This window comes from Fimbriimonadaceae bacterium (assembly GCA_019638795.1).
In the GTDB taxonomy this organism is placed as follows: domain Bacteria; phylum Armatimonadota; class Fimbriimonadia; order Fimbriimonadales; family Fimbriimonadaceae; genus JAHBTB01.
In genome coordinates, this window is the sequence record JAHBTB010000001.1 from 626,085 (window position 1) to 682,717 (window position 56,633).

The 56,633-nt window shown below is 64.9% G+C and carries 55 protein-coding genes and 1 tRNA gene (2 of these 56 cut by a window edge); 26 read left to right on the plus strand and 30 right to left on the minus strand.

Annotated elements, in window-relative coordinates; genetic code table 11:
- Positions 1-1,069: the 5' portion of a S1 RNA-binding domain-containing protein gene (locus KF857_03030; GenBank protein MBX3110958.1), read on the minus strand. 497 nt of this gene lie to the left of the window's left edge; only the first 1,069 of its 1,566 coding nucleotides appear in the window; the start codon lies at positions 1,067-1,069; the stop codon falls past the left edge of the window.
- A gap of 125 nt (positions 1,070-1,194) precedes the next feature.
- Here KF857_03030 and KF857_03035 point away from each other — a divergent pair, with 125 nt between their 5' ends.
- Complete coding sequence (locus KF857_03035) at positions 1,195-2,142, plus strand: hypothetical protein (protein ID MBX3110959.1); 948 nt, start codon at positions 1,195-1,197, stop codon at positions 2,140-2,142.
- The gene (locus KF857_03040) at positions 2,139-3,572 is read left to right on the plus strand and encodes a glycosyltransferase family 39 protein (GenBank protein ID MBX3110960.1); all 1,434 of its coding nucleotides are present in this window, start codon (positions 2,139-2,141) and stop codon (positions 3,570-3,572) included. Before KF857_03035 ends, KF857_03040 begins: the two co-directional genes overlap by 4 nt.
- Here the strand turns inward: KF857_03040 and KF857_03045 are convergent.
- The 3 genes from KF857_03045 to purE form a co-directional block, all read right to left on the minus strand.
- Positions 3,562-4,152: a helix-hairpin-helix domain-containing protein gene (locus KF857_03045; GenBank protein MBX3110961.1), complete on the minus strand. Its 591-nt coding sequence runs from the start codon at positions 4,150-4,152 to the stop codon at positions 3,562-3,564. The genes KF857_03040 and KF857_03045 overlap by 11 nt on opposite strands.
- A gap of 66 nt (positions 4,153-4,218) precedes the next feature.
- Positions 4,219-5,070: a bifunctional 5,10-methylenetetrahydrofolate dehydrogenase/5,10-methenyltetrahydrofolate cyclohydrolase gene (locus tag KF857_03050; protein ID MBX3110962.1), complete on the minus strand. Its 852-nt coding sequence runs from the start codon at positions 5,068-5,070 to the stop codon at positions 4,219-4,221.
- Positions 5,067-5,555 (minus strand): 5-(carboxyamino)imidazole ribonucleotide mutase, encoded by a 489-nt coding sequence (gene purE, locus KF857_03055; GenBank protein MBX3110963.1) that lies wholly within the window; start codon positions 5,553-5,555, stop codon positions 5,067-5,069. Before purE ends, KF857_03050 begins: the two co-directional genes overlap by 4 nt.
- 111 nt (positions 5,556-5,666) lie before the next feature.
- On the opposite strand from purE, the gene ftsZ reads away from it, so the two are divergent.
- On the plus strand, positions 5,667-6,821 hold the full coding sequence (ftsZ, locus tag KF857_03060) for a cell division protein FtsZ (protein ID MBX3110964.1): 1,155 nt from the start codon (positions 5,667-5,669) through the stop codon (positions 6,819-6,821).
- A 79-nt stretch (positions 6,822-6,900) separates the two neighbouring features.
- On the opposite strand, the gene acs is transcribed toward ftsZ, so the two are convergent.
- Positions 6,901-8,904, minus strand: a complete 2,004-nt coding sequence (gene acs, locus KF857_03065) for an acetate--CoA ligase (protein ID MBX3110965.1) — start codon at positions 8,902-8,904, stop codon at positions 6,901-6,903.
- A 67-nt stretch (positions 8,905-8,971) separates the two neighbouring features.
- On the opposite strand from acs, the gene KF857_03070 reads away from it, so the two are divergent.
- The 3 genes from KF857_03070 to KF857_03080 are packed head-to-tail and all read left to right on the plus strand — an operon-like array spanning position 8,972 to position 10,550.
- Entirely contained in the window at positions 8,972-9,661 is a 690-nt protein-coding gene (locus KF857_03070) for a hypothetical protein (protein MBX3110966.1), read from the plus strand.
- On the plus strand, positions 9,658-10,185 hold the full coding sequence (locus tag KF857_03075; GenBank protein ID MBX3110967.1) for a hypothetical protein: 528 nt from the start codon (positions 9,658-9,660) through the stop codon (positions 10,183-10,185). The genes KF857_03070 and KF857_03075 overlap by 4 nt, the downstream gene beginning before the upstream one ends.
- A 2-nt stretch (positions 10,186-10,187) precedes the next feature.
- Entirely contained in the window at positions 10,188-10,550 is a 363-nt protein-coding gene (locus tag KF857_03080) for a DUF4870 domain-containing protein (protein MBX3110968.1), read from the plus strand.
- Here the strand turns inward: KF857_03080 and KF857_03085 are convergent.
- The gene (locus tag KF857_03085; protein ID MBX3110969.1) at positions 10,547-11,029 is read right to left on the minus strand and encodes an SRPBCC family protein; all 483 of its coding nucleotides are present in this window, start codon (positions 11,027-11,029) and stop codon (positions 10,547-10,549) included. The genes KF857_03080 and KF857_03085 overlap by 4 nt on opposite strands.
- 49 nt (positions 11,030-11,078) lie before the next feature.
- On the opposite strand from KF857_03085, the gene rhaI reads away from it, so the two are divergent.
- The 3 genes from rhaI to KF857_03100 are packed head-to-tail and all read left to right on the plus strand — an operon-like array spanning position 11,079 to position 15,862.
- Positions 11,079-12,227, plus strand: a complete 1,149-nt coding sequence (gene rhaI, locus KF857_03090) for an L-rhamnose isomerase (protein ID MBX3110970.1) — start codon at positions 11,079-11,081, stop codon at positions 12,225-12,227.
- An 11-nt stretch (positions 12,228-12,238) separates the two neighbouring features.
- Positions 12,239-14,293, plus strand: coding sequence for a bifunctional aldolase/short-chain dehydrogenase (locus KF857_03095; GenBank protein MBX3110971.1), 2,055 nt, complete (start codon positions 12,239-12,241; stop codon positions 14,291-14,293).
- 9 nt (positions 14,294-14,302) lie between these two features.
- Positions 14,303-15,862: a hypothetical protein gene (locus KF857_03100; GenBank protein MBX3110972.1), complete on the plus strand. Its 1,560-nt coding sequence runs from the start codon at positions 14,303-14,305 to the stop codon at positions 15,860-15,862.
- Positions 15,863-15,879: 17 nt separating this feature from the next.
- Here KF857_03100 and KF857_03105 read toward each other — a convergent pair.
- Together KF857_03105 and KF857_03110 are read right to left on the minus strand one after the other, a co-directional pair.
- Positions 15,880-15,967 (minus strand) — tRNA-Ser (locus KF857_03105).
- A 37-nt stretch (positions 15,968-16,004) separates the two neighbouring features.
- Positions 16,005-18,074 carry a DUF255 domain-containing protein gene (locus KF857_03110; protein MBX3110973.1) on the minus strand — a complete coding sequence of 690 codons (2,070 nt, stop codon included), beginning with the start codon at positions 18,072-18,074 and terminating at the stop codon, positions 16,005-16,007.
- Between the two features lie 36 nt (positions 18,075-18,110).
- Here KF857_03110 and gatC point away from each other — a divergent pair, with 36 nt between their 5' ends.
- Genes gatC through KF857_03140 form a run of 6 tightly spaced genes read left to right on the plus strand, consistent with a single transcriptional unit; the run spans position 18,111 to position 22,476 of the window.
- A complete protein-coding gene (gene gatC, locus KF857_03115; GenBank protein MBX3110974.1) occupies positions 18,111-18,401 on the plus strand; it encodes an Asp-tRNA(Asn)/Glu-tRNA(Gln) amidotransferase subunit GatC in 291 nt (96 codons plus the stop codon).
- A 4-nt stretch (positions 18,402-18,405) separates the two neighbouring features.
- Positions 18,406-19,860 carry an Asp-tRNA(Asn)/Glu-tRNA(Gln) amidotransferase subunit GatA gene (gene gatA, locus KF857_03120; protein ID MBX3110975.1) on the plus strand — a complete coding sequence of 485 codons (1,455 nt, stop codon included), beginning with the start codon at positions 18,406-18,408 and terminating at the stop codon, positions 19,858-19,860.
- A 17-nt stretch (positions 19,861-19,877) separates the two neighbouring features.
- Positions 19,878-20,684, plus strand: a complete 807-nt coding sequence (locus tag KF857_03125) for a hypothetical protein (protein MBX3110976.1) — start codon at positions 19,878-19,880, stop codon at positions 20,682-20,684.
- The gene (locus KF857_03130; protein ID MBX3110977.1) at positions 20,681-21,496 is read left to right on the plus strand and encodes a hypothetical protein; all 816 of its coding nucleotides are present in this window, start codon (positions 20,681-20,683) and stop codon (positions 21,494-21,496) included. Before KF857_03125 ends, KF857_03130 begins: the two co-directional genes overlap by 4 nt.
- Positions 21,484-22,221, plus strand: coding sequence for a nucleotidyltransferase family protein (locus KF857_03135; GenBank protein ID MBX3110978.1), 738 nt, complete (start codon positions 21,484-21,486; stop codon positions 22,219-22,221). Before KF857_03130 ends, KF857_03135 begins: the two co-directional genes overlap by 13 nt.
- A 6-nt stretch (positions 22,222-22,227) precedes the next feature.
- Entirely contained in the window at positions 22,228-22,476 is a 249-nt protein-coding gene (locus KF857_03140) for a hypothetical protein (GenBank protein MBX3110979.1), read from the plus strand.
- A gap of 3 nt (positions 22,477-22,479) precedes the next feature.
- Here KF857_03140 and KF857_03145 read toward each other — a convergent pair whose 3' ends face one another.
- From KF857_03145 to KF857_03155, 3 genes are read right to left on the minus strand one after another with little or no spacing between them, the layout of a single operon-like run.
- The gene (locus KF857_03145) at positions 22,480-22,683 is read right to left on the minus strand and encodes a hypothetical protein (GenBank protein MBX3110980.1); all 204 of its coding nucleotides are present in this window, start codon (positions 22,681-22,683) and stop codon (positions 22,480-22,482) included.
- A gap of 12 nt (positions 22,684-22,695) precedes the next feature.
- Entirely contained in the window at positions 22,696-22,959 is a 264-nt protein-coding gene (locus tag KF857_03150) for a hypothetical protein (protein ID MBX3110981.1), read from the minus strand.
- 22 nt (positions 22,960-22,981) lie between these two features.
- Complete coding sequence (locus KF857_03155) at positions 22,982-23,173, minus strand: hypothetical protein (GenBank protein MBX3110982.1); 192 nt, start codon at positions 23,171-23,173, stop codon at positions 22,982-22,984.
- An 84-nt stretch (positions 23,174-23,257) separates the two neighbouring features.
- On the opposite strand from KF857_03155, the gene KF857_03160 reads away from it, so the two are divergent.
- Positions 23,258-23,623 carry a hypothetical protein gene (locus tag KF857_03160; protein ID MBX3110983.1) on the plus strand — a complete coding sequence of 122 codons (366 nt, stop codon included), beginning with the start codon at positions 23,258-23,260 and terminating at the stop codon, positions 23,621-23,623.
- On the opposite strand, the gene KF857_03165 is transcribed toward KF857_03160, so the two are convergent.
- The 3 genes from KF857_03165 to KF857_03175 are packed head-to-tail and all read right to left on the minus strand — an operon-like array spanning position 23,587 to position 25,965.
- Positions 23,587-24,498, minus strand: coding sequence for a tyrosine recombinase XerC (locus KF857_03165; GenBank protein MBX3110984.1), 912 nt, complete (start codon positions 24,496-24,498; stop codon positions 23,587-23,589). The two genes, KF857_03160 and KF857_03165, sit on opposite strands and share 37 nt — an antisense overlap.
- Positions 24,464-25,726 carry a beta-ketoacyl-ACP synthase II gene (gene fabF, locus KF857_03170; GenBank protein ID MBX3110985.1) on the minus strand — a complete coding sequence of 421 codons (1,263 nt, stop codon included), beginning with the start codon at positions 25,724-25,726 and terminating at the stop codon, positions 24,464-24,466. The genes KF857_03165 and fabF overlap by 35 nt, the downstream gene beginning before the upstream one ends.
- Positions 25,726-25,965, minus strand: coding sequence for an acyl carrier protein (locus KF857_03175; GenBank protein ID MBX3110986.1), 240 nt, complete (start codon positions 25,963-25,965; stop codon positions 25,726-25,728). Before KF857_03175 ends, fabF begins: the two co-directional genes overlap by 1 nt.
- Before the next feature lie 152 nt (positions 25,966-26,117).
- Between KF857_03175 and KF857_03180 the strand changes: the two genes are divergently transcribed.
- Positions 26,118-28,052, plus strand: a complete 1,935-nt coding sequence (locus KF857_03180) for a hypothetical protein (protein ID MBX3110987.1) — start codon at positions 26,118-26,120, stop codon at positions 28,050-28,052.
- Positions 28,053-28,055: 3 nt separating this feature from the next.
- Here KF857_03180 and fabG read toward each other — a convergent pair whose 3' ends face one another.
- Complete coding sequence (gene fabG, locus KF857_03185; protein ID MBX3110988.1) at positions 28,056-28,784, minus strand: 3-oxoacyl-[acyl-carrier-protein] reductase; 729 nt, start codon at positions 28,782-28,784, stop codon at positions 28,056-28,058.
- Positions 28,781-29,713 (minus strand): ACP S-malonyltransferase, encoded by a 933-nt coding sequence (fabD, locus tag KF857_03190; protein ID MBX3110989.1) that lies wholly within the window; start codon positions 29,711-29,713, stop codon positions 28,781-28,783. Before fabD ends, fabG begins: the two co-directional genes overlap by 4 nt.
- Before the next feature lie 65 nt (positions 29,714-29,778).
- Here fabD and queF point away from each other — a divergent pair, with 65 nt between their 5' ends.
- From queF to KF857_03215, 5 genes are read left to right on the plus strand one after another with little or no spacing between them, the layout of a single operon-like run.
- Entirely contained in the window at positions 29,779-30,129 is a 351-nt protein-coding gene (queF, locus tag KF857_03195; protein ID MBX3110990.1) for a preQ(1) synthase, read from the plus strand.
- A gap of 54 nt (positions 30,130-30,183) precedes the next feature.
- Complete coding sequence (locus KF857_03200; GenBank protein ID MBX3110991.1) at positions 30,184-31,071, plus strand: decaprenyl-phosphate phosphoribosyltransferase; 888 nt, start codon at positions 30,184-30,186, stop codon at positions 31,069-31,071.
- On the plus strand, positions 31,068-31,796 hold the full coding sequence (locus KF857_03205; GenBank protein MBX3110992.1) for an SDR family NAD(P)-dependent oxidoreductase: 729 nt from the start codon (positions 31,068-31,070) through the stop codon (positions 31,794-31,796). The genes KF857_03200 and KF857_03205 overlap by 4 nt, the downstream gene beginning before the upstream one ends.
- On the plus strand, positions 31,793-33,208 hold the full coding sequence (locus tag KF857_03210; GenBank protein MBX3110993.1) for an FAD-binding oxidoreductase: 1,416 nt from the start codon (positions 31,793-31,795) through the stop codon (positions 33,206-33,208). The genes KF857_03205 and KF857_03210 overlap by 4 nt, the downstream gene beginning before the upstream one ends.
- Positions 33,196-33,744 carry a hypothetical protein gene (locus KF857_03215; protein ID MBX3110994.1) on the plus strand — a complete coding sequence of 183 codons (549 nt, stop codon included), beginning with the start codon at positions 33,196-33,198 and terminating at the stop codon, positions 33,742-33,744. The genes KF857_03210 and KF857_03215 overlap by 13 nt, the downstream gene beginning before the upstream one ends.
- Here the strand turns inward: KF857_03215 and KF857_03220 are convergent.
- The 9 genes from KF857_03220 to nuoG form a co-directional block, all read right to left on the minus strand.
- A complete protein-coding gene (locus tag KF857_03220) occupies positions 33,717-34,580 on the minus strand; it encodes a sugar phosphate isomerase/epimerase (GenBank protein MBX3110995.1) in 864 nt (287 codons plus the stop codon). The genes KF857_03215 and KF857_03220 overlap by 28 nt on opposite strands.
- The gene (locus KF857_03225; GenBank protein MBX3110996.1) at positions 34,577-36,100 is read right to left on the minus strand and encodes an NADH-quinone oxidoreductase subunit N; all 1,524 of its coding nucleotides are present in this window, start codon (positions 36,098-36,100) and stop codon (positions 34,577-34,579) included. Before KF857_03225 ends, KF857_03220 begins: the two co-directional genes overlap by 4 nt.
- On the minus strand, positions 36,097-36,657 hold the full coding sequence (locus tag KF857_03230; GenBank protein ID MBX3110997.1) for a hypothetical protein: 561 nt from the start codon (positions 36,655-36,657) through the stop codon (positions 36,097-36,099). The genes KF857_03225 and KF857_03230 overlap by 4 nt, the downstream gene beginning before the upstream one ends.
- Positions 36,657-38,372 carry an NADH-quinone oxidoreductase subunit M gene (locus KF857_03235; protein MBX3110998.1) on the minus strand — a complete coding sequence of 572 codons (1,716 nt, stop codon included), beginning with the start codon at positions 38,370-38,372 and terminating at the stop codon, positions 36,657-36,659. Before KF857_03235 ends, KF857_03230 begins: the two co-directional genes overlap by 1 nt.
- Before the next feature lie 3 nt (positions 38,373-38,375).
- Positions 38,376-40,553: an NADH-quinone oxidoreductase subunit L gene (nuoL, locus tag KF857_03240; protein ID MBX3110999.1), complete on the minus strand. Its 2,178-nt coding sequence runs from the start codon at positions 40,551-40,553 to the stop codon at positions 38,376-38,378.
- A complete protein-coding gene (nuoK, locus tag KF857_03245; GenBank protein ID MBX3111000.1) occupies positions 40,554-40,922 on the minus strand; it encodes an NADH-quinone oxidoreductase subunit NuoK in 369 nt (122 codons plus the stop codon).
- A gap of 1 nt (position 40,923) precedes the next feature.
- A complete protein-coding gene (locus tag KF857_03250) occupies positions 40,924-41,448 on the minus strand; it encodes an NADH-quinone oxidoreductase subunit J (protein MBX3111001.1) in 525 nt (174 codons plus the stop codon).
- An 84-nt stretch (positions 41,449-41,532) separates the two neighbouring features.
- Complete coding sequence (locus KF857_03255) at positions 41,533-42,921, minus strand: NADH-quinone oxidoreductase subunit H (protein ID MBX3111002.1); 1,389 nt, start codon at positions 42,919-42,921, stop codon at positions 41,533-41,535.
- A gap of 41 nt (positions 42,922-42,962) precedes the next feature.
- Positions 42,963-45,104, minus strand: a complete 2,142-nt coding sequence (gene nuoG / locus KF857_03260) for an NADH-quinone oxidoreductase subunit NuoG (GenBank protein MBX3111003.1) — start codon at positions 45,102-45,104, stop codon at positions 42,963-42,965.
- A gap of 136 nt (positions 45,105-45,240) precedes the next feature.
- Here nuoG and KF857_03265 point away from each other — a divergent pair, with 136 nt between their 5' ends.
- The 4 genes from KF857_03265 to KF857_03280 all read left to right on the plus strand — a co-directional run bounded on the left by KF857_03265 (position 45,241) and on the right by KF857_03280 (position 51,527).
- Complete coding sequence (locus KF857_03265; protein ID MBX3111004.1) at positions 45,241-48,615, plus strand: exo-alpha-sialidase; 3,375 nt, start codon at positions 45,241-45,243, stop codon at positions 48,613-48,615.
- A gap of 124 nt (positions 48,616-48,739) precedes the next feature.
- Positions 48,740-50,260, plus strand: a complete 1,521-nt coding sequence (gene sufB, locus KF857_03270; protein ID MBX3111005.1) for a Fe-S cluster assembly protein SufB — start codon at positions 48,740-48,742, stop codon at positions 50,258-50,260.
- 96 nt (positions 50,261-50,356) lie between these two features.
- On the plus strand, positions 50,357-50,977 hold the full coding sequence (locus tag KF857_03275) for a DUF1326 domain-containing protein (GenBank protein MBX3111006.1): 621 nt from the start codon (positions 50,357-50,359) through the stop codon (positions 50,975-50,977).
- A gap of 61 nt (positions 50,978-51,038) precedes the next feature.
- Positions 51,039-51,527, plus strand: coding sequence for a MarR family transcriptional regulator (locus KF857_03280; protein MBX3111007.1), 489 nt, complete (start codon positions 51,039-51,041; stop codon positions 51,525-51,527).
- Between the two features lie 7 nt (positions 51,528-51,534).
- Here KF857_03280 and KF857_03285 read toward each other — a convergent pair whose 3' ends face one another.
- From KF857_03285 to KF857_03305, 5 genes are all read right to left on the minus strand, one after another.
- Complete coding sequence (locus tag KF857_03285) at positions 51,535-51,741, minus strand: hypothetical protein (GenBank protein MBX3111008.1); 207 nt, start codon at positions 51,739-51,741, stop codon at positions 51,535-51,537.
- Complete coding sequence (locus tag KF857_03290; protein MBX3111009.1) at positions 51,738-52,508, minus strand: prepilin-type N-terminal cleavage/methylation domain-containing protein; 771 nt, start codon at positions 52,506-52,508, stop codon at positions 51,738-51,740. The genes KF857_03285 and KF857_03290 overlap by 4 nt, the downstream gene beginning before the upstream one ends.
- A 150-nt stretch (positions 52,509-52,658) precedes the next feature.
- Positions 52,659-53,993 (minus strand): MFS transporter, encoded by a 1,335-nt coding sequence (locus KF857_03295; GenBank protein ID MBX3111010.1) that lies wholly within the window; start codon positions 53,991-53,993, stop codon positions 52,659-52,661.
- Between the two features lie 43 nt (positions 53,994-54,036).
- Positions 54,037-55,422, minus strand: a complete 1,386-nt coding sequence (locus KF857_03300; protein ID MBX3111011.1) for a Gfo/Idh/MocA family oxidoreductase — start codon at positions 55,420-55,422, stop codon at positions 54,037-54,039.
- Positions 55,423-55,426: 4 nt separating this feature from the next.
- Positions 55,427-56,633, minus strand: the 3' portion of a protein-coding gene (locus KF857_03305; protein ID MBX3111012.1) for a CocE/NonD family hydrolase. Its footprint extends 620 nt past the window's final position; 1,207 of the gene's 1,827 nt are visible here — the last part of the coding sequence; the start codon falls outside the window, past its right edge; it ends in the stop codon at positions 55,427-55,429.

Sequence of the window (56,633 nt, forward strand, 5' to 3'; positions counted from 1 at the left end):
TGTAGTTCTCTTTGATGAGGTTCCAGGGGTCGGGCAGGACCTGGCGCAAGCCGAGGCTGACCCGTCCGTTGCCCGGATCGAGCCGGAGCACCATCACCTTGATCTTCTGGCCCTCGGCGAGGACCTCGCGCGGGTGCTCGATGCGGGCCCAGCTCATCTCGCTGATGTGCAACAGGCCGTCGATGCCACCAAGGTCGACGAAGGCGCCGTAATCCGTCAGCCGTCGGACCGTGCCCTCGAGCACGTCCTGCGGCTGGACGTTCTTGAAGATCGCCTCTTTGACCTCTTCCTTGCGCTCGGACTCGGCGTCCTTGTTGGACAGCACGACCTTGCGTCGCTCGCGGTCGACCTCGATGATCTTGACCATCATCGTCTCGCCGACAAACTTGTCGATGTTGCGGAGCTTGCCGTTGCCCACATGGGTCGCCGGTACAAAGCCGCGCACACCGATGTCGACGACGAGGCCGCCCTTGACCCGCTCGATGACCTGGGCCTCAAAGACTTCCTTCGATTCGAAGGCGTCGAGGACCCGCTGCCACGTCGCGTCGAAGTCGGCACGCCGCTTGGACACGATCGGGTTGCCCTCGGCGCTGTTCGTGCGGAGCACGATGACGTCGAAGGTGTCACCAGGCTTGACGATGCCGATGGCCGAGTCGACGTTGTCTTCGGTCAACTCGTTGAGGGGCACGACACCTTCGGCCTTCGTGCCGAGGTCGACGAACACCCGGTCCTTTTCGACCTGGATGACCTTGGCCTCGATCCGCTCGCCCTTGGAGATGCCTCCCGGGCTGCGGGATTCTCGTCCCGAGTCGTCCGATTCAAGCCCGGCAAGGGCGGCTTCGAAAAGCAGCTCGTTTTCGGTCTTGCCGCTTGCGTCCACCGGAGCGGGCGCCGCCTCCGGCTTGGTGTCGGATCCGGTCGCGCCCGCGGGAGCGTCAAAAGTCGGCGCGTCGGCAGCGGGCTCAGGAGCGGTGGTCACCGCTTCGGGACTCGTCGCGACGCCCGTCGTAGCCGGGGCGTCTTGAGTGTCGCCGGTGGCTGCGTTCAGCGTCTGGTTGTCGTCGGTCATGGTCATGGAACCCAGTCACAAACTGGTTCGCGGAGGATACCACGTCGGGGACGCCCCTGGGCCCGGGCCGGGTCCGGCGGTAGGGACACTGGGCCCGCACGGTTCCAGCCAGTAGAATCGCCCGCGTGGTCAGAGCCGTCGTCGACGTGGGCTCCAACTCCGTGCTCCTGACGGTCGGTCGTCTTGGGCCCGGTGGGTGGGAGTGGCTCCACGAGTCGTCACGGGTCACCGCATTGGGCGACGGCACCCGAGCCTCCGGGCGGCTCGCCCCCGCTGGGATCGAGGCGACCCTTGAGACCCTCCGGGAGTATTGGGCACAAGCCCGGTGCTGGGGCGCCGACACCCTATGGGCCGGCGCGACAATGGCCGTCCGCATCGCCGACGACCAAGCCGACTTCTTGGCGGCGGCCCGCCGACAAGGGACGCCGGTCTTCGTCTTGTCCGGCGACGACGAAGCACACCTGGGCTTCCTCTCCGTGGCAGACGACCCCGCCCTCGTCACCGGCGAAAAGGTCGCCATCATCGACCCGGGCGGGCACTCGACCGAGGTTGTCGTGGCCGAACGCTCGGTCGGCGCGTGGACGACGACCTTTCGCCGGAGCTTTCCCTTCGGTGCCCTGGGGCTACGCGAGAAGTTTCTGGGTGACGGCTCGCCCTCTCCGGCCCAGCGGTTGGCCGCGATGGGCTGCCTTGACGCCGAGTTGGAAGCGGCGGGCCTGCCGCCCGCCGACAGCGACCCCATCGTCCTCGGGGCCACGGGGACCAACCTGGTCTCCATCCGCGACCACCTGGCAGACTGGCGACCCGACCTTGTGCACGGGGCCACCCTCTTGTACGAAGAGGTCGGCCGGGCCGTCGGCTGGCTTTGCAATATGGACGATGCCGGGCGCGCGGCCCTGGTCGGCATCGAAAGGGGGCGTGAACGGACCATCCACGCGGGGTCGCTGATCCTGGAGCGGGCCATGTACGCCCTCAGGGCCTCGGGATGCCGGGTCAGCGTGCGGGGCTGGCGGCATGCCCTCGCCGCGCATCCAGAGTTTGTGCCCGCCGACCACCGGGACGTCGCGCCATGAAGAACCGGTGGCCGACCGTGGTCTCGTGGCTGGCCGCGCTCATACCGTTCGTCGGTTTTTGGACATACGGTCTGACCGACCTAGACGAAGGGTTCTACGGCGCGGTCGTGGCCGACATGCTCCGGCGGCACGACTGGATCACGCCGACCCTCAACGGAGCGCCGTGGTTTGAGAAGCCGGTGCTCAGTTACTGGCTCGCAATGCCGTCGGTGGCGGCCTTCGGTGGAGAGTTCGGCGCCCGCCTCCCGTCGGTGGTCTGCACCTTGGCGGCGGCGTGGGTGATGGCGCGGTTCGCCCGGCGTCACTTTGGCGAGGGTGTCGCGCTCGTCGTCCCCGTCGCCTACACGGGTTCCTTGCTCGCTGGCGCCGTGGGCCGGATGATGATGACCGACCCGGCCCTGGTGCTCTGCCTGACCGCCGCGTTCACGACGTTCTACGACTCCCTCGTGGACAACCCTCGGCGGCGGCTGTGGACGGCGTTCTGGTTGGGTCTGGCCGTCTTGGCCAAGGGCCCCGTCGGCCTTGTCTTGTTCGCCCTTCTGGCCGCCTGCATCTACTGGAAGTGTCCGAGCCTAAGGGCGAGGTTCAAGGGCTATTGGGCGGTGGGGACTCTGATCGTCGTCCTGGTCGCCGCGACGTGGTACGTGCCCTGCTACTTGGTCAACGGCCAAGACTTTGTCCAGAAGTTCTTGGTGGAGCAAAACATCGGCCGCTTCGCCGGGGGTGACAAGGCCCATGCGGTGCCGCTTTGGGCGCATCCGGTCTACTACCCGGCGACGATCTTTCTGGCCCTGTTGCCCTGGTGGGCGTGGGGAGGACGACGTTTCTGGGCGACGGTGCGGGACACGGGCCGTGACCAAGCGATGACGTTCCTTTGGCTGTGGGGGCTGGTCATTGTCGGTTTCTTCACGGTCAGTGGCAGCAAACTTCCCCACTACGCCTTGCCCGCCGTGCTCCCCTTGACGACCCTCATGGTCGCCGTCTTGGTGAGGGACGAAGACGCTCTCGGCCGGTGGCTCCCCATGGCGGCCGGTTGGGCCTGCACGACCCTGGCGCTGGCCCAGGGGGCCACCCAGGACTACCAGCACGACGTCTTCGCCGAGGTGCAGGCCGTGACCAAGGAGATCGCGGCGAGCCCAGAACCGATCATCCTGTTCCGGATCACTGGCGACGGCAAGAACAAGGCAGGGGTCAACGAGTCCAGCCACCCGTCCCAATTGTTCTATCTCCGAAGGCTGGTGACGATGACGGACGACCCCGTCGAACTCACCCTTGGTGACAGGCCGTCGCTGGTCATGACCCGGAGCGCCGCCTTTGACGAGGAAGTCGTGACCACCCTGGTCATGCAGGGTTGGCAGGCCCGTCCGGTCACCCTGCGCACCCCGACCACCAAGTACATGGTCTACCGGATCCAACCGGTCAAAGACTAAGGTAGGGCCGCATCTGGGCGAACTTCTTTGGCCCGATGCCCTTCACCTGCTCGATCTCGGCCACCGACCTGAACCCGTGGACTTGGTTCCGGTAGTCAATGATCCGCTGGGCAGTCGCCGGCCCGACGCCCGGGAGTTGTTGCAGTTCTTGGAGCGTCGCGGTGTTGATCGGGATCTTGCCGGTGGGCAGTTGCTTTTTGCCCGAAGACCCCTTCGCCCCCGGCTTCGCCGGGCCGGCGTGCTTCACCGGCGGGGCGGTCACCTGCTCACCGATCCGGGGCACCCGTACCTCCATGCCGTCCTCCAGGGCGGCGGCCAGGTTCAGGCTGTCCGTGGCGGCGTCTTCGGTCGGCCCGCCGGCCGCCTTCAAGGCGTCGTTGATCCGGCTCCCCGTGCTGAACTTGTAGAGCCCCGGATGCACGACCGCCCCTTTAACGTCCACCTGCATCGACTGCCCGCCGACAGCCCAGCCCTGGATCGTCCGGGGTTGGCTCGCGACTTGGGAGCCGATGGCGAGGGCGGCGACTGCCCCTACCCCACCGGCCACCAGCTTATGGTTATTGGACCAACGGTCAAACATAGTGAAATCACCGTCGACCATTGTACGGCGGTGCTCCGCCAGGAAGTCACCGGCCAGCCACGAAAATCAGACGCGGCCTTCCGCCGCGTCGACCGTGTTGGCGAGAAGGCTGGCGACCGTCATCGGCCCGACGCCTCCGGGCACTGGGGTGATGAGGGAGGCCACCTCGGCACATTCGGCGAACATACAGTCGCCGACATCGGCGTCTCGGCCCTCGACCTTGTTGTAGCCCGCGTCGACCACCACCGCGCCGGGCTTGATCCAGTCCCCCCGGACCAACTCCGCACGCCCCACCGCGGCCACGAGGATGTCGGCCTCACGGCACAGGCCGGCCAGGTCGCGTGTCTTGCTGTGGGCGACGGTGACGGTGGCGTTACGCTCCAGGAGCATCAGGGCCATGGGCTTGCCCAAGATCACGCTGCGGCCGATGACGACCGCCCGCTTGCCGGCACAGTCGACCCCGTAGGCGTCCAAGAGCTTCGTGATGCCGAGCGGGGTGGCGCAGCGGAAGCCCGGCAGTCCGGCGACGAGCCGACCCAGGCTGGCCGAGGTGATCCCGTCGGCGTCCTTGTCCGGGCCTAATGACTCCAAGACCCTGGCCTCGTCGACGTGAGGGGGCAAGGGATGCTGGATGAGCACACCATGGACACGCTTGTCGGCGTTCAAGCGGTAGACGTGGTTGATGATCTGGTCGGTCGAAACCCCTTCTTCGACCATGAAGACCCCGCTCTCGACACCGACCCACTTGGCCCACTGCTGTTTCATGGCCACGTAAGCCAAGCTGGCGGGGTCTTGGGCGGCGACGACCGCCTCAAGGCGCGGTTTGACGCCACTCTCCCTCAGCTTTTCCACCCGGGCCTTGAGGTCGGCCCGGACCTTGCGGGCCAGCTCGCGGCCGTCCATCAGCGTCGCGCTCAACCTTGCACTTCCTTGTCAGTGGCCAAAACCATCTCCCTTTGTGCCTCGCGAAAGGCCTCCAACTTCGCAGCCAAGGCGTCGTCCGCGACCGCGAGGATCTGGACGGCGAGCAGGCCGGCGTTGCGCCCGCCCCCGATCGCCACCGTCGCCACCGGCACGCCGGGCGGCATCTGGACGATGCTATGGAGAGAGTCCACTCCGGACAACGCCTTGGACATCACGGGGACGCCTACGACCGGCAGGGTGGTCATGGCGGCGACCATGCCGGGCAGATGGGCGGCGCCTCCGGCCCCTGCGATGATGACCCGTAGACCTCGCTGTCGTGCGGACGTGGCGTATTCGACCATCCGGGCTGGTGTCCGGTGGGCACTGACGACGTGCACCTCGTGGGGGACACCGAACTCCTTCATCGTCTCGACGGCCGGCGACATCGTCTCGAAATCCGACTTGGACCCCATGATGATGCCGACGAGGGCGGGCTGCATGGCCACAGGTTACTCAGTGTGGAAAAAAGACGCCGATTCCATGCTAGGCCGCGCTCCACGACGGTGGACCGCCCCGTCTTTCAGCACAAGGCGGGAATTGCCCGCATTGTTATGGACGCTCAGGACCAAGCAGAGATGAACCCCGTCAATTTGTTTGAGACAGTCGCGGTGATCAAAGTCATCGGAGTCGGTGGCGCCGGGTGCAACGCGGTGAACCGCATGGTGGACGCCGGCGTGGAAGGCGTCGAGTTCATCGCGATGAACACCGACAAGCAGGCGCTGGACGCCAGTAAGGCGCAACGACGCCTGTCGCTGGGGACCGGCCTGACCCGCGGTCTAGGCACCGGCGGAGACCCTGACCGGGGGGCCGCCGCGGCCAAAGAATCGGAGAAAGCGATCATGGAGGCGGTCGACGGTGCCGACATGGTCTTTGTCACGGCAGGCTTGGGCGGCGGTACCGGTACCGGTGCGGCCCCCGTGGTCTGCGAATGCGCGCGCCGCGCGGGCGCCCTGACCGTGGCCGTCGTCACAAAACCGTTCCTCTTTGAGGGCCCACGGCGGAAGCGGCAGGCCGACGCCGGCTTGGAGCGCTTGCGCCAGCATGTCGACACGGTCATCACGATCCCCAATGACAAGCTCACCGACGTCGTCGAGCGAAAAGCGTCGCTCCAAGACGCCTTTCTCACCGCCGACGACGTCCTCCGCCAGGGCGTCCAGGGGATCAGCGACATCATCCTGCGACCTGGGCTCATCAACGTCGATTTTGCCGATGTCAGCGCGGTCATGAAGGACGCCGGCATCGCCCTCATGGGTATGGGGCGAGGAAGCGGAGAACGCCGGGCGCGGGCCGCCGCCGAGGCGGCGGTGAACTCCCCGATGTTGGAGACCACCATCGTCGGCGCGAAGAAGATCCTCGTCAACATCACCGCCGGACTGGACTTCAGCTTGAGCGAGGTTCAGGAGGCGATGGAGTACGTCATGCAGCTTGCCGACCCCGAGGAGGCCAACGTCTTCTTGGGCCACGTCGTCGACGAGAGCCTAGGCGACGACGTCGTCGTCACCCTCCTCGCCGCCGACCTCCCCAGCAACCCCCTTCCTGTCGACCGTCAGGTGTTCACTTACACCGGCGAGGTGAGGAGGCGCTCGGAGGAGCCGGCCCCCGAGGATGTCCCCGCCACGACGCGCGTCACGCAAAAGCCGATCGAGATCGAGGACATCGACCTCGACATCCCCGCGTTCCTGCGCCGCCAGCGTCAGGGCGGCTGACCCGGTTTATACCGACAACAAGTACTGGTCCAACGATCGCCCCGGCACCGCCGGGGCATTTTTTTTGCTGAGGAAGGGCTTAGCCCTCCTTCTCCTCGTACTGCTCCTTCAGCTTTGCCACGACGGCAGGGTCGGCCAGAGTCGAGGTGTCGCCCAACGCGCGGGCCTCGGCGACGTCGCGTAGCAACCGCCGCATGATCTTGCCGCTCCGCGTCTTGGGGAGTTCCGCCGTGAAGAAGATGTCCTCGGGCCGTGCCAGCGCCCCGATCTTGCCCGCGACGTGCCGCTTGATCTCCTCGGCGAGCTCGTCAGTGGCAGGGGTCGCGCCTCGCAAGATGACAAACGCCGCGATGGCCTGTCCCTTGACGTCGTGGGACCGACCGATGACGGCGGCCTCCGCGACGGCAGGATGGTCGACCAGGGCGGACTCCACCTCCATCGTGGAGATGTTGTGCCCGCTGACGAGCATGATGTCGTCCACGCGCCCGAGGAGCCAGAAGTAGCCGTCCTCGTCGACTTTCACGCCGTCTCCGGCAAAGTAGGCGTCGTCAAACTTGCTCCAGTAGGTTTGCTTGTACCGGTCCGGATCGCCCCAGATGCCGCGAAGCATCGACGGCCATGGGCGGGTCAAGACCAAGAGGCCACCGACCTCCTTGCCCTTCGACCCGGCTAGTCGGTCTTCGCCCGCCTCGTTGTAGATCGTGACGCCGACACCCGGGAAGGGCTGGGTGGCCGAACCCGGCTTTGTCGTCGTGATGCCGGGAAGCGGCGTGATCATGATCGCGCCGGTCTCGGTCTGCCACCAGGTGTCGACGACCGGGCAACGACCGCCACCGATGACGTCGCTGTACCAAACCCAAGCCTCGGGGTTGATCGGCTCGCCCACCGACCCCAGCAGTCTCAGCGACGACAGGTCGCGGCCCTGCGGGAGTTGGTCGCCCCACTTCATGAACGTGCGAATAGCGGTCGGAGCGGTGTAGAGGATCGAGACTTTGTGCTTCTCGATGATCGCCCAAAACCTGTCCTTGGCCGGCGTGTCCGGCGACCCTTCGTACAAGACCTGGGTCGCCGCGTTCGCCATCGGCCCGTAGCAGACATAGCTGTGACCGGTGACCCAGCCGCAGTCGGCCGTGCACCAAAAGACGTCGGTGTCCTTGAGGTCAAAGGTCAGCTTGGTCGTCGCCGAAGTGCCCGTCAGGTAGCCACCCGTCGTGTGCATGATGCCCTTCGGCTTGCCGGTCGAACCGCTGGTGTAGAGGATATAAAGCAAGTCCTCGCTGTCCATCGGCTCGCAGGGACAGGTCTCTGGGGCGGCGGGCACGGCGTCGTGCCACCACACGTCGCGGCCTTCTGTCCACGTTCCTTGGTTGTAGCTCGGCGTGACGACCCCGTTGGTGGTCGTCCCTGGTTCGCCGACCCGACGGTAGACAAGGACATGGCCGACCGACGGACAACCCTTTGCCAAAGCGTCGTCGACGACCTTCTTGAGCGCGATGATCCCACCTCGCCGCCAACTGCCGTCGGCAGTGACGACGACCTTCGCCTCGGCGTCGTTGATCCGTTCCTCCAACGACTCCGCGCTGAATCCGCCGAAAACGACCGAGTGGACGGCCCCGATGCGGGCGCAGGCCAGCATGGTCAGGACCAGCTCGGGGCCCTGTCCCATGTAAACGCAGACCCGGTCTCCCTTACCGACGCCAAGCCCCTTGAGCGCGTTGGCGACTTTCTGGACCTCGCGCAGGACGTCGGCGTAGGTGAAGACACGGACATCGCCCGGCTCGCCTTCGGCGATCCAGGCGACCCGGTCGCCCCGTCCCGCCGTCACATGGCGGTCGACGCAGTTATGGCAGGCGTTGAGCTTGCCGCCCAAGAACCATTTTGCGAAGGGGCGTTCCCACTCCAGCACGGTGTGCCACGGCTGATACCAGTCCAGTTTCGCCGCCCACGACGCCCACCAGCCTTCGGGGTCGGACGCGGCGGTCTCGTAAACCGCGGGGTCGGACAGGTTGGCCGCGGAGCGAAAGGCCTCCGACGGCGGGAACGAACGCTCCTCCTGGAGCAGGGTATCGATGGTCTCAGACACGGCGGCGTGGTCTCCTGTTGGCGAAGCAATGTTTTACCCAAGCGGCCCGAAGGGTACAGTTTCGGCCATGGCGTTCCGCCTGAGCCGGTGCGTGGGGGTCACCGCACCGGACGTCAACCAAGCCCGCGACTTTTACACCCGGCACATGCAGTTGCGCGTGGTCAGCTACGAGAACGGCTTGGAGCTCGGTGGCCGTGACCTCCGCCTTTACGTCGATCCCGGCCCGGTCGGGCCGGCTGTGCTGGAGATGGTCACTGACGACGGCCCCGCCGCGAGGGAGAAGGTGCGCCGGTTGGGGTTCGAAGAGAAGCAATGGCGCGGGCCGGGCCAACCCTGCCTGGTCGTCGATCCATGGGGCGTCGTCTGGAACGTGTTCTTTGACAAGGGCAGCCCGGTGGTCGCCGCGCTGGAGAACCCGGGGCCGTGCATGGTCGTCGACCGGGTCGGGGTCGCCTGCGACGAACCCGCCGAGGCGGCCGATTTCTACGGGACATTGTTCGACGTGGTGCCGTCCAAGACGGTGGCGGGAGACTGGACGGTCGACTCAGGGGCCTGTCGGCTACGGGTCGAGAAGGGGGACACTGGGTCGATGCTCTATCTGGCGAGTGAGGCCTGCTTCGACGCCCTCGTCGCCCTCGGGTGTGACGAGGTGTCGGCCGCCCCCCCGCGCCTCCGCGACCCGTTCGGAGTCGTGTGGGGTGCCGACGCTCCGGCCCCGAGCGGCTTTGCGGCGGTGAGCCCGGGTGGTGCCCAGTGACCTTGCGGACGACCCTACGGCGGCTTGTCGAGATTGTCCGCGAGACGTGCCCCGGCGAACCGGCCTACGTGAGTGTCCAACAAGGACGCACTGTCGTCTCAGTGGCCAGGCGCGACACCGACACGGTCGTGCTCGCTTACGCGGACGGAGGGGTGACGGCGACCAAGGCCTATTTGAAGCAAGAAGGGGTCGAGGCCCACGACGGCGCCTGGTTTGCCGACGGCATGCCCCAAGACATGGGGACGCGCGTGTGGATCGGGGCGGTGTCCTATCGAAGTGACGAGCCCAAACCAGGCCTGTGGGTCGACGCCTTTCCGGTGCGCCCTTCCGCCGGAGACGTCCTTGAGGCGATGTATGCTGAGTTCCAGGACGAGGGACTGGTGCCCGAGGGCAAGCTTGACGCGTTTCTGGCCCAGGTCGAGCCCAATGTCGTCATCCTGGAGCCGGACGAGATCGAGGGCATGTTGGTCCGCCACACCGTGACCGCGCAACCCCGCGAGGCTTCGCCTCGTGAATTGGATTGACCATGGCAAACAGCAATGAACGGGCGGTCGCAGCGGCGGCGCATGTGGTGCCGCTCGTCCTCGGGTTCGGCGTCCTCGGCTGGGCGGTGGCGTTCGTGATCATGCTCACCCAGCGCGAGCGCTCCGGCTTCGCGACCCGTCACGCGATCCAGTCCATGACGTTCCAGTTCGTCTTGTCGCTCTGGTTCATCGCTTGCGCGGTGCTGATGTGGATCCCCATCATCAGCTTCATCGGATATATCGGCGCGGCGGTCGGCGGTCTGGCTGGCCTGGTCCTCACCGTGATGGGAGCGGTCCACGCAGTCCGCGGCGACGAGTATGAATACCCCGTCGTGGGGCGCATCTACCGACGCACCATCGGCTAGGCCGGGCCCCTCGCTCGTCGCTCCAGCTCACGCCGGAGCGACTCCTCGCCCTTGGCCATCGCCCAGCGGTGGTTCCAGCTGAACAGGGGCCGCAGAAGGAAGGACAGCGACCGGAGCAACGGCTTGTCGGCGACGATGTCCCAGACGTAGGTGATGTCGACCTCGGGCCCCGACTGGACGAACGTCCATCGTCCGGTGCCGATGAAATCGCCCCATGCCTCCAAGGCAAATCCGTGGGGGCGGTCAGACTCGGTCACTCGGAACGACCACCGCAACCGGTAGGGCAGATATCCCTTGGTGAGGAGTCCGATCTCGCGCCCGACACCACCGGGCCCGCCTGGCTTCGTCTCGTGCACTGACAGATAGACGTCCGGCCACCAACGGGGCAGGTCAAGCGGGTCGCCCAACAGGTCGTAGACTTCCTCGCAATTGGCCGTCACGCGCCAGTGGGTGACAAAGTGGTACCGCGGTGCCGCCACGTCGCTATCTTGACCCACCGGGCCGTGGAGTAACCTCCCCTCTATCGCGATGACACCAGACGAAGCCTTGGCCGCCCTCCCCCGACTGCGTGTCGAGACGCCCAGTTGGGGTTACGGCGACAGTGGGACGCGCTTCAAAACCTTTGCGTGGCCCGGGGCCGCCCGGAACGTCTGGGAAAAGGTCGCTGACGCCGGCGAAGTGCACCGTCTGACCGGCTGTGCACCGTCGGTGGCCCTCCACATCCCCTGGGACAGGTGCGACGACTGGCAGGGCCTGGCCCAACACGCCGCAGAGCAGGGCGTCGAGATCGGCGCGATCAACCCCAACGTCTTCCAAGACCCCGACTACAAGCTGGGGAGCGTCACCAACCCAGACCCGAGGACACGCGACAAGGCTCTTGCCCACCTCCTTGAGTGCGTCGGGTTGCTGACCCAGACCGGGTCACGCGACTTGTCCCTGTGGTTTGCCGACGGCACCAACTACGCGGGCCAGGACGACTTCCGTGCCCGCAAGCGACTGATGTCCGAGGCATTGCGCCAGGTCCACGCCGCCCTCCCCGACGGCAAGCGGATGCTGGTCGAGTACAAGTTCTTCGAACCGGCTTTCTATTTCACCGACCTCTTCGACTGGGGTGCGGCGCTGGTCCAGTGCCAGGCCTGCGGCCCCAAGGCCAAGGTGCTCGTCGACCTGGGACACCACGCCCAGGGCACCAATATCGAGGCCATCGTCGCGTTTCTTCTTGATGAGGGCCGACTCGGCGGCTTCCATTTCAACGCCCGGCGCTACGCCGACGACGACCTGATCGTCGGCACGACCAACCCCTTTGAACTCTTCTGCATTTTCGTCGAGACGGCCGGGGAGGACGACGTGGCCTACATGATCGACCAGAGCCACAACATCGAGCCCAAGCTTGAAGCTATGGTGCAAAGCGTCCTCAACTGTCAGGAAGCCTATGCGAAGGCCCTCCTCGTCGACCGGTCTGCTCTCCGACAACACCAGTCGGCCGGCGACGTGCTCGGCGCCCACCGGGTCCTCGCCGACGCGTTCCGCACCGACGTCCGCCCCCTCCTTGAAGAGCACCGGCGACGCCATGGCCTGCCGACCGACCCGGTCAAGGCGTTGCGGAACAGCGGCTACGAAGAGCAGAAGGCCCAGGAAAGGGGCGTTTCGGCCACCGGCGGCGGGTATCCCACCTGACGAGCCCTGACATGACCCCAAAGAACCTGTGGAACGACGCGGACGCCCCCGCCGGAGACGGCCTTGCCTCATTGACCTACCGGTCGCGACTCTTGGGGTCCGACCGGACCTTGGTCAACATCTATGGCGGTAACACCAGCGTCAAGGCCGTAGAGACCGACCACCTGGGCCGTCCGTGCGAGGTGCTGTGGGTCAAGGGCTCCGGTTCTGACATCGCCTCGATCACGGACAAGGGGTTCGCCGGCCTCAAACTCGCCGAAGTCCTGCCTCTTTTCGAGCGGCCCGAGATGAGCGACGAGGAAATGATCGCTTACCTGGACCGCACCGCCTTTGAGACCGGGAGGCCCCGGCAGTCTATCGAGACCCTTCTCCACGCTTTCGTGCCCGCCAAACACGTCGACCACACCCATCCCGACGCGGTCATTGCCGTCGCCTGCTCACCAAATGGTCAGGACGCTATGCGTGAGATCTATGGTACGCGCGCGGCATGGGTGGAATACATCCGACCCGGGTTCACCCTTTCCCAGCAAATCGGTGCGGCCGTCCGTGACAACCCGCAAATCGAATGTGTGGTGATGGGCAAGCACGGCCTTGTCACCTGGGGGCCCGACTCGAAGACCTGCTACGAGACGACGCTCCGCATCATCGGTGAGGCACAGGCCTACTTGGACGCCCATCGCCTGAGTCAACCTTTTGGTGGGCCGGTCGTCGAGACAATGGACGAGGCGGAACGCGACGCCCTGTTGGGGCAGGTGCTCCCGGTGCTCCGTGGCGCGTCGTCAAAGGAACGGAAGTCGATCCTCCTCGTCGACACTTCGGACGAAGCCCTGGAGTTCGTCAACTCCCGTGAAGCAAAAGACCTCTCGCAGGTCGGGGCCGCATGCCCTGACCATTTGGTCCATACCAAGCGCGTCCCCCTCTTCGTTGACTGGTGCCCCCGCGACGGCGTCGAAGCCCTGGAGGCGAAGGTCAGGGAGGGCGTCGCGCGCTACGTCCGCGAGTACGGCGAGTACTTCGAGGCCAACCGGACGGAGGGTGACGTGATGTTCACGCCGTCGCCCCGGGTCGTCCTCATCCCCGGAGTCGGAATGGTCACCCTTGGGCCCGACGCCACCGGCGCCGACGTCTCGCGTCAGCTTTACCACCGCGCGATGACCGTCATCAAGGGGTCGACGTCCATCGGCGGCTTCGTCTCCTTGTCTGCCGCCGAAAGCTACGGCATCGAGTATTGGCCCCTCGAACTGTACAAGCTCAGCCTCAAACCTGCGCCCAAGGACCTGGAGGGACATGTCGCCCTGGTGACCGGCGCGGCCAGCGGCATCGGTCGTGCCACGGCAAAGCGACTTGCCGCCGAAGGGGCCCATGTCGCCGTCGCGGACATCAACATTGACGGCGCCCACGAGGTCGCGGCGTCGATCCCGGGCCACTGTCGGGCGGTCGCCGTGAAGATGGACGTGACGAGCGAAGAATCCGTCCGGTCGGCTTTCCACCAAACGGTCAAGGCATATGGTGGAGTCGATATTGTCGTGAACAACGCGGGCATCGCGAGCAGCGCGCCCATCGAAGAGACGAGCCTTCAGGACTGGGAACGTAACCAGAGCATTCTCAGCACCGGCTACTTTCTCGTCGCCCGTGAGGCGTTCCGCGTGATGCGCCGACAGGACGTCGGCGGCAACCTCGTCTTCGTCGGAAGCAAAAACAGCGTCGCCGCAGGCAAGAACGCCGCCGCATACAGCGCCGCAAAGGCAGCCGAGCTCCACTTGGCGCGTTGCCTGGCCGAAGAGGGCGGGGCCGCAGGCATCCGGGTGAACAGCGTGCTGCCGGACGGTGTTCTCAGCGGGTCAAGCATCTGGGACGGCAAATGGCGCGCCGAACGCGCTGCCACCTACGGCCTGCAGCCTGACCAACTCGAGGACTTTTACAAGAACCGGACGACGCTCAAGGTCAACGTCACGCCCGAGGACATTGCCGAGGCGGTCACGTTCTTTGCCGGGCCCAAGAGCAAGAAGACCACGGGCGGTGTCCTCACGGTGGACGGCGGCGTCCCGGCCGCCTACGTCCGATAGCCGCCGACCATGATAAAACAGGGTGTGCTCACCGCCGCGGTCCTCGCTGTCGCCGCTTGCGCCCGCCAGGCGCCAACTTCGCAATTGGCCAACCCTGGGCCGGGCCGCCCGTCTCTCGCCACGAACCTCAGTGGTCCGGCCGACTGGAACACCGAGATCCCCTTTGTGGACATGTTCCGGTTCAGCCGGGAATGGATCAGCCAGCAGGACGGCAAGGACTGGGGGCAAGGCCCCAGGCTCGACATTGACGCCAAGGGCTGGGTGAAGCGTCTGGAACCGGGGTGCTGGGCCGAGACGTTTGTCGCCAGCTACGACAAGCATTATCCGTCGGGCGACTACACCGTCCTCTACGACGGCAAAGGAGAACTCGACTTCGGGGCCGGCGGCCCCCAGGGAGCGGTCGGCGGCAACGGCCGGTACATCGTCCACGTCGATTCGACCAAGGGCCACTTTGCCGTCCGCCTGATGAAGACCGACCCGAGCGACCCCGTCCGGAACATTCGCGTCTTGATCCCCGGCTCGGAGAAGACCTACCGGGAGAACCCATTCAACCCGACATTCCTGGCCCGCTGGAAGGGGGTGAGCGCCCTGCGTTTCATGGACTGGATGCAGACCAATGGGAGCAAGGTGAAGACGTGGTCAGAACGTCCCCGCCTGGACGACGCCAATTGGTGCGCCAAGGGTGTCCCGGTGGAGTTGATGGTCGACTTGGCCAATCGTCTCCAGGCCGACGCCTGGTTCTGCATTCCGGTGCAAGCGGACGACGATTACGTGAGACAGTTCGCCGGGCTGGTCCAGAAATCCCTTGACCAGAGGCTACGGGTCTACGTGGAGTTAAGCAACGAGGTCTGGAACCCGGGCTTTGACCAAAGCACCTACGCCGAGCAGCAGGGTGCGGCGGCCCACTTGGGCGACGGGTTCGAAAACCGTTGGCGCTGGTACGCCCTCCGGTCGTCCCAAGTCTTTGCGGCCTGGAACCAGACCTTCCCCCGCCCACGCACCGTCCGGGTCCTCGCCGCCCAGGCAGGCTGGATCGAACCGGCGAAGCAAATCCTCGCGTTTCGCGACGCGGCCAAGAGCGCCGACGTGCTTGCCATCGCCCCCTACGTCGGCTATACCCCTTCGCCCAGTGACAACCCGAGCGCTGACGAGGTGGCCGGGTGGACGGCCGACCAGGTGTTCGGGCACCTTCGCGACAAGGTCTTCCCCGCCGTCGCCGACATGGTCAAAGGGCACAAGGCGCTGGCCGATAAGTACGGCCTGGCCCTGGTCGCCTACGAAGGCGGGCAACACTTGGTCGGTATCCAGGGTGCGGAGAACAACGACCGGCTCACCGAGCTCTTCACCAGCGTCAACCGCGACCCTCGGATGGGCAAAGTCTACGACGACTACCTGAAGCTCTGGCAAAAAAGCGGCGGCGGCCTCTTTGCCAATTTCTCGTCCGTATCGTCTTCGTCCAAATGGGGCTCGTGGGGGGCGATGGAGTATGCCGACGGGAGCAAGGCCGACTCTCCCAAATACGCGGCGTTGATGCGCTGGGCGGCCGGGCTTGGTCAGAAGGTGCCGTAAGCGGCCGGGAAAAATGGTGGCGGACAGGGTGGGATTCGAACCCACGGAGGCTTGCACCTCACCGCATTTCGAGTGCGGCGCACTAGACCACTATGCGACCTGTCCGGGCCCCAAGATTATGACCCAAGGGCCGGACCGGTACCTAGGGTGCGTCGACCGACGATTGACGCTGGGCCAACCGGGACTGGACTTGGTCCACCGTCAGCGGGCCGACGACGCTGCCGTTTGTCTCCACGTAGATGCCCGGCCCGCGGGCCTGGATGTCCGGTCGGACTGAGGCGACGGCGGGATATGTCCACGCCAGGGTCGCCAACGGGTCCCACAGCCGCGCCGTCCGGACACTGTCTGGCCCGACGGTGAAGACGGCGGTGTCGGCCTGTGCCCAGAGGGCGGCCAAGTAAAACGTTCCCAGTTGCCGCGAGATTTTCGCCGCCGCCGGGGCCATCGCGCGGACGATCTGGTCGGCCCGCTCGCGCATCGTGGAGCGTACCGCTGTGTTTGGCTCTAGGCTTGCGTAGGCACGCAAGAGGTACGCCATCTGCGCGCATGTCGAAGGCAGGTCGTCGTCGACCAGCTTCGGAAGGGTCCAGTTCTCCGCGACATCGCCGTAGGCCGAGAACTTGGCGTTGAAGACGACGCCCGGCACGTTCGAGGTGTAGCGGTTCCATGCCGAGTCCAGCACCTTTCTCCCCGACTCAAGCGAGGCGACGTCGCCAAAGAGGCGGAACCGGGTCAGTTCGAGTTCGGCAAAGTTGGTGAAGTCGCCCAGATAAGTGGTGCCCGGCACAGAATTGAAGCTGTGGACCACGTCGCTGTCGTTGACCAAGGCGGCCTGCAATCTGTCCGAAGCGGCCAGGGCCCGGTCAAGTTGGTCCTGCTGGCCGGTGGACGCCGCGTAGCGGAGCAAGGCCGACGCCACCCGCGAACCGACGTCCAGGCTGGACTCCCCCGCCATCGTCGCCGGGGTCGACTGTTCAGCGGCACGCATGCGGTCGACCAACGCCAGGAAGGGGCCCGACTTTGACGACGGTATCGGCCAAGTACCCGCGAAGGGGAGCATGAGCGGGTTCCGCCCTGGGTCGAGCCCAAACAAGTCGGCAGCGTGTCCGGCGTCTTGGCCGAAGACGCGCCGCGCCCGCGAATACGACAGGCTGTAGCGGGCCGACCTCTGGTCAGGCCCGATGTCGGTGCAGCTTGCCGCGTAGAACTTGCCGTCGCTTACAAAGCGGTCAAGAAGGGACTCAAAGATCTGGTCGGCGATCCGCCGGTCCGGCGACCCAGGCTTCCCCTTGGTCAAGGCACCAAGGACTTCCAACATGTCGGCGTTTCGCGCCGCCGAGACACTCAAGCTGACCCGTCGCCACCGGTCGTCGCGGGCCGAGCGGAAGAAGACCCCGTCCAACCAAGAAAACGCCGGGGTCCGCATCAGACTGTCAACTTGGGCCTGGACCGCTTGCTGCTGGCCCGCTCCGATGAGGAAGGCGAAGTCTCGGCTGGGGAGGAGTTGGTTCGGGCCAGATCCCAGGCCCGGCCTGTCCGGCACGAGAGCGGCGAGCAGACCGTCGCGATAGCTGTCAGGATCCGCCACCGCCTGTTCGAAGCCCTCGTCAAGGGACTGGTTCTCACGCCTCTGTTGGACTTCAGCCGAGTCTGACTCGGTACTAGGCTTCGGGTAGCGGACTTCGTCGAGGATCGCGATGAACCGGATGTCGTCGAGCCGTCCTACCGCGGACGAGACGTCGACGACCTTGAGGATGCGGCCGCCGCCGGACAAAAAGAGCAGTTGGCTGTGGGTCTCCCAACCCTGCTCGGCCCGGGTCAGCTGGAGGAAGCACGACGACCACGCCCGATACATCTGGGCGTCCACGCGCACCGGAATGAAATCACGGTTCAACCGCTCGGAGACGTCGCCCGAAGAGAAGACCCTCTTGTCCAGGTCGGACGAGATGTCGCTCCATTCCGTCCCGATGGCGACAAACACCGGCTTGCCCGTCTCGCGCGACCTTTCGAAGACGGCCGGTGACATTTCCTGCCATTCGATCAGTTGTCCCGAGGCCTGGCGCACATACCCGGCCTTGGACGAGGCGAGCCGCTGGTTCACCAACGGGGGGATAAACGGTTTGACAAAGAATGCGACCGTCCCGACCAACACCCAGTAGACGACGGTGTTGGCGGTGACCCGATAAGACTGCCGGGGCGACAAACCGGGCATACGGCCCCATTATGGGCGGGCGGTAACATGGGTGTGATGTCGATTTCTTTGGACGAGGCCAAGCACGTCGCGAGACTGGCGAGGATCGAGCTTGACGGAGCGGAGTTGATGAGCTTCCAAGCCAAGCTCAACGCGCTGCTCGGTCACTTCGAGGACATCCAGCATCTCGACGTCACCGGCCGTTTGCCGAAGCCGCATGCGGTCGCCCTCAGCAACGTCATGGCTGACGACGTGCCGGGCGAGTGCCTGCCTAGGGACGTCGCCCTCGCCCTCTCCGCCGAGACCAAGGCCGGGCTCCACATCGTCCCCACGATCATCGAGGACTGACCACGTGGCGCTCACCCAAATGACGGCGACTGAACTCGCCAAGGCCCTTCGCGCCAAGGAAGTCTCGGCCCGCGAGGTCACGGACGCTTTCTTGGCCCGCATCGAGGCTGAAGACCAGCACTACCGGGCGTACTTGACCGTCGACGCGGAAGGCGCGCGGGCCCAGGCCGACGTGGCCCAGGCTCTGATCGACGCCGGCGCGGGCGGCCCGCTCACGGGTGTCCCGGTGGCGGTCAAGGACAACATCTCTACCAACGGCGTCCGCACGACCTGCGCGAGCAAGATCCTCGACAACTATGTCCCGCCGTTTGACGCGACCGTCGTCAGCCGGCTTCACGACATGGGCTGTCCCATTTTGGGCAAGACCAACCTGGACGAGTTCGCGATGGGGGCGAGTTGCGAGAACAGTGCCTACTTCCCCAGCCATAACCCGTGGGACACCGACTTGGTCCCTGGTGGGAGCTCAGGAGGATCGGCGGCGGCAGTGTCGGCCGAACTCGCACCGGTCGGCCTCGGTTCCGACACCGGCGGCTCGGTGCGCCAACCCGCTTCCCTGTGCGGCATCGTCGGATTCAAGCCGACCTACGGCCGGGTGTCACGGTACGGCCTGGTCGCGTTCAGTTCCAGCTTGGACCAGATCGGCCCCATGGCCAAGAACGTCGAAGACACCGCCCTGCTGGCCGAGGCGGTCAGCGGGCCCGACCCGCTCGACAGCACCTCCCTGCCTCAGGCACCGATCTCGGCGGCCCGCCTGAAGGAAGGGACCGTGAAGGGCAAGAAGTTTGCCCTTCCCAAGGAAGTCTTCTCCGCCGCCGTGGACCCCGGTGTCCGCGAGTGCTTGGAGCTGACGGTCGAAGTCCTTGCCCGCGAAGGCGCCGAGTTCACCGAGGTCAGCCTCCCCGCGATCAGCTACGGGGTGACGACGTACTACATCATCGCTCCTGCCGAAGCAAGCAGCAACTTGGCCCGTTTCGACGGCATCCGGTTTGGGCCGCGCCTCGAGGGCGAGGGTCACATCGGCAATGTCGCAGAGACGCGGGGCAAGCTCTTCGGCCACGAGGTCAAGCTTCGCATCATGGTCGGCACCTACGCCCTGTCGGCGGGTTACTACGACGCCTTCTACTTGCGGGCCCAGCAGGTGCGCGGACTGATGGCCGAGGAGTTCGAGAACGCGTTCAAGGATTTTGACGCCGTCCTTTCGCCGACCAGCCCGGTCGTCGCCTTTCCCATCGGTGGGCTCACCGAGGACCCTCTGAAACTCAAGCTGATCGATTTCTGTACCATCCCTGCGAACATGGGCGGATTTCCCAGCATCAGCCTGCCCTGCGGACTCTCCAACGACCTGCCGGTCGGCATGTTGCTTACCGGCCCGGTCATGGGTGACGAAGCCCTCCTGCAGACCGCCTACGGCGTCGAACGTGCCCTGGGCCGGGACTACCGACGACCCCCGATCCTCTGACAAGAGGATAGAACGCCATGGACGAAATCCGCCGACGCGACCAAGAAGTGTTCCGGCAGCAGTTTCTGTCGCCAGGTCGGATCGTCGTGATGGGCCTGATGGTGGTCCTGACCGCCCTCACCCTCGCTTCAAACAACATCGGGGTCGCCCTCTTCTCCCTGTGCACGAGCGCGGTTGTGGTCGGGGCGATCATCAACACGGCCTCCAAGGAGGCCAAACAAAAGCGTTTTTACAGCCAGAGGTTCCGGCAACACTGGTCACTCGCTGAGGAACGGGTAGCCAAGTTCCACGAGGCGGTCGAAGCTCTCCGCAAGCGTGGCCTCGGCGACTTTATGGAACTGCCCGGGACGGTGGACAAACTGGCCGCCGACCTCTACAACGCCTTGCGACGGGCAGACATCATCCAAAACGAGGTCGTCCAGAGCGAAGGCAGCCTCCGTGTCCCCAACGCCCACATGCCGACGGGGCTTCCCGACGCCCAGTCGCAAGAGCTCTACCGCCTTGCCGACAAGAACATCGCGGAGTACCAACAGCATTGGAAGGCCGTCGTGAGCGGCATCCAGCGGACCGAGGCCCAGTCGACCGTCTTCGTCACGACCCTTGACGCGCTCAGGATCCGGATGCTCAACTACCGGCTCACCGGTCGGTCGCCCGAGTTGGAGAGCCGCGAGTTCCTCGGCGTCATCACCGAGGCAAAAATGCAGTTTGAGGCCATCGACAAAGCCCTTGACGAGCTTGAGATGACCCCCTACCCCCAAAACGTCACTGTGCTCCCGCCCATCCCTCAAGCCGTCGTCGAAGAGCATCTTGAGGAAAGGCCGTGAAGGGCGGGCAAATCAATTGCCCGGCCAAGATCAACACCTTTCTTTCCGTCGGTCCACCCGACTCCGCGGGCTACCACCCGCTTCGCACCGTGTTCCAGGCCGTGTCGATCGTCGACTCTCTCTCCATCAGGCCCTCCGACAATGACACTGTCGATTGCGTCGGGATGGAACTGCCCACCTCGAACACGATCACGAAGACCTTGGCGTTCGTCCGCGAGCTCGTCCCCGTGCCCCCGCTCGCGGTCCGGCTGGTCAAGGGCGTTCCCGCCCAGAGCGGCCTGGGGGGCGGTAGCAGCGACGCGAGCGGCCTCTTGAGGCTCCTCTCCAGGCTTGTGCCCGGCGGGCTTCCCGACCATTTCTGCCATGAGGTCGCCGCCGCGGTCGGGGCGGACGCCCCGTTCTTCCTGGTGGGTGGTCGGGCGATTGGCGAAGGCTACGGGGAAAAGCTCACTCCCCTGCCCGACCTCCCCAGGCGGGAGCTGGTCGTGGTCATGCCGGGGGAGGGACGTTCGACGGTCGAGGCGTACAAGGCACTTGACGTAATCCCGCGCGAATGGCGGGAGCTAGACCCGGGCGCGTTCCACAACGACTTTGAGTCGGTGGCAGGGCCAGCGTCACTCCACGCCGTCGAGCGGCTCAAGGCCCAGGGGGCCCGAGCGGCCCAATTGACCGGGTCCGGCTCAGCAGTTTTCGGTGTGTTCGGGTCGGCCGAAGCAGCGTCTCGGGCTGCCGACGCCTTGGCGTCCGAGTCGATCGGCAAGGTGTACCGGTGCCACACGCTTACCCGCGAGGAGAGCCTTTGGACATCGTGATCCTGGCCGGCGGCAAGGCCAGCGAAGAGACCCGGGCAGAGACCGGTGTCGAGTACCGGTGCCAACTTCCCTGGCGTGACGGGACGATGCTCGACCACGTCCGTCGTGCCGCCGAAGCCGTCGGCTCCGTGGTCGTGGTCGGCGGACCGCCGGAAAGCCGGGACGTCGAGGCCGGTACCGACTTCGTCGGTAGCGTGACCGCAGGCCTGAAGGCGACGAACGGTGCCGAAGTGTTGATCGTCACCGCCGACCTCCCGTTCCTCCGCGAAGAGTCTCTCTTGGCCTTCGCCGCCCAGTGCGACGCGGACGCCGCCCTCAATTTTGCCGTGGTCCCCCTCGACGTCTGCCGCCAGGAGTTCCCCATGCTCAAACGGACGGCGATCGTGACGAAGCAGGGTCGGTTGACCGGAGGCAACGTCTGCCTGTGCCGCCGCGAGATGCTCCTGGCCAATATGGAGATCGTCGCCCAGGCCTACGCCAAGCGCAAGAGCCCGTTGTCTTTGGCCGGCATGGTCGGCCCGCTCTTCATCCTGAGGTTTGTGTTGGGGCAGGCCCTCCCCTCGCTGGTGTCGCTACAGTTCCTTGAAAACCGGGTCTCGCGTATCTTGAAGTTCAAAGCCAGGGCGGTAGTCTGCCCCTTCGCTGATATTGGCACCGACGTTGACAACCTGGAGCAGTACAAAGCAGTGCTACCCCTTCAGGAAAGGGCTTCGCCAGCCGAGTAACCAAATGTGTCCGCCTGCGCCTTCTCCGACCACGCCGAAACAGAACGCTTCTTTACCGCGGTCGAGGGTGTCTATGAGGCCTGTGTCTGGGCGCGAGGCGAGACGCTCCTCGCCCGCTTGCTCGTGGACGAAAACGCCACGATGTCTTGCCAAGACTTGAAACAGGCCTGCGCCCTTGCCCTTGGTGAGAGCCGCACACCGTCTCTCATGCTTATCGAGCGCGTGGGACGGCTGTGCCGCGAACAGTCGGCTTAACGCTCAGTCTTCGTCTTCGTCGGCTTCGTCGATCTCGGGCTCGATCGCGCCGGTCTCTCCTGCCGCCGACATCGCGGGGCCGAGACTGACCTCGGTGATGCTCTTGACGGTGTGGTTCGGGCAGTTGGAGCAGACGAAGTTGATCTGGACCGCAGAGAGCCACTCAGGCACTTTCTCGATCGGCTTGCCACAGACACAATTGACCATAGGGAGTCTCGTTTAGAGCGGCTGTTCGGCCGTTTCGCCCTCGCTCTCCTGGAAATGCAACAACGCCTGGCGGTGAGACATCCAGCCGTTGACCAGCATGATCGCGGCGCCGATCAGATAGAAGAGGGAGAGGTTGTTCTCGACGACTTGCCCTGGGTCGCGGATGACTTTGTCACCAGCGACGAGGCCCCAGACGCCAAGGACGGCCAACGCGCCACCAAACCAGAAGAAGGTGTTTTTCCACCAGGTCGGCTTGGAGGCACTCTTTTTCGCCACAGCAATCCAAGATACCTGTTGCTCAGGCCCGGATATCGACGACCTGACCCTTTGGCTCTAGCATTTTCAGGAGTTCCTGGGCAGCCTGGGTCTGCCCTTCCAGGGCCTTTTTGAGCATGCCGACCTGATAGGAACCTGACGCCTGCCCACCCTCGGGTGAACGCTGGGTCTGGTACGCCGCCTGAGCCGCGTAAGCCGACGCACCGATCCTCATAAGCCGATTGTCGGCGGCGCGGCCCGCCCCCGTTAGGTCAGGTCACGTTGAATCGCAACCCGGCAAGGGTCTATAGTGCAACCCATGAAATTCGTGCTGGTCACAAAAGACGCCGAGGTCGTCAGCGCGACCGTGGGTGCCTTCCAGCCCGACGACCGACTTGTCGTGACCGAGGACTGGCGGCACGCCCTGGACGAATGTCACGACGCAGACCTCCTCTTTGTCGACCTCGTGGCGACCCTGGAAAAACCGCACAAGATCGCCGGATACGAAGCGTTCGCCGAAGCGAAGATGGCGCACGGCACCGCCAACGGCACACCCCTCGTCCTCATCTCCCCGCCGGACGACTATGAACTCGACTTCATGGCCGGATTCCCCGACTTCGTCTTCGCCCATCTCCGCCGACCGCTCAACTACAAGATCTTCCGGCGCGCGTCGACGTGGGTCTGACCGCCCTTCGGGTGCGCCTTGGCCACCGCGTCGCGGAGTCGTTCGACACTGACATGCGTGTAAACCTGGGTGGTCGCCAACCGTTCGTGCCCGAGGAGTTGTTGCACTGACTTCAGGCCCGCCCCGCCGTCGAGGAGGTGGGTCGCAAAGCTGTGGCGCAAGGTGTGCGGTGTCACCGTGTCCGGGAGACCGGCCGCCCGAGCCCATCGGTGCACAAGCTTCTGGACCGTCCTTGTCGTCAACCTTCCCCCCTTCGCGTTGGTGAACAGGGGGTCCCCCTGCCCGGGCGTGACCCGTTCCTCCTCCATATAGGCGGTGACGGCGCGCCGGCACGCGTCGCCAAAGACGACGACCCGCTCCTTGTCACCTTTGCCGCGGACGGTGGCCACACCTCGCTCGAGGTCCAGGTCGCCGACGTCAAGTCCTACCAATTCGCTGGCCCGTAACCCGGCGCCGTAGGCCGTCTCCAAGACTGCTTGGTCGCGCAACGGTGTCCGGCCGGGCGGTGGTTGGTCCAGCAACGCTTCGGTCTGAGTCCGGCTGAGCGCCTTGGGCAGCCTACGACGTTTGTACGGCGTGGCCAGTGCCTCGGTGGGGTCCGTGTCGAGAACCCCGACCGCCTGGAGGTAGCGGACGAACGTCCGCAGGGCGGAGAGCTTGCGCGCCCGGGTCCCCGGCGTGACTCCGTATCGACGGAGGTAGTCCCGCAACGTCCCAGGCGAAAGATCGAACGTGCCCTCGGTGACGAGGCACAACTGGGTCAGGTCGACGGCGTAGCTCCGGACGGTGTGGGCCGAGCGCATGGCCCGGAGTTGGTCCAGGAAGGATTGGACCAGCTCGTCAAGGGTTGTGCCGGCGGAAGACGAGAGTGGCATTGTGCCCTCCGAACCCGAACGAGTTGCTGAGAACGGCGTCGACCTGGGTCGGGCGCGCGACGTTCGGGATGTAGTCTAGGTCGCACTCGGGGTCCGGCGTCTCGTAGTTCGCCGTCGGCGGCAGGACGCCTTCGGTGATCGCCTTGATCGAGACGATCGCCTCGACGGCCCCGGCCGCGCCGAGCAAGTGCCCGATCATCGACTTGGTGCTGCTCACCGGTATCTTGGCGGCCAAGTCGCCGAAGGCCCGCTTGATCGCCAAGGTCTCAAACTTGTCGTTGTAGGGGGTCGAGGTGCCGTGGGCGTTGATATAGCCGATCCCCTCTTTGCCCAACCCGGCCCGCTTGACTGCCATTTCCATGGCCCGGCGGGCTCCGTCGCCTTCGTTGTCCGGCATCGTGATGTGGAACGCGTCGCCGCTCATTCCGTAGCCCACGATCTCGGCATAGATCCTTGCCCCGCGGGCGATGGCGTGGTCGCGGTCTTCCAGGACGAGGACACCCGACCCTTCGCCCATGACAAACCCGTCTCGACCGGCGTCAAAGGGACGCGACGCCTTGCTGCCCGCCTCGTTGTTGGTGGTCATCGCCCGGGCCGCGCAAAAGCCGGCGAGCCCGATAGGGTTGATCGGTGCTTCTGCACCACCTGCCAACATCGCCACCGCGTCACCTCGCTTGATGATGTGGTAGGCGTCTCCGATCGAGTTCGCCCCGGTGGCACAAGCCGTGACCACACAGGTGTTCGGCCCCTTGAACCCTTGCAGGATCGAAACGTAGCCGCTGGCCATGTCGGGGATCATGTAGGGGACGAGGAACGGCGACACCCGGCCCGGGCCGTCTTTGTGGAGGCGCTCCGTCTGCTCGGTCATCATCGTCAGCCCGCCGATGCCGCTCCCGATGAGGACGCCGGTCTGCTCTTTGAGTTCGGCGTCGTCGGTGGGGAACTTGGCGTCGTCGACCGCCATCTGCGCCGCCGCGGCGGCAAAGGCGATGAAGCGGTCGATCCGACGCGCCTCCTTCTTGTCGAGCCAGACCGACGCGTCGAAGTCTTTGACTTCGGCGGCGATCTGGGTCGGATAGTCGGCCGGGTCCATCAGTGTGATGGGCCCGACACCGCTTTCACCCGCGACGACACGGGGCCAAAAGTCAGCGACGCTGTTACCGAGCGGGGTGACCGCACCGAGCCCCGTCACCACCACCCGACCCGAAGGCTGGGCGGGCAAAGCCATTAGCTGGTCAACTTTTCGATGTATGCGACCACGTCACCGACGGTTTTAATGTTTGCGGCGTCGTCGTCCGGGACGTCGATGCTGAACTGCGCTTCGACGGCCATGACCAACTCGACGATGTCAAGGGAGTCAGCACCCAGGTCCTCCGTGAACGAGGACTCGGCCTTGACCTCACTCTCTTGGACACCAAGCTCTTCGCAAACGATCTTCTTCACCTTTTCAAAAACGTTGTCCGCCATGGATCAAATCCTGCTCCGACCAGCGTCTGTCCGAAGCCGCACTATATTACTACGCGGGCCGCGCTGACGCCACGGGACGTGGCCGCAAATGGACAGTGTCAGAATGGGACTGCGCTGATGGAACGGCCTGTCACGCGCCACGGATGATCAAGATGAGTCGCCCTCTTGTCCGCGTCCCGGTTCTAGCCGCGTTGGCCACCGCCGCGTTACTCGGGTGGGTCGGCTATCGCTGTTGGGACTACTACGGCCGCCCCTTGACCGAGGCCGACCTGCAATCAGCCTCGCCCGACCGACTGGCCGTCGGCCTGGGATCCGGCTCGATGCGCGACAAGGTCGCCGCCAAGCTGTTTGAGTCAGGCCCGTCGGGTTGGAAGGCCCTCGTGAGGGCGTTACGGTCGCCGGACGTCTATGCTCGGCGCCAGGCGGCCCAGACGCTCGCGGGCCTGCGCTACTTGGCCCTCGAGTCGGGTGTGGCGGCGGCGGCAGACGACACGGACAAGCTGGCCCGGGCCTACAAGATCGCCGCCCTCGCCGCCAACGGCGGTCGCAAGTCCATGCCCTACTTCGTGGCCTTTGCCAAGGAGGTCGGGCGGGAGAGGCATCTTTCTCCGAGCCAGCAGTTCGCCGTCGGCCGCGTCGCCAGCCTCATGGCCAGCATCAACACTCCGGAGGCCCTGTCCGTCCTCTTGGACCTGGTTCCGACCGGCGACACGCAGGTGGTCTTCGCGTTGACGGACTTCGATGCCGCAGAGGCCAGGTCCGCGCTCGACTCGCACCGTGCGGCTATGGACTTGAGGCAGCGGCTCCAGGCCGAACTGCGGGTTCCTGGCGACGCTGACCCGGCGGTCAAGGCCCTGGCCTTGTCGATCACGACCAGCCCCTCTGCGCTGGATGCGCTTACCCCGGACCAACTCAAGGCCCTGGCCCAGGGTGTGCCGACGACGTCGTTAGAACCAGGAACGCCGGCCTACGCCGCCCTGTTGGCTGGCCAATTCCTCGGTAACCCCCGATCGGCCCTGGACACGTCGGCCGACGCGCCCGACCTCGGCCTGCAACGGTGGGCCCCGGTCCTCGAAAAGGCGACCCCGAAGACGGCGGCACAAGACCTTGACGAGTTGCTTAGGGTCAACGGGCTGGTCCACGCCGCCTATACCGGCCAAGTGACCGACAAACCAAGCCTCGTCGCCATGGTCAGGTCGGACCCCGGCGGGGCGGTGCCCCGACTGAGGGCGCTTGTCCGAGACCCGCGGCGGCTCGCCTCGCTGGTCCCCCAGGCAAGGCTTGAACTGCTCAAACTTTCGACCGACCCTGCGGACATCGAACTGGTGAACGGCAGTGTCTTCCCCGTCAAGGGCCCGCACGACGCGACCTTTGTCGAGACTGTACTCCGCCTGCCCGGCGGCGCTTCGACCCTTGTCAGCCTCCTGGCGTCACAGGGAACGACAGACCTTGATTTGACGGACATGCTTTCGGCGTTGAGGAAGGTGCCGTCGTCCTTGGTGACCACCGAGGTGAGGAGGGCGGCGGTCGCCGCCGCCAAGCGGGTGGCTTGGCAAGACATCCGCCACCTTGACCCCGCCTGGTGCCGTGAGTTCGGCGACGACGACACGAAGGAAAAGTACGCCCTCCTCCTCGGCAACAACCGCTACGCCGACCGAATTGCGGCGCTGCGATACTTCGCCGCGAGCGGCCACAAGTTGATCGGTGACGAACTGAAGTTGACGTCCGGAAGGGGCATGGTCGACGAGACCGTCGCCTGTGTCGAGGTCGTCGGGGAAAACCGACTGACCGACCAGCTTCCCTTTGTCCTGGCCAAACTCGACGACCCGCGTTGGCGAGTCCGCGAGGCCGTCGCCTACACACTGAGGCTGCTCGACACGCCAGAGTCGGCGACCGGGCTCCTCAAGCTCAGGAGCGACCCAAACAAGGCGGTTTCCTTCACCGCCAGTGACCCCCGGTTCGCCGAGTTCCACCTTCAGCTCAACGGGAGGCGGGCAGCCGGCCCGGACGACCCTGTCGCCGAGGTCAAAGAGAAGCCCCGGATCTCCGCGATGCCGGGCCCGCTCCGGATGACCGACCGGCCCTGAGCCCTACAGGGTCAGGCCACCGTCGACGGTCAGGACTTGCCCGGTCAGGTAACCCGCGTCGTCACTCGCCAGAAAGGCGACGACCCCGGCGATGTCTGACCCCTCGCCAAGCCGCCCGAGGGGGGCGTTCTTGACCACGCCCTCCCGCATCTCGTCCGAGAGTTCGGCCGTCATGTCGGTGTCGATGAACCCTGGGGCGACCGCGTTCACGGTCACGCCACGGCTCCCGAGTTCCTTGGCCAAGCTCATCGTCAGACCGACGATGCCCGCCTTGCTGGCCGAATAGTTGACCTGGCCTGCCGCCCCGTGAAGGCCGACAACGCTGGAGATGTTCACGATACGGCCCCGACGTGCCTTCATCATGCCTTTGAGCACGGCCTTGCAACAGTTGAAGGTGCCCTTCAAGTTCACGTCGATGACGCGGTCCCAGTCGTCCTCCTTCATGCGCAGGGCCAGGGTGTCCCGGGTCAGGCCGGCGTTGTTGACGAGCACGTCGATCTTGCCGAAATCGGCCTCGATCTGGGCGAACACGGCCTCGACCGCCGCGGTGTCGCTGACGTCCAACCCGTACGCCTTGCCTCCCGTCGCCTGTGCCGTCGGTTCGGCGTTCGCCGCCGAGGTCGCGACGCAGGCCACTTTGGCCCCCTCGCTGGCAAACCGTTCGGCAATCGACCGGCCGATGCCTCGGCTGGCCCCGGTGACGACGACGACAGTGCCTTCAAATCTTCTCATGCGCTTTCCTTAAGGGTGGCGACGGTGGCCTCCAGCGTCGCGGTGTCCACGACGGTCAGGCCGGTCGTGTCCTTGTCGATACGGCGAAGCAATCCTTTCAGCACGTCGCCGCTCCCGCATTCCACCTGGGTGGAGAATCCGTCGGCCACCATCGCCTGGACCGACTCCGTCCACCGGACAAGGCTCTTGAGCTGTTGCTCCAGCAGAGTCGGCCAATCGGAACCGGGTCGGGCCGTGACATTGCTGTACACGGGGGCGTGCCCAGGGTTGAACGTCGCCGATCCCAGGGCCTCGGCCATTTGGGCGGCGGGCTGCTCCATGAGCGGGCTATGGAACGCTCCGCTGACGTTCAGCGGGATCACCCGCTTCGCCCCTTTCTCGGACAGCTTGGCGCTGGCCGCCTGGACGGCGTCCATGTCGCCGCTGATCACCATCTGCCCTGGACAGTTGTCGTTGGCGAGGACGCAGACTCCGGAAGGCGCCACGCAGGCGCAGACGGCTTCGATCGTGTCTCGCTCGAGTCCGAGGACCGCCGCCATCGTCCCGGGCCGGCTCTTGCCGGCCGACGCCATGATCTCGCCACGGCGTCGGACTAGGCGTGCCCCTTCGGCGACACTGAGGACACCGGCCGCGGCCAGGGCCGCGTATTCGCCCACGCTGTGCCCGGCGAACGCCTCGGCCTCGACGCCAGGTTCCGCCCCTCGGAACGCGTAGTAGGCGGCCAGCGAGCAAGTGTAGAGCGCGATCTGGGCGTTCTGGGTCTCCCGCAAAGTCTCTTCGTCGCTTTCGAAGCACAAAGTGGCGACGTTGAGCCCCGTCGCACTTTCCACCTCGTCAAAGACTTGCCTCGCGTAAGGGTCCTTGGCGTAGAGGTCTGCCCCCATACCAGGCCTCTGGGACCCCTGACCAGGAAAAACGACCGCGACCATGTCCCGAAAATCTACCATGGCGGGCCGCAGGGCCAGACTCCCGTGCTAGGTACCCTGCACGTCGCATGGGTGCCGACATCCTTGAGACCTTTCCTAACCCGAACCCGGGCCGCGACTACCTGATCACCCACGTCTGCCCCGAGTTCACGAGCGTGTGTCCGAAAACGGGCCAGCCCGACTTCGCCACGATCGAACTTGACTACGTCCCCGACCAGACCTGTGTCGAGCTGAAGTCCTTGAAGCTCTACTACTACAGCTTTCGGAACGAGGGCATCTACTACGAGGCGGTCACCAACCGCCTCTTGGACGAACTTGCCGGCGCGACCAAGCCTCGATGGATGCGGGTCACCGGCCGGTTCAACGTCCGGGGCGGCATCAGCAGTGTCGTCGTGTGCGAAACTGGGCCAAGGCCATAGGCGCGGGAAACCCCTGAGCCCGTCGGTCCGTTGCAGTAGTCGAAAGCAGACGCCATGGCCCCCTACGTCCGACTGGCCCGCCTCAAGCAGTGGTCGAAGAACATCCTCGTCTTCGCCGCCTTTCTGTTCAGCGGACGGATCCTCGACCCCGTGGCCTGGAAGCAGGCGCTCATCGCCTTCTTTGCCTTCGGCCTCGTCAGTTCGGCCTGCTACATCTTCAACGACCTGGCCGACATCGAACGGGACCGCCAACACCCGGACAAGAAGCACCGTCCCCTCGCCTCGGGAGCGGTCCTGCCCACCGTCGGTGTCGCGATGGCCGTGGTCCTCTTGGCCGGGGGGCTTGCCCTCGGGTTCTTCGACGACATCTGGGTGGGCACTGTCCTCGTCGCCTATGCGTTGATGCAAGGCGCCTACAACCTGTGGGTCAAGGCCGTCCCCGTCCTCGACGTTTTCTGGATCGCCACGGGGTTTGTGCTCCGGGCCGGTGTCGGCGCCCAAGCGATCCATGTGCCGATCTCCGGCTGGCTGCTTTTCTGCACCGGGGCGTTCGCCCTCATGCTCGGCTTTGCCAAGCGACGCCATGAGTTCGTCCTTCAAGGCGAGGAGTGCGACCAGTCGAGGGCCAGCCTCGTCCACTACACCCTCGGCACGCTCAACATGTACGTCGGCATCTTCTCCGGCATGGCCGCAATGAGCTACAGCATCTATTGCGTCAGCAGCCGCACCGCCCACGACTATCCGGGCATCCTCCTCACCGCCCCCTTCGTCATCTATGCCATCAGCCGGTACGTCCTCCTCGTCTTTAGTCAAAACGAGGGCGGAGAGCCCGCGGAGATCCTGTTGCACGACCGCCACATCCTCTTCAGCGTCATCGGCTTCCTCGTCGCAGCCGCCGTCGCCCTCAAGGGGTTCGCGGTGCCGATCGTGGGGGTGGGATGAAGGACTTTCAACACGCGATCGTCGTGGGTGCCTCCAGCGGCATCGGCGCCGAACTGGCCAAGCAACTCTTGGAGTCGGGTTGCCGGGTGGCCTTGGTCGCGCGCCGGCGCGACCGACTTGAAGCCGTCGCCGCCAACCACCCGGACTCGGCCGTCGTCGCCGAGCATGACGTCCACGACACCGCCGCCGTGCCTGCCCTGTTCCAAGACCTGTGCCGTCAGCTTGGCGGGCTCGACCTCGTCGTCTATGCCAGCGGGGTCATGCCACCCGTAGGAGCCCACGAGTACGACACCGCCAAGGACCTGGAGATGGTCGCGGTCAACCTAGCCGGGGCGGTCGCCTGGCTTAATGAAGCGGCCGTCCGCTTTGAAGGGGTCAAGGCCGGCACGATCATCGGACTGGGCAGTGTCGCGGGGGACCGGGGCCGCTCAGGGCAGCCGGTCTACAACACGACCAAGGCCGCCCTGGCCACCTACCTCGAGGCGCTGCGCAACCGCCTGGCCAAGCAGGGCGTGACCGTCGTGACCGTCAAGCCCGGTCCGACGCAGAGCGAGATGACCGCCCACCTGCCCCAGGGCAAGATGATGCCCGCCGCCGAGGCTGCCCGCCGCATCCTCGGCAAAGCCCACCGGACGGGCGAACACTATCTTTCGCCCGCCCACGCCGTGGCGTTCCTCATTATCCGTCACATCCCGTCGTGGTTGTTCCGACGCACCAAGATATGATCGAACGCGACCGGATCGTCCGGCTATCAGGATTCGGCGGCAGCCAGTCGGCGGACGGATTCCTGTATCGTCCCGGTTCGCTTGACGCCGTGTCCGAAGTCCTCGCCCTGGCCCGTCGGGAGGGCCGGCAAGTCGTCCTCCGGGGGGCGGGACGGAGCTACGGCGACGCCGCGGTCGCCGGCGAGGCGGTGGCCCTTGACCTTTCGCGGATGGACAACGTCCGATCTTTCGACCCGGCGACCGGCGTCATCGACGTGGGGCCCGGGGCGACGATCGAGGCCCTGTGGCGGCACACGCTGGAAGACGGCTGGTGGCCCAGCGTCGTCAGCGGCACGATGTACCCGACCGTGGCCGGGGCCCTCGCGATGAACATCCACGGTAAGAACGCGTTCCGCGTCGGCACTCTGGGCGAGAACACCCTGTCCGTCGACGTCTTGCGAGCGGACGGGTCGCTGGTGACTCTGGGTCGGGACGATCCCGGGTTCACCGACGTCGTGAGCGGGGCGGGCCTGCTTGGCGTCGTGGTGGGTGCACGGCTCCAAATGAAGCGCGTCACAAGCGGGGCGCTCGACGTCGAGGCAGTTTCATGCGCGGACTGGGACGCCCAGTTCGAGGCCTTCACCCGCCATGAGGCGACCGCCGACTACATGGTGTCGTGGCTGGACGCCTTCGCCTCCGGCCCTTCGGCCGGCCGCGGCGTCTTCCACGCCGCCCGGCACCGGACGACAACGGACATAGACATCCCCTCTCTCCGACCGGACGCCCAAGACCTTCCCGACACGATCATGGGCCTCGTGCCCAAGTCGGTGGTCTGGCGGTTCCTGAAGCCCCTCAACAACCGGGTCGGGATGAGGTTTGTCAACTGGGCCAAGCACACCTCCGGCGTGCTTATGGAAGACGGCAAGTCGTTCGGCCAAAGCCTCGTGGCGTTTTCGTTTCTCTTGGACTACGTCCCCGGATGGCAGCGGGCTTACGACCCCGGCGGCCTCGTCCAGTACCAGTCGTTCGTCCCTCGCGAGGCCGCCCCGCGGGTCTTTGCCCGACAGTTCGAGATCCAGCGAGAACGCGGGTTAGAGAACTTCCTCAGCGTCCTGAAACTCCATCGCCCCGACCCGTTCATGTTCAGCCACGGGGTGGACGGGTTCTCTTTGGCCCAAGACTTCAAGGTCACCACCGCCAACCGGGAAGGGCTGCGCCGCTTGGCCGAGACGATGAGCGACCTGGTGTTGGAGGCCGGCGGGCGCTTCTACCTGGCCAAAGACAGCCTCCTCCGTCCCACTGATTTCGCCCAAAGCTTGGGTGAGGCCGGAATGGCAAGGTACTGGGCGGCCAAGGCCGCCTGGGATCCCGACGCCCTGTTCAGCAGTTCGCTGGCCCGACGTCTCCAACTGGACCCCCGATGCGCGTCCTGACCACTGGCTTCGGCCCGTTTCTCCGCGTCACCGAAAACCCTTCGGCATGGCTCGTCGAGCGATGTGGGGCGCCATTTGTGGTCCTGCCGGTGGGGTACGACGCCGTCGACGCCTTCTTGGAGGGACTTGACCCGTCGTCATTCGACGCCTTGGTAATGGTCGGCGTCCATGGCCGGGCGCGGAAAATCCGCCTGGAATGCGTGGCGCGGAACGTCGTGGGCGGCACACCAGGATCGGACGGCCAAGCCCGGCGCCCTGGCCGCATTGATCCGAAGGGGCCAGACCGGATCCGGACGTCCCTCTGGCGCGAAGTGGTCTGGCCCGGAGCTGCCGACCATTTCACTCTGGCCGACAACGCCGGGGACTACCTGTGCAACTACAGCTTTTACCGGGCGGCGTCTCGGTTCCCTGAAAAGCGCGTCGGCTTCGTCCATGTGCCGCCGTTCGACCGCATGGAGCGGGAGACACAGCGCGAAGCCCTGCAGAAGCTGGTCTCAGAGATTTCGGCTCAGGCGATGCCGACCGAGTCGAGATAACGCCGGGCGTTGTTCAGCGACGCTTCGACTGCCTTCTTGCAGTCAGGGAGGTCACCCTCGTACTCCAGGTTGACCCAGCCGTCGAACCCGGCAGACCGCAGGGCTTGGACGCACGCGTCAAGGTCGACGTCGCCCTCGCCAATGACGGTGCCGACAAACGGAGTCCCGTCCAAGGAATGGTAGACCCGTCCCTCACCCTCACCTTGGGCAAAGTCCTTGAAGTGGACCATGTAGGCGAGGCTGGCCACCGCACGGATCGCTTCGTGGCTTTGTTGTCCGACGAGTTGGAAGTTGCCCGTGTCCGGGTTCGCGCCGAGGGCGTCATGACCACAACGGGCCCGCACGTCGGAAATGATCCCGGCGACTTGGTCGCCTCGCCCCGCCAGCTTGCCGTGGTTCTCCAGGGCCAAGCGGACGCCTTTCTCTTGGGCGTAGTCGGCACCGGCGGCGAGGCCGTCGATGATCCAGCCGCGCGCCTCTTCGAACCCAAACGAAGCGTCGGCGGGCACGTCCCCGGCAAACACTCGGACTACTTTCGCCCCGTATTTGACCGCCTCGTCGACACCAAACGTGATCTTCTTGAGGTGGACCTCTCGTTCCTCCGCCGTCGGCTTGGCGAAGTTCTGCGCCACGCTGAAGACCCCGACGGGAAGTCCGGACTTGGCGAGGGCGCCCATGGCGGCGGCCCGGTCGACCTCGACGTCCTTGTAGAAGAAGTCGAGAAGCTCGACCCCGTCGGCCCCGATCCGCTCCGCCTCGTGGATGAACGACACAATGTCCATCCGGCCGGCCTGGACCTCGGTCACATAGCTGTACATGCTGACGCCTAGCTTCATCGCCTCACCAATTCTTGTTGAGGCTGGACCTTCCCCTCAGCCGGCGGGGTTTGTTTGAGGGATTCCGCTCGCGTCGACGACAGGATGTAGCCGCCGAACATCGAGGCGAAGAGGACGCCGGCCCCGCACACACACGCGGCGACGGTCAGGCCGGTGCCCGGCTTGCGCGAGACCGGTCGGGCCGCCCCTTCGTCGCTGACGAACGCGGCGACCATGATCTGCAGGTAGTAGTAGGCGCTCACCGCCGAATTGACGGCCAAGACGATCGCCAAGGGTGCCAGACCGACGCGTAAGGCGTCGATGAAGATGAGCTGCTTGCCAAAGAACCCGACGGTCGGCGGGATGCCGATCAGCGACGCCAAGAACAAGACGAGCATGACCGTAGCGAAGGGAGCCCGCTTGTAGAGGCCGTAGATATCCTGGTACCGGGAGCCGTCGCGCTGGCCCTTGGCGGCAAGGCTGACGACGGCAAAGGCACCCACCGTCATCGCCGCGTAGCCGATCAAGTAGAACACCGTCGTGCCCAGGCTGACCTTGGTGGGGTCCTTGATGTAGGCGAGGAGCGCGACCAAGAGATAGCCCGCGTGGGCGATGGCCGAGTAGCCAAGGGCGCGCTTGACGTCCTTCTGCACCAGGGCGACCAAGTTACCGACGCACATCGTCGCGATGGCGGCCCAATACAAGGCCTCGAACCAGAAGTGCGCCAACGGAACCGTCGCGACAAGAACCCGGGCCAACGCACCGAACGCGGCGGTCTTTGTCACCGCCGCCATAAAGGCAGACACGTTGGTCGGAGCCCCTTGGTACACGTCGGGAGTCCACTGGTGGAAGGGAACGAGCGACGCCTTGAACCCCAGGCCGACGAGGACCAGGGCGATGCCAAAGGCGGGGAGCGGCGCGGTGGTGGAGTCAAGCGCGGTGATCGCCTTGGTGATGTCGGGGAGCGCCAGCGAACCCGAAGCACCGAAGAGGAAAGCCATGCCGTACAGCAAGAACGCCGAGGCGAACGCGCCGAGCAAGAAGTACTTCAGGGCCGACTCTTCGGACCGCGCCTCTTGGCGGCTCATTCCGGCCAGGCAGTAGAGCCCGATGCTGAGAATCTCCAACCCCACAAAGAGCATGAGCAGGTTGTCGGTGGAGACCATCACCATGGCGCCGGACAGCGACCACAGGGTGAGCGGGTAGTACTCACCGAAGGCGATGCGCTTTTCCCGAAGGTAATCCTCACTGAACATGAGGCAGACCGCCGTCGCACCGACGAGGACCAACTGGAGAAGCACGGCAAACTGGTCTCGGACCACCATTCCCCCGAGGGTCTTGGTGGCGGGCAGGGCCAACTGGGACAAAAGTATCCCGAAGCTGGCGATGACGCCCGCGAGCGAGACACCCAGGATCAGGCCGTTGTCCCGCTTTGGCTGGATGGTCTCCAAGAGGAGGGCGACGATGCCAGTGACGGCGACGACGACGAACGGCAGGATGACGCCGAAATCAATGCTGGGGATGGCGACGTGCAGGTTCATCGTGGCCTCCGGTCAGGGACGGGGCCAACCAGCCTCACGTCGGCAGTCGGATGGTCGGCGAGCAGGCGGCCCGGCCGCAGGGCACGGATCTCCGCCGGTTCGGGGGTCGTCCCCGCCCAGCCGAAGAGGTCGGCAGGCAGGTCGCTGACAAAGTCGGTGTAGGCGTCGTCTCGGTCGGCGACAAAAACCACCACCTCCACCTTGGCGCGAGTGTCGGCGAGGATTTCGCGGTCGTGTTCCAAGAAAAGCCCGCCATACTGCATCGGCGTGAAGGCGGCGGGGCAGGCCCCTTCGATCCAATAAAGGACGCCGGTCGATCCGGCGCGCAGGGCCTCCGTGATCGCCGCCCGGGTCTCAGCGACCAGCCCGGCCACGGTGCCGTCAGCCCCGACCGGGTCGCGGCGGACCTGGTCAAGAAACGCGGCGACGTCGCACCGGGCCGAAACCGACGAGACCAGGGTCAGGCCAGGCGTCCCCGGTGTCGCAGAGACCACGACGTCGGCCGGTTGGCCGAACGACAATGTCTCCGCCGTCGCGACTCGACTGGCCTCCAGCATCATCGCCGCCCTCCCATCGCCACCACCGGGCCCTTGAAGTCGTCGGACAGGTAGTAATCGTTGGTCATCACCCGCTTGACTTCGGTGTACGACCCGACGTCGCTTCGTTCCTGCACCCGCAAGAGGTCGCCTTCCGCGTTGACCTCGTAGGTCAGGTCACCCCACAGCGGTCGGGCGTTCTCACGGTTCACGACCATCTGGCGCGTGGCGTCAAGGGCGGCCTCCGTCGACTTCATGAATGTGTTCGGCATGACGCCGCCCCAGAAAATGAAGACGATGAAGACGCTGACCAGGCCGATCTCCCACGGCTTAAGGTCTTTGAGGCCCTTCAGCGTCGGGTTGGTGATCTGCCCGTAGAAGAGCTTTTGGAACATCCACAGCAGGTAGACCGCGGCGAGGATGACGCCGATACCAGCGAAGATATAGAGCAGGTGGTGGCCGTCGGCAAAGGTGCGCTGGAACCCGCCGGCCATGGCGAGGAACTCGCCGACGAAGCCGTTGAGGCCCGGAAGCCCGACGCTGGACAACATGACGATCAGGAACAGGGCGGCGTAGACCGGCATCTGCGCCTTGAGCCCGCCCATCGCCTTGAACTCGCGGGTGTGGATGCGCTCATAAAGCAGGCCGATCAAGAGGAACAACGCGCCCGTGCTGATGCCGTGGTTCAGCTGCTGGTAGGCGCCTCCCACCATGCCGGTGTGCGTCAAGCTGAAAATGCCGTACATGACGAAGCCCATGTGGGCCACCGACGAGTACGCGACCAGCTTTTTGACGTCGGGTTGGACCGCCGCGACGATCGCCCCGTAGATGATGCCGATCACCGCGAGGGTGAGCATGATGTACATGTTCGCCATCGTCGCGTTCGGAAAGATCGGCATCACGATCCGCAGGAACCCGTAAGTGCCCATCTTGAGCAGCACGCCGGCCAAGATGATGGACCCTGCCGTCGGCGCTTCGGTGTGGGCGTCCGGCAACCACGTGTGGAACGGGAACATCGGACACTTGACCATCAGGGCAAGCGAGAACGCCCAGAACAAGACACTTTGGAGCCATCCGCCGTCGGCCCCCTGCCACAGTTGCCCGGTCGCCACCGCGTTCTGAATCTTGATCAGGTCGAACGTGAACTCATGCGAGGGCATCACGGTGGCGTAGCGGTTGGCCACGGCGATGATCCCCAGGAGCATGAAGATCGAGGCGAGGAACGTGTAGAGGAAGAACTTGACCGCGGCGTAGTTGCGTTGCGCCCCTCCCCAGATCCAGATCAACATCGCCATCGGGATCAAGGTGAACTCGAAGAAGGTGTAGAAGAGGATCAGGTCGAGGGAGACGAACACCCCGAGCATCGCCGCTTCGAGCAACAGCATCAGGACAAAGTACGCCTTGACCCGTTTGTCGACGTAGACGCTGAACACCGCCGACAGGAAGGTCAGCAAGGTCGTGAGTAGGAACAGCCACACGCTGATCCCGTCCACACCGACCTTATAGGTGATGCCCAGTTGGGGCAACCAGGGGACCGACTCCACGAGTTGGAGGTGGTACGACTGCCCCTTGAAAACGCTGAGGACCGACAGCGAGACGATAAACGCCGCCGCCGAGACGAGGATGGCCAAGCCCTTGATCGCCTTTTTGTAGGTTTCGGGGACCAGGGCGAGCAGTAGGGCACCGACCGCCGGGACGGCGATGGTCAGGGTGAGGATGCCAGAACCGTTGTTCACCGGTTAGTTCCCCGCTCCCATTCGAGAAAGTAGATAGATGACATAGAAGATGAAGGCGACCACGCCCGCCTGCATAAGCAACGCGTAGCCCCGGACATAGCCCCGCTGGGTGCGGCTGAGGAGACCCCCGAACATCTCGGCGATCCGCCCGGCGGCGTTGACCAGGCCGTCGACCACCCACTTGTCGATGCCGGCGAGAAACGCCCCGAGCTTGGCCCCGCCCTGGAGCGAGAAGTCCATCATCGCCGCGTCAATGCCGAACTGCCTCCCGGCGCTGACCCGCCAACGCTTCCACTTGGACATGTCCCACGATTCATCGTCTGGGAGCGACTTGTAGTACTTGAGGTAGCCCAGCCCCACGCCGCCGATGAAGACGGCGATCGAGACGCCCAGGATGACAGACTCGGGGACCGCCCCGTGATGGGCCTCGGCCAAACCGGGATACAACCAGTGCTCGAAGTTGACGATGTTCTTGAGCCATATCCCACCGACCACGGAGAGGGCCGCCAAGACCACGAGGGGAAGCCACATGCTGGGCGGCACCTCGTGGGGGACATGGGTCTTGTCCAAAGAATGGTGGTGTTCGTGCGGTTCCGCCAGTTCCCGCGCCTTCATCTCGGCGTCGCTATAGAAGAACCCGTGCGGGTCCTCGTGGTGATGGGCATGGGCATGACCATGGTCTTCGTGGTGCGCGTGAGCGTGGTCGTGACCGTGTTCGGGCTCAATGGACTTCCACCGTCCCTCGCCACTGAAGAACGTGAGCAAGGTCATCCGTGTCATGTACGCGGCGGTGAGGAACGCGACGGCGAACCCGACCCAACCGGCGATCTTGCCTGCGAAAATGCCCCAGCCCGGGACGTGGAGCAGGACCGGCGAATTGACCGCGGCCCCGAGGATCTCTTCTTTGCTCATCGCGCCCGAGAGGAACGGCACACCCGAGATCGCCGCCCAGCCGATGATCATCGTCGCCCCAGTGATCTTGAGGAGTTTCACCAAGCCGCCGTAGTTCCGCATGTCTTGGTTGTGGGCCATGGCGTGGATCACCGCGCCGGCGCCCAGGAACAGCAGGGCCTTGAAGAAGGCGTGGGTCGTGACATGGAACATGCCCGTCCAGTAAGCGCCGACTCCACACCCGATGAACATGTAGCCCAGTTGCGACACGGTCGAAAAGGCGAGGACCTTCTTGATGTCGGTCTGGCCGAAGGCGATGAGCGCGCCGAGCAAGGCGGTGAACGCGCCGACCAAGGCGATGATCGCCCCGACGGTGGGCGACGCCTCGTAGAGAGGCGACATGCGGTTAAGCAAGAAGACGCCCGAGGTGACCATCGTCGCAGCGTGGATGAGGGCCGAGACCGGGGTCGGGCCGGCCATGGCGTCCGGCAGCCACAGGTAGAGCGGGAACTGCGCCGACTTGCCCATCGCACCGATGAACAGGCACATCGCCGCCATCATCGCCATCTGCGGGTTCGCATCGAAGAGGAGCTTCGCGTTGGGAAGGAGCACGTCGAAGCTCAACCAGCGCGGGTCGGCGACACCGATGATGTTGCGGTCTTGGCTGGCTTGGAAGATCAGCAAGAACATGCCGATCGTGAAGCCGAAGTCACCGATGCGGTTGACGATGAACGCCTTGTTCGCCGCCTTGGAGTTCTCGACGTCCTTGTACCAAAAGCCGATCAGGAGGTAGGAGCAGAGGCCGACACCCTCCCATCCGATAAAGGTCAGGACCAGGTTGTTGCCCAGCACCAGGCACAGCATCGCGGCGATGAAGAGGTTGAGGTAGGTGAAGAACCGTGGGTAGTCCTTTTCCTCCGCCATGTAGCCGGTGGCATAGAGATGGATGAGCGAGCCGATGCCGGTGATGATCAGCACCATCGTCATGCTCAGGGTGTCCACCCGGAACTCGAACGGGATGTGGAGCGAACGGATGTCGATCCAGTCAAACAGGGTAAGGACGACCGTGCGCTGGTCAGGCGGCAGGTTGTGGAGCTTGCCGACCAAACCCACCGCGATGGCAAACGCGATGGCCACCGGGATGACGGCCGCGAAGCCCATGACCCGCTTCCCGACTTTGTCGCCCAGGTTGTCGACGACGATCTTGCCGGCCAGGCTCTGCCAGAGGAACCCGAACACGGGCAGGATGAAGATCCACCAGACGGAACTGAATGCTGCGGCGTTGTCCATCTAGTTCCTCAGGGTGCTCATGTCGTCGACGTCCACGTCGTTGCGGAGGCGGAAGATCGCCATGATGATGCCGAGCCCGACCGCTACTTCTGCGGCGGCCACCGCCATCACGAAGATGACCATCATCTGGCCGGTGATCGCCGCCTGGTAGGCCGTCTGGGCGTTCAGACCGGGGTAGACGCCGTAAGCGGCGAATGTCAGAAACGTGAGGTTGACCGCGTTCAGCATCAACTCGATGCACATGAAGACGACGACCGGGTTCCGGCGGACGACGACGCCGACCCCGCCCAGGCAAAACATCACCAGCCCGAGGGCGAGGTACCAAGTCACGGGGACCGTGCTGACCAAGGAAGCGAGGGGGAACGTCATGTCAGATCCTCCTCTTCGCCAGCATGATCGAGCCGACGATACCGACCAGCAGCAGGACAGAGACGATTTCGAACGGCCACACGTAGGCGGTGAAAAGGTTGAGACCGATGGCCTGCGGCGAACCGAAAGCTGGGCCGAGGGCCGAGTCTTTGGGACTGGGTGCGGCGACCACCATCGCGCCCTGCGGCGCGATCACGGTCACGTAGATGCTGAAGGCGAGGACGGCGCTGAAGAGAAGCCCCAGCATCACTTTAGAGTCCTGCTTGGCCGGCTTGCCAAGGGCTCCCTGCCGCTTCAACATCATGATGACGAAGAGGAACAGCACCATGATCGCGCCGGCGTAGACGATGATCTGGGTGATCCCGATCAGTGGGGCTCCCAAGGTGAAATAGAGGAACCCGAGGACGAAGAAGTTCAGGACGAGGCACAGGGCCGACCTGACCGGGTTGTCCAACAGGACGACTCCCGCCGCTCCAACGACGGCGACCAGTGCCAGGGCCATGAACGCCAACTGACCGGCGCTCACCACCTTCCTCCCAGTTCCACTTTGTTCACTCTTTGTCCTTCCTCAAGGCTAGGCGGGCCGCCTCCCACAGCGGCCCGGCCCAGATCACGAAACTTTGTTCGGATCGACCATTTTCACGCTCCGGGGAGCGGGGTCGACCAGCCTGACCTCACGTTTTTGAATGCCGGGCGTCGTCGCCTTCGCCATCCCCACGACGTTGGTGTAGAGCACGAACAGCACGACAAACGCGGCGACGAGCGAAGCCCATCCGCCGACCGGGCCGAAAAGTTGGGTGCAGACGACCCAAAGCCCGACGACGATGAAGTTGGCGACGCCGAGCGGCAGGAGCGACCGCCATCCCAGGCTCATCAGTTGGTCATAGCGGAGCCGTGGCAGGGTGGCGCGGAGCCAGATGAAGAACGTGATCCCCGCCGCCTGCTTGGCAAGGAACGCCACGGGGCCGAGCCAATAGTTGGCGTAGGCAAGCCCACGGAAGAGTCCTTCCATCTGGGGGTACATCAACGACAGTTCTTCCCAGCGGAACGGCATCAGGTTCGACCCGCCCAGGAAGACCGCGGCAAAGACGCCACTGAAGACGAACATCGCGGCGTACTCACCCATGAAGAACACCGCGAACTTCATGCTCGAGTACTCGGTGTGGTAACCGGCGATGAGTTCGTTCTCCGCCTCGGGCAAGTCGAACGGGGCGCGGTTGGTCTCGGCGATCATGCAGATCACAAAGATGACCGCGGCGACAAACCCGTACGGGGTGAAGATCGCCCAGTTCTGGACGCCGTTCAAGAACCCCCACAACGGCCCTTCTTGGAAGTGGACGATGTCGGAGAGCCGCATCGAACCGCTGGCCATGACGACGCAGGCCAGCGAGACCGCCATGGCGAGTTCGTAGCTGATCAACTGCGCCGAGGCGCGCAGGCCGCCCATCAGCGAGTACTTGTTGTTGCTCGCGTAGCCCGCGAGCACCACGCCGTACACCCCGAGCGACGAGATCGCCAGGATGTAGAGGATGCCGATGTCGACGTTGGCGACCGGGGTCAAATAGGAGAACAACCCCGACACCGGGTGCGGGTCGAACGGGAAGTGGAGCGACGCGAGGGGCAATGTGCCGCCCAACGCGAACGCGGGAAACAGCGCCACCGCAGGCGCCGTGAAGTAGACCAGTCGGTCCACCGCCGAGGGGGTGGCGTCTTCCTTAAAAAACAGCTTCACGCCGTCGGCAATGGGTTGCAAGAGGCCGAAGGTGCGGACCTTCTTGCCCTGGAGAAACGGGATAGGAAAGTTCGTGGGGAAAGTGACCGTGCCCGTCCGGTTCGGCCCGATCCGGTCTTGCATCCAACTCAGCAGACGCCGTTCCCACCAGATCAGCCCAGGGACGAGCATGAGGATCGGGACGACGAACAGCAGCACCCGGATGAGCCCCAGGACGACTGGCCCGGCAGGGCCCAACGGGCCGGTTCCGTCTTGCAGAGCTTTCAACCAGTCGATGATCAAGGCGACCTCACTTTACCTAGCGACCCTCACAACCCGCCGAGGGTCTGGGCCAGCTTTTCCAAGTCGTGCGGCGATTGGCCCCGGCGAGGGAGCAACGCCCCGCCGTCCTGGACCTTCTCCGCGTCCAGCGACGCAAATTCCGTCGAGGCAGCCGCGATCAGCTGACGGGCGTCTGCCGGGCTGAAGACCGGGTCGGCCCCAGACCTCGCGCCAAATTCTTGGGCGACCTGCCATTGCGCCTTGGCCTCCCCGGGGGCGGCGAGGATCGCCCCCATCCGCTGGACCCGCCGCTCCGAACTCGTGTAGGTGCCGTCCTGTTCCGCGGGAAGGGCCAGTGGCAAGAGCCACGAAGCGAACTCGGCGCTTTTGGTCGGGCGGAAGTCGCTGACCACCAGGGTCTCGACGGCCTCTAGGGCGCGTGTCACCAGGTCCGCGTCACCCAGGTCGAAGGCGTCGACCCCGACCAGCCAGAGGGCCTTGACCTGCCCGTTGGCTGCGGCTTCAAAGACGCCCCGGGTGTCAAGTCCGGTCACTGGCGCCTTCGCCCCGCCGGGCAAGGTGTCCGGGAGGCACCCGAGGGCGGCTGCCCCCTCCGAGTTCGCCTTGGGGCTCATGCAGAGGAAGGTGCGCCCGGTCTGGTGCGCGGTGACAGCGAGGATCTCGCTGGCGGCCGTGGCCAGGCGGCGGGTGGTGACCACGGCGCCGGCGTCGCCCAACGACTCCGCGGCGGCCCGCAACTTGTCCGCAGGCACCCCGGTCGCCTGCTCGACAAACTCAGGGGTGAACTTGCCGTCGGCCCGGACGAGCAATTGTCGCAGGCCAGCGGCCACAGTCGCGGCGGTCCCTTCCCGATAGCGAAGGACGACGTCGGCGAAAGAATCGACCTCGGTCGGACTGTCGTGGGCGATGACGACCCGGGCCCCATGTGTGAACCAGGCCTTGCGCACACGAAGGAAGGTCATCGGCTGCTCGTCGGCCAGGCTCGCGCCAAAGACGAGGACGGAGCCGCAGTGCTCCAGTCCGGCGATCGTCCCGCCTACCGGGTCGAGTCCGTACTTGTTCTCCAAGCGGTCTTCCCAAATGGCCCCACGGCCTGGACGGAAGTCAATGTTGGCGGTGCCGAACGTCTCTCGGGCCAGCTTTTGGGTCAGGAACAGCGACTCGTTGGAGAGCGCCGCACTGACAAGGACGGCGACTTCGGCCCCCTTGCCTTTGAACGCGTTGAGCACGGCCCCACTGGCGTCGGCCCAACTCGCCGCCACGAAGGCGTCACCGTCGCGCTGGTAGGGGGTTGTCAGGCGGTCGGAGACATTGTAGAAGTCGTGGCCGAACTTGGTGCGGTCACACGTCCACTCTTCGTTCACGTCCTCGTTGGTGCGCCCGTTGATGCGGACGAGTTTGCCTGCCCGGTGGTCAAACCAGATGTTCGTGCCGCACGGGGTGACGGTGCAAATTCCTGGGGAGGTCTCGAGGTCCCATGGTCGGGCACGGAACCGGTACTTCGCCGATGTCAAAGCGCCGACCGGGCAGATCTCGATGACATTGCCGCTGAACTTCGACTCGAAGTCGGTGAGTTGGAACGTCGACGGCTGCATGGACGCGCCACGGAACCGGAACGCCAACTGGCTGTCACCAGAAATCTCCTCGGTGAACCGGACGCACCGGCCGCACTGGATGCAGCGCTCCAGGTCGAGCGTCACGTACTGAGACAGGGGGTAGGCCTTGGGCAAGTGGCGCTTCATCTCCACGAACCGGCTTGTGGAGGGGCCGTAGGCCAAGGTGTTGTTCTGCAGGGGGCACTCGCCGCCCCGGTCGCAGATCGGGCAGTCCAACGGGTGGTTGACGAGGAGGAACTCCAACACGCCCTTGCGGTCGCGCTTCACCGCGTCGGTCTCGGTGTAGACCGCCATGCCCTCGCTCACGGGCAGGGTGCAGCCGGCCTGCGGCTTGGGCATCTTGCGGATTGACCCGTCTGCCTGCTTGAACCCCACTTCGACGAGGCACATACGGCACATGCCGACGGGCTTCAGCCGCGGATGGTAACAGAAGATCGGGATCTCCAAGCCCAGCCGCTTGACGGCCTCGACGACCAGCTCCCCCTTGGGGACGACAAGTTCGATGTCGTTGACCGTGATCGTCACGGTCTCGGTGCTGACGGCGGCTGCCATGGATCAGGCCAGCTTTTACCCGAAAGGCAGACCTCCTGGCTTGGTCAAAGGTTGGACTAGCCCCAGGTTTCCGCGGCCGCCAATGACTGGTATCCTGCGATAGGCTGACGATGTCGTCAGTGCCGGGGAAACCACCATGAACCGTCGTTGGACCGTTGCCGTCAGGACTGTCGCGGCAGCCGCTTTTTCATTCGTCTGGAGTGTCGCGTTCGCCTCGTCGACTGACGCGGTCGGGCTCAACATCAAAATCAGCCTCAAACCAGGTGCCGACCATAGCGCGGTGCTGGCACTGGTGAAGGAACACGGCAGGGTGGTCCGCGACGACGCCCACGTCGTCGTCATGCGGTTGAACGACCCCGAGTACTCACTCCGGATGGTCTTGCGCCTGAAGGGCCGCCCCGAGGTCACGGGCGCCGAACCCATGGCCCCTTCCCTGCCCGCCGGTATCGTCCAACGCGCCGGGGTGGACGAACTTGCCAAGGTGATCGCCACCTATAAGGAGGCCTGGGAAGGCTACGAAAAGGCCGGGGGCAAAAAGATCGGTGGTGAGGGAGAAGGTGAGGAGAACGAGACTCCCGGCCTCGAATACCTTGAGGCCTACCTGCAGTTCAAACGGCAGCGCGCCTACCCCGAGCAACAGATCGACCTCACCGGGTTCGAGCAAGCCATGCTCCGGCGCACCGGCAAACGGCAGCGGTTCGGGCAGTTTTCCCTCCGACAGCAGATCGAAGGCGGTGGTTCGGGTAGTCCAGGACTCAAATACTTCGACTACATCGGCCCACGGAACCTTGCGATCCCCTACCGCACCTACTACGGGATCACCCCGTGCAACGGCCGTGTCGGGGCCATGGCCTTCGACCCGACCGACAACCAGACGATCTACGCGGGTGGCCCGAACGGCGGTCTGGCCAAGTCCACCGACGGCGGGGTGAACTGGCTCCCGCTCGGCGACACCTGGCCCACCATGGGCGTCTCGTCCATCGCGGTCAAGCCGGACGAACACAACATCTTGTTGGTCGGCACGGGCGACTGGCAGGGCGGCAATGTCGCCGGCTTCGGCATCATGCGGTCGGCCGACGGCGGCGCGACCTGGGACAACGTCGGCGCCAGCGTCCTCGGGACTCGACCGGTCTCGTCCATCCTTTTCGACCCGCAGGACAGTTCAGTGGTCCTTGCCGCCGGCTCAGGAGGCGGCTCGATCGCCCGGTCGATCAACGGCGGCCAGTCATGGGCGCCCGTCACCGGCGGTGGCGGTGGCATCACGACACTGTCGTGGAACGCGGACAACACCGTCGTGTGGGCCGGCACCGAGTCGGGCACCCTGAAGAAGTCGACCGACCGCGGCCTCACCTGGTCGGACGTCGGTGTCTCGGGAACCAGCGGCGAACTGCATGTCGCGGCCTCGAAGACCGCACCAAACACTCTCTATGTGCTCGCCTCCAGCAGCGAAAAAGTCCTGCGCTCCACAGACGCTGGCGCATCCTGGACCGACCTGACCTCCAGCTACATCAACGGCTACAACTGGAGCCAGGCCTGGTACGACCGGTACATCGCGACCACGGTCGTCCAACGCACGGGACAACCCGCCGCGGACGGCGTCGTGATCGGCCTCATCGACATCACGTTCTCCAAAGACGGCGGCACTACCTGGCGCAACGCCGGCGGGTCGAACTGGTCGGCCACCTACGACGGCACCGCCATCACCCACAACGACCAGCATTGCTTCGCCGTCAACCCGGCCAACCCCAACGAATGGCTCGTCGGCAATGACGGCGGTGCGTACCGGGCCGTCTACGACCCCGACGCCGACACCCTGACGTACACCGTCTTGAACCGGCGTCTTGGCTTCACCCAGTTCTATTCGCTGGCCGCCCACCCGACGAACAACAACTACGCGATGGGGGGCACCCAAGACAACGCCACGCCCCACAGCTTCGGGAACCCCCTGAGTTGGGGCAACCCGGGCGCTGGCGACGGCATGGGCTGCGCGATCAACCCGTTCAACCCCGCCAACCAATACCACTCGGTCTACTACCAGTCCATTTACCGCACGAACAACTCGTTCAACAGCCAGCAGGACATCAGCCCGGCCCTCACCGGACAGGCCAAGCCGTTCGTCGGCGAACTGTGGATCGACCAGAACAACGGGCGTTACCTCTACTGCAACGCCGACTACCTGAACCGGTACGACGCCCAGACCAACACCTGGACCGAGAAGGTCGGGAACCTCCAGTTCGCTGGCAACACGACCATCGTCTCGACGTTTGCCGTCGCGACGGGCGACAGCAACACGATGTACGTCGGCACCGGCAACGGTCGAGTCTGGCGCAGCACCGACTTCGGGGCGAACTGGACGCGGATCGACGGACAGGGTTCTGGCCTGCCCAACCGCTACGTGACCAAGGTGCTTGTCAACCCAGCGAACAAGAACGACGTCCTCGTCACGGTCTCTGGCTCGGGCACCGACCACGTCTGGCGGTGCACCGACACCTCGGCCGGGACGCCGGCCTGGGTTTCGGTCTCAGGTTCGGGGGCGACTGGCTTGCCGAACGTGTCGGTCAACGACATCGCCATCGACAACCTTGACGCGAACACCTGGTATGTCGCCACCGACATCGGCCTGTGGCGGACGCGGGACGCCGGCGCCACGTGGGACGACTACGGTTCGACCGCGGGTATCCCCAACACCCAGGTCAACAAGCTTGTCGCCGTGCCGGGCTCCAAGGCCCTCTTCGCCGCCACCTACGGGCGCGGCATGTGGCGCCTCAAGGACGACGGCATCCAGATCACCGACCTCACCGCCAGCGCGGCGGTGATCACCGGTGGCGAGTCGGGCACCGGCACGGTGACGTTGGACAGCTTTGGCCTGCCCACCGGCACGCCGGTCCAACTCTCCAGCAGCGACCCGGCCACGCTCCAGGTCCCCGTCAACACCCGGGTCCCGTACGAGAGCCTGGCCGGCACGTTCCCGATCACGACTTCGAGCATCTCGGTCGGCAAGACGGTGACGATCACCGCGACGGCCGGCAACTCGAAGGCGACGTTTGACGTGAGCGTGGTGCCGCCCGGACCGATCCATGCTGACAGCGTCACCCTGGACAACGGCGACGTCTTCACCGGCGACCTCACGAGCACCTTTGCGACCGACTACCAGTACCTCTACTGGCAGCCTCATACATTGGCCATGCCCACAGGTGGCGTCTTCGGTGCCGCGATCCCGACGTTCACGCCGACCAAACTGACCGCCGTCGCGAATGTCCGCGTCCAAGGGCGCGGGACCCTTGTCGGCCTCTTCCAACTGTGGGACTACACCAAGTCGTCGTGGAAGACGGTGCAGTCGACCGTGATGAACCGGGCACGACAGTCGGTCACCGCGACGGTCACGAACAACGCCGCCCACTACGTGGACCCGGCCACCGGAAGGGTCAAGTTCCGGTTCCAGGTGTACAGCACTGCGCTGCGCCTGCGGTACTTGGCCGGGGTGGACTCGCTCGAGTTCCGCGTGAACTGACCGGGACCCGGGCGGGCCGTCTGGCCCGCCCGGCCCGCCTCTTCCTGAGGAGCCGGATTGGGCCCAAGTACACTAAATGGCACAATCAATACTGTTCGGTACAGTTTCCCACTCCGAGACCAGCATGACTGACAACCAGACCGTCCCCCAGACTGACGACGAACTTCTTGAGCACTACGCCGAGACGGAGTACAAGTGGGGGTTTGTCAGCGACGTCGACGCCGAGACTTTGCCCCCCGGCCTTGACGAAGACACCGTGCGGTTTATCAGCGCCAAGAAGGGCGAGCCCGACTGGTTGCTCGACTGGCGGCTCAAAGCGCTCCGCCACCTGCAGACGATGTCCGTCCCGACATGGCCGAACGTGGAGTACGAGCCAGTCGACCTCCAGTCCATCTCGTACTACTCGGCCCCCAAGAAGAAGCCGAGCCTGGACAGCTTGGAGGACGCGGACCCTGAACTGTTGCGCACCTTCGAAAAGTTGGGGATCCCCCTCCGCGAGCAGGAGATCCTTCTGAACGTCAAGGGCGCTGGTGAGGCCCATGCTTCTGGTGAGCCGGCGTCGGGTGGGGTCGCCATCGACGCGGTGTTCGACTCCGTCTCGGTTGTGACGACGTTCAAGGAGAAGCTCCGCGAGGCAGGGGTCATCTTCTGTTCCATCAGCGAGGCCGTGCGCGAGCACCCGGACTTGGTCAAGGAGTACCTGGGCAGTGTCGTCCCGTACAGCGACAACTACTTTGCGACCCTCAATTCGGCGGTGTTCTCCGACGGTTCCTTTGTCTATGTCCCGAAGGGCACCCGATGCCCCATGGAGCTGTCGACGTACTTCCGCATCAACGCCGAGAACACCGGCCAGTTTGAGCGCACCCTCATCATCGCGGACGAAGGGGCTTACGTCAGCTACCTGGAGGGCTGTACCGCTCCTAAGCGGGACGAAAACCAGCTTCATGCCGCGGTGGTGGAACTCGTCGCCCTCAAGGACGGTGAGATCAAGTATTCGACGGTCCAGAATTGGTATCCCGGTGACCGCGAGACCGGCAAAGGGGGCATCTTTAACTTCGTCACCAAGCGCGGCATCTGCCGTGGCGACCGGGCCAAGATCACCTGGACCCAGGTCGAGACCGGTTCGGCGATCACCTGGAAATATCCGAGCGTCATCCTACGCGGGGACGACTCGATCGGCGAGTTCTATTCCGTCGCCCTGACCGCCCACCGCCAGCAGGCCGACACGGGCACAAAAATGGTCCATATCGGCAAGCGCACCCGCTCCACCATCGTGAGCAAGGGCATCAGCGCCGGTCGGGGACAAAACACGTACCGGGGACTCGTAAAGATCAACGCCGGGGCGGACGGGGCGCGAAACTACTCCGTGTGCGACTCGATGCTTATGGGTGACCGGTGCGGTGCTCACACCTTCCCCTACATCGAGGTCAAGAACAACACCGCCAAGATGGAGCATGAGGCGACCACGAGCAAGATCGGAGAAGACCAGCTGTTCTATCTCGCCCAACGTGGCATCAACGAAGAGGACGCGGTCAACATGATCGTGAGCGGCTTCTGCAAGGACGTTTTTCGAGTCCTCCCGATGGAGTTCGCCGTCGAGGCGCAAAAGCTCCTCGCTGTCAGCCTCGAACACTCCGTCGGTTAACCAGACAGTAGACGGATCCTGAGGAAGTCCAGGTATCGTGGCGCTGATCGGGCCGCCCATTCTTTAAGTTTTGCGGCCTGAGCATGGAGATAACCTATGAGTATCCAAGTCATGAACCTCCTTGCGCTTGCGGCGGCGACGGTACCGGGCGCGACTAAGGCCAAACCGTTCCACTATACGGGCTACTACGCCGAGGCCTGCAGTTGCTCGGCCCCCTGCCCGTGCGAAATGACGGGTGTCACCAAGGGGTGCCTGGGTGTCGGGGCGTTCGCCTTTGAGTCGGGGTCGTACGACGGCATGAGCATCTCGGGATGTCGGGCCGCCTATGCCACCGGGCCTGGGGAGTGGGTGCTGATCTACGTGGACGCGCCGACTCCGGCCAAGAAGAAGGCGCTCACGGCCATGTTGACGGCGGTCTTGAGCGGGTTCGGAAAGATCGAGGCGGTGAAAGACGCCAAAGTCGCCCTGACGAAGCGTGGCGACCATTACTGGTGTTCGATCGACGGCGGTCGGATCGGTAACTTTGAGACGACGCCGGTCCTTGGACTGGACAACAAGACACCGCTCAAGTACTCGAACGTCAAGGACCCCCTCCATCCCGTCGTGATGCAAGGCAACAACGTCGAGACCCACTTCAACGACGGTGGCCACTCGTTTGACCTGAAGGACAGCAACGCCTTCTTCAACGGGTCGATCAGTGCCAAGGGCTCAGTCTGATGAGCCGGCGGGCCCAGGGGCACATCGGTAAAATATCGGTTCGTAAATGGACTCTGGGCCCATGAATCTGACGGAGGCCATCCCCGTGAAACATCGCGCCCTTCGGGCGATGTTGCAGACCTCGGGAAGGATCATCCGGACCGTCTCGAAGAGACTTGACGACGCCGGACATGTCTCTGCCGAGGTGTACGACGTTCTCGTCACGCTCGAATACGAAGCCACCCACCGGATGCGCCTGAGCCAATTGGCCGACGAGATCGTGCTCAGCCGAAGCGGGCTTTCCCGGCTCATCGACCGCATGGAACGCGACGGGCTCATCCGCCGAGAAGAGTGCCCCGGCGACCGCCGGGGCACATATGCCGTCCTCACCGAGGCCGGACTGGCCGCGCGTCAAAGCGCATGGCCCACGGTCGAGGCCGAATTGGCCGAGCTATGGAACAACCAGGTCACCGAAGCAGAGGCGGCCAAGCTCCTCAAGATTTTCTCAAGGATCACGGTTACTCCGGCGGAAGGTAGCAAAAAGCCGTCGCGCAAGGCGACGGCCCTTTGACCGGACATCACTCCTGACTGGCCCTAGGAAAGCCGCCAGGCGGGGGTGGAGGCGGCCCCTTGGCACTCGACATCGGCGTCTTGGGCGGACCGCCCGTGGAGGGCGGCGGCGGCGGGTTCAGCATAAAGCCGAACACCACCAGCACCACCACGACCACGAGGGAGACCACCGCGACCACGGCCGCGGTCGAGAGGGGCTTAGCGTCCCCCTTCACTCAGTCGCGCTCCAATACGACCCCCAGAAGCGCTGCCGGGCGTCACGGTAGCCGTCCCAGAAGTCTTGGCCCGGGGCGTTATAGATCTTCCCGGCCGGTACCCGGCCCGCGTGGCCGTCGGCATACGAGACGATGTTGCCGTCGTTGTGGCGGACTCGCGCGGCATAGCACTGGTTGGCCCAGAAGTCATTGGGATCCGTGTAGTTGGGTTCGATCGCCGAATAGTTGACAAACCCAAACCATCCCCAGCGCGTGTCGCCGGGCCACGTCGTCGTCACAAACGCGGCGCGCTCGGCCAGGTTCTCTTGACTGCTGAGGTTCCGGTTGTAGACCTTGGTCGGCCACGGGTTGGTCCAGTAGCCGAAGAGCCCGAAGATGTTGGCGCTGAGGTTGTGGTAGTGGATCCAGTCGCCCCAGTACTCGCCGGTCATCGTGATCGGGCCGAGGTCGGCGTCACTCGGGCGGGCTTCGGCGGCGTCCCACATGATTTCGCGGTTCTTCATGTAGGGGTAAAGCCGCTGGAGGATCGTCACTCCGTAGTTGCCGTCGGGCAGGAACGACTCGACCTGGGCGGTCATGTCGTCATAGTCGCTGCCGTACATCTGCAGGGCGAGACCGACTTGCTTCTGGTTGGAGATCGTCGCCGCAGACTTGGCGGCCCGCTTCGCCTGGGCAAAGACCGGGAACAGGATCGCCGCCAAGATGGCGATGATCGCGATCACAACAAGAAGCTCGATCAAGGTGAATGCTGAACGTCGATTGCTCATGATAAATGCCTTCCCGTGGCGGGACGGTAGTCTTGGTCACGGGGCAGGGAGTTCCCTCCCGACCATAAGTTACGAAGCTGGGGGCCACGTCTGGCGGCACCATATCCGCCCCCCGCTTGACTGTTTCGACTGTCAGGAAACTTCGTTCGGTCAATCAGCCAAGACGGCAGACTTGGTCTCCACGATGAAGGGCACCACGAACAAGCCGAGCAAAGGAACGACGGCCACCCATGCGATCGCCTGAAGGGGCTGGGACGACGACTTCATCACCAGCCCCACGAGCGGTGGGCCCGCTGCGGCGACGAACCGCCCGGCGTTGTAGCAAAAGCCCGCGCCGGTGGCGCGGAGCCGGGTCGGGTAGAGCTCGGGCAGGTAGTAGGTGAAGCTGCCGAAGACACCAAAAACCGTCAGCCCCATGAAGAAGAACATGGAGAGGCGCACTTCGTCGGGCGCCGGGGCGCCGTACGTCGTGAAGATAGCGGCCGCCGAGGCGACAAAGTAGATGAAGTACATCGGTTTTCGCCCCATCGTCTTGGCAAAGACCACGGTGAGGAGCGTCCCGAGCAGGCCGCCCACATTGAACCACGTGGTCGCGACCGCCTTCCATTCCTCGATGAGCATCTGGGTCGCCTCCTTCCCCAAGCCCTGGGCGGTTGCCCGGGCCTGGGCCAGCAAGGTCGCCACCTGGGGGTTGAAGGCGTTGCACGCCCACCACATGACCAAGGCGACCAAGGCCATTCCCAAGCCGCTCCATGTGACCCGGCGGAACTCAGGGGTGAAGAGGTCGCGGATCCCCGCCCGGGCCGCCTCGACCGCATTGCCGCTCCACTTCTCGGGCTCCTTGACAAAAAGGCGCACCAGGAAGGCCACCGCGGCAGGCACCAGACCGAAGAGAAACACCGTGCGCCAAGACGTCTCGGGGCTGCCCACCAGATGGACGCCCTGGACCTGGTGCGTGACATATGTGGCCAGGAACAGGCCCGCCGGGGCGCTGGTGTAGAGAATCGCACCGGCCTCGACGCGGCGCTTCTCGGGGACCACCTCGGCGACCATCGCCGCGCCCGCCGCCCATTCCCCGCCGATGCCGAGGCTGGCGATGACGCGACAGACGACAAGAAACGCCATGTTGGGGGCGAAGGCGCAGGCGGCCGTGCCCAGGGCGTACATCGCCATGGTCAGCATCAGCGCCTTTGTCCGTCCGATCCGGTCGGCGACCCGTCCGAACAGGATGCCGCCGACACCCCACCCGACCAAGAGCAACGAGGTCAGGAGGCCGATCCAGAGCGATGTCTGCTCCTTGGCCTGTTGGGTACCGATCGGGATGCCCAGCAACGTCGGCACGCAGTTCGGCGCGACGTAGTTGAACAGCAAGCCGTCGAAGACGTCGAACCCCCAGCCGAGCCATGCGGCAAAGAGAACCGTCCACTGGTAGCGGCTCATGCCCCAGAAGCCAGGCCGATTGGCGACGCCGGTGTCGCTGTCCATGGTCCCGGCAGGTTAGCCCAAGACCACGGACGCGATCAACTCTCTAGTTGCGGATCGGGCGGCGCAAGAACGTCTGGTGGCCTTTCTTCCACTCGCCCCGGGTGAAGTCCGGGAACTTGAGCGGCACCGAACCATGGGCCACGGAGATCTCACTGAGCGGACCGGGCACGCTCCAAGCCGCCGCTTCGTAGACGTCCATGTCCGGCACAGTGCCCTGCCGCATGCACTCGACCATGCGGTAGGCCATGATGAAGTCCATACCGCCGTGGCCCCCGTTCTTGCGGGCCATCTCGCCGACTTCCTTCCACAGCGGGTGCTCCCACTCGTCCTTGTATTTGTCCAGCGGCACGTATTCGTCGTTGCCACCGTCGAAGTAGATGCGCGGCGGGTAGTCCTCGAATATGCCCTTGCTTCCCTGGAGCATGTTGATGCGGCTGTACGGACGACAGTTGCTGACGTCGTGCTGCAGCATGATCGTCTTGCCCATCGCCGTCTTGATCAAGGACGTGTTGACGTCGCCGCAGATGTACTTCTCCTTGCGCTTGGGGTCGCCTTCGGGGAACTTGGCTTTGACGTACTCACTGAGGCCGGCCTCGGGCGAGCTCATCGAGACCATGTAGTCAAAGCGGTCGTACAGGTGGTTGCCGAAGTAATTGCCCACCGGGGCGAGCCCGTGGGTGGGATAGAAGTTGCCGTTCCGCTTCATGTGCGGGAAGCGACGCCACAGCGACTCGCCCGTCCCGTTGGTCAGCACGTCGCGCAGGTCGTGGTCATAGGCCGCCCCTCCATGCAGGGGGACGCCGAAAAGGCCGGCCTGCACCATGTTGAGGACCATCATCTCGGCATGGTCATAGGTGCAGTTCTCGATCATCACGCAGTGCTTGCGGCTGGCCTCACTGGCCTCCACCAGGGCCCAGCAGTCCTCGATCGTGTAGGCGGCGGGAACCTCGGTGAAGGCATGGTGCCCGTGCTTCATCGCGCTCAGGCAGACCGGGACGTGCCAATCCCACGGGGTGGCGGTCAAGACGACGTCGAGGTCGTTTCGGGCGCAGAGCCTCTCAAAGTCATGGTCGCCCTTGGTGTAGAGTTCAGGCCGCTTCTGACCACGCTTCTCCACCATGTCAGCCCCGCGCTTGGCGTGCTTCTCGTCGATGTCGCAAATGGCGGGTACGTCCACGTGTCCTGTCGCCAGGAAGTCGCTGAGCAGGCTGGTCCCGCGTCCGCCCACGCCGACAAACCCGATGCGCACGCGGTCGTGCTTCTCGAACGGCACGCCCAGCATCGTCTTGTGCTTGGTGGCGGGCACCTTGCCCGTGTCGGGGACCCGTGACTGGGCTCCGACCAACGAAGGGACAGCTGCGGTGGCCGCGGCGACGGCCGAGGTCTGTAGCAGGCTGCGGCGGCTCATTCGGTCAGATTCGTTCGACATAGCTCTAGTTTGAGGATAGCAGAGGAAGGGTCACCCTCGTCGGGGTCGTCGGTCCGTAGAGGATGGATTGGACGGCCTTGACAAAGTCTTTCTCCTGGGCGTGGTAGATGTCGCAGAACGTTTGGGGGTTCCGGTCGATCAACGGGAACCAACTGGACTGGACCCTGACGACGAGGCGCGTCCCCTTCTTCCAGGTGTGGAAGACGTCGTTCAGCCGGAAGTGGACTCGCTCCACCTTGCCCGGCGCGAGGGGAGTCGGCCGCGAAAGGCTCTCGCGGTACTTGGCCCGCATGACGTCGCTCCGGATGAACTTGACCGCGGGGTCGTGGCCGGCCGTCTCGCCCTGCTCGCCCACCCGGACGACGAAGTCGGCGTCCGTCCCCGTCGATTTGACGTAAAGGTCGACGTCGATCGGCCCGGCGACGGTCACGTCCCGTCCAAGAGGCGGGGCCACCAGCGTCACCGTGTCAGCCAGTTCGGCGGGCAAGGGTTCCGGCAGCATGTACTGGGTGTTCCGGCCAGTCAGCTTGCCCGGATAGTAGGGGACGGGTTTGGCCGGGTCAGACGTGTAGGAAAAGTCGCCTCGCTGCTTGGGCCGCGTGAAGGAGAGCCCCCCGGGCGCCGCGTAAAGCGACATCGGCGTGGTGGCGGGTGGCCAAGCGGCGAACCGTCGCCAGTTCATGTCCGTCGTGTTGACGACACTCACCAGCGGCTGTCGACGAGTGGTGGCCCGGTGACCCCGCAACCGGTCGTCGAAGAACGGAAACTCGATCGACTCCTTGAAGGTCTTGGCGGTGTCCACCATCCAGTCGGGGAACGAGCCCCGGTTGGCCTCACCCAAGTGCCAGCACCCATGGAACCACGGGCCGACAACCAGATAGGCCTCTCCCTTGCCAGGGCGCGACCGCACCGCACGGTAGCAGGCCAAGGGGCCGAATTGGTCCTCAGCGTCATACCAGCCCGCCACCCACAGCATGTCCGGTCGGACGTTGCGCAGGCGGAGGGGCAAGCTCCGGGCCTTCCAGAAGTCGTCAAAGTCCGGGTGCTTGACCACGTTGTTCCAGAACGGTTGGCGCCCATGGAAGTACTCCTTGTCGACGTTGCTGAGCGGGCCCAGGCGGAGGAAGAAGTCGTAGGCGTCGTCTCCCCACGACACGGTGGCGGTCCGGGTGTCTTCCTCACTCGGGCCGCCCACCCGTCGGCCGGCAAAT

What these genes read in the sequence shown, in the direction of transcription:
- KF857_03040 (MBX3110960.1), top strand. Translation starts at nt 2,139, where the DNA reads ATGAAGAACCGGTGGCCGACCGTGGTCTCGTGGCTGGCCGCGCTCATA.
- KF857_03045 (MBX3110961.1), bottom strand. Translation starts at nt 4,152, where the DNA reads ATGTTTGACCGTTGGTCCAATAACCATAAGCTGGTGGCCGGTGGGGTA.
- purE (MBX3110963.1), bottom strand. Translation starts at nt 5,555, where the DNA reads ATGCAGCCCGCCCTCGTCGGCATCATCATGGGGTCCAAGTCGGATTTC.
- ftsZ (MBX3110964.1), top strand. Translation starts at nt 5,667, where the DNA reads ATGGACGCTCAGGACCAAGCAGAGATGAACCCCGTCAATTTGTTTGAG.
- KF857_03070 (MBX3110966.1), top strand. Translation starts at nt 8,972, where the DNA reads ATGGCGTTCCGCCTGAGCCGGTGCGTGGGGGTCACCGCACCGGACGTC.
- KF857_03080 (MBX3110968.1), top strand. Translation starts at nt 10,188, where the DNA reads ATGGCAAACAGCAATGAACGGGCGGTCGCAGCGGCGGCGCATGTGGTG.
- rhaI (MBX3110970.1), top strand. Translation starts at nt 11,079, where the DNA reads ATGACACCAGACGAAGCCTTGGCCGCCCTCCCCCGACTGCGTGTCGAG.
- KF857_03095 (MBX3110971.1), top strand. Translation starts at nt 12,239, where the DNA reads ATGACCCCAAAGAACCTGTGGAACGACGCGGACGCCCCCGCCGGAGAC.
- KF857_03100 (MBX3110972.1), top strand. Translation starts at nt 14,303, where the DNA reads ATGATAAAACAGGGTGTGCTCACCGCCGCGGTCCTCGCTGTCGCCGCT.
- KF857_03110 (MBX3110973.1), bottom strand. Translation starts at nt 18,074, where the DNA reads ATGCCCGGTTTGTCGCCCCGGCAGTCTTATCGGGTCACCGCCAACACC.
- gatC (MBX3110974.1), top strand. Translation starts at nt 18,111, where the DNA reads ATGTCGATTTCTTTGGACGAGGCCAAGCACGTCGCGAGACTGGCGAGG.
- KF857_03125 (MBX3110976.1), top strand. Translation starts at nt 19,878, where the DNA reads ATGGACGAAATCCGCCGACGCGACCAAGAAGTGTTCCGGCAGCAGTTT.
- KF857_03145 (MBX3110980.1), bottom strand. Translation starts at nt 22,683, where the DNA reads ATGGTCAATTGTGTCTGTGGCAAGCCGATCGAGAAAGTGCCTGAGTGG.
- KF857_03155 (MBX3110982.1), bottom strand. Translation starts at nt 23,173, where the DNA reads ATGAGGATCGGTGCGTCGGCTTACGCGGCTCAGGCGGCGTACCAGACC.
- KF857_03160 (MBX3110983.1), top strand. Translation starts at nt 23,258, where the DNA reads ATGAAATTCGTGCTGGTCACAAAAGACGCCGAGGTCGTCAGCGCGACC.
- KF857_03165 (MBX3110984.1), bottom strand. Translation starts at nt 24,498, where the DNA reads ATGCCACTCTCGTCTTCCGCCGGCACAACCCTTGACGAGCTGGTCCAA.
- fabF (MBX3110985.1), bottom strand. Translation starts at nt 25,726, where the DNA reads ATGGCTTTGCCCGCCCAGCCTTCGGGTCGGGTGGTGGTGACGGGGCTC.
- KF857_03175 (MBX3110986.1), bottom strand. Translation starts at nt 25,965, where the DNA reads ATGGCGGACAACGTTTTTGAAAAGGTGAAGAAGATCGTTTGCGAAGAG.
- KF857_03180 (MBX3110987.1), top strand. Translation starts at nt 26,118, where the DNA reads ATGAGTCGCCCTCTTGTCCGCGTCCCGGTTCTAGCCGCGTTGGCCACC.
- fabG (MBX3110988.1), bottom strand. Translation starts at nt 28,784, where the DNA reads ATGAGAAGATTTGAAGGCACTGTCGTCGTCGTCACCGGGGCCAGCCGA.
- fabD (MBX3110989.1), bottom strand. Translation starts at nt 29,713, where the DNA reads ATGGTCGCGGTCGTTTTTCCTGGTCAGGGGTCCCAGAGGCCTGGTATG.
- queF (MBX3110990.1), top strand. Translation starts at nt 29,779, where the DNA reads ATGGGTGCCGACATCCTTGAGACCTTTCCTAACCCGAACCCGGGCCGC.
- KF857_03200 (MBX3110991.1), top strand. Translation starts at nt 30,184, where the DNA reads ATGGCCCCCTACGTCCGACTGGCCCGCCTCAAGCAGTGGTCGAAGAAC.
- KF857_03205 (MBX3110992.1), top strand. Translation starts at nt 31,068, where the DNA reads ATGAAGGACTTTCAACACGCGATCGTCGTGGGTGCCTCCAGCGGCATC.
- KF857_03210 (MBX3110993.1), top strand. Translation starts at nt 31,793, where the DNA reads ATGATCGAACGCGACCGGATCGTCCGGCTATCAGGATTCGGCGGCAGC.
- KF857_03215 (MBX3110994.1), top strand. Translation starts at nt 33,196, where the DNA reads ATGCGCGTCCTGACCACTGGCTTCGGCCCGTTTCTCCGCGTCACCGAA.
- KF857_03220 (MBX3110995.1), bottom strand. Translation starts at nt 34,580, where the DNA reads ATGAAGCTAGGCGTCAGCATGTACAGCTATGTGACCGAGGTCCAGGCC.
- KF857_03225 (MBX3110996.1), bottom strand. Translation starts at nt 36,100, where the DNA reads ATGAACCTGCACGTCGCCATCCCCAGCATTGATTTCGGCGTCATCCTG.
- KF857_03230 (MBX3110997.1), bottom strand. Translation starts at nt 36,657, where the DNA reads ATGCTGGAGGCCAGTCGAGTCGCGACGGCGGAGACATTGTCGTTCGGC.
- nuoL (MBX3110999.1), bottom strand. Translation starts at nt 40,553, where the DNA reads ATGGACAACGCCGCAGCATTCAGTTCCGTCTGGTGGATCTTCATCCTG.
- nuoK (MBX3111000.1), bottom strand. Translation starts at nt 40,922, where the DNA reads ATGACGTTCCCCCTCGCTTCCTTGGTCAGCACGGTCCCCGTGACTTGG.
- nuoG (MBX3111003.1), bottom strand. Translation starts at nt 45,104, where the DNA reads ATGGCAGCCGCCGTCAGCACCGAGACCGTGACGATCACGGTCAACGAC.
- KF857_03265 (MBX3111004.1), top strand. Translation starts at nt 45,241, where the DNA reads ATGAACCGTCGTTGGACCGTTGCCGTCAGGACTGTCGCGGCAGCCGCT.
- sufB (MBX3111005.1), top strand. Translation starts at nt 48,740, where the DNA reads ATGACTGACAACCAGACCGTCCCCCAGACTGACGACGAACTTCTTGAG.
- KF857_03275 (MBX3111006.1), top strand. Translation starts at nt 50,357, where the DNA reads ATGAGTATCCAAGTCATGAACCTCCTTGCGCTTGCGGCGGCGACGGTA.
- KF857_03280 (MBX3111007.1), top strand. Translation starts at nt 51,039, where the DNA reads ATGAATCTGACGGAGGCCATCCCCGTGAAACATCGCGCCCTTCGGGCG.
- KF857_03290 (MBX3111009.1), bottom strand. Translation starts at nt 52,508, where the DNA reads ATGAGCAATCGACGTTCAGCATTCACCTTGATCGAGCTTCTTGTTGTG.
- KF857_03295 (MBX3111010.1), bottom strand. Translation starts at nt 53,993, where the DNA reads ATGGACAGCGACACCGGCGTCGCCAATCGGCCTGGCTTCTGGGGCATG.
- KF857_03300 (MBX3111011.1), bottom strand. Translation starts at nt 55,422, where the DNA reads ATGTCGAACGAATCTGACCGAATGAGCCGCCGCAGCCTGCTACAGACC.